Annotated in this window: 33 protein-coding genes and 2 pseudogenes; 7 read left to right on the top strand and 28 right to left on the bottom strand. The window is 70.8% G+C overall.

Going from position 1 to position 48,705, the window contains the following annotated elements; all coding sequences use genetic code 11:
* Positions 1 to 85: GDP-mannose 4,6-dehydratase (locus CcI156_RS27865; RefSeq protein ID WP_330219012.1), on the bottom strand; the 85-nt coding region annotated here is incomplete at its 3' end.
* A 64-nt stretch (positions 86 to 149) separates the two neighbouring features.
* On the bottom strand, positions 150 to 2,516 hold the full coding sequence (locus CcI156_RS18180) for an acyltransferase family protein (RefSeq protein ID WP_305775226.1): 2,367 nt from the start codon (positions 2,514 to 2,516) through the stop codon (positions 150 to 152).
* A 189-nt stretch (positions 2,517 to 2,705) separates the two neighbouring features.
* On the opposite strand from CcI156_RS18180, the gene CcI156_RS18175 reads away from it, so the two are divergent.
* The 3 genes from CcI156_RS18175 to rpsA all read left to right on the top strand — a co-directional run bounded on the left by CcI156_RS18175 (position 2,706) and on the right by rpsA (position 7,833).
* Positions 2,706 to 4,007: a glycosyltransferase family 39 protein gene (locus CcI156_RS18175; protein ID WP_023841593.1), complete on the top strand. Its 1,302-nt coding sequence runs from the start codon at positions 2,706 to 2,708 to the stop codon at positions 4,005 to 4,007.
* Positions 4,008 to 4,200: 193 nt separating this feature from the next.
* The gene (locus CcI156_RS18170) at positions 4,201 to 5,871 is read left to right on the top strand and encodes an acyltransferase (protein ID WP_076807059.1); all 1,671 of its coding nucleotides are present in this window, start codon (positions 4,201 to 4,203) and stop codon (positions 5,869 to 5,871) included.
* Between the two features lie 483 nt (positions 5,872 to 6,354).
* Entirely contained in the window at positions 6,355 to 7,833 is a 1,479-nt protein-coding gene (gene rpsA, locus CcI156_RS18165; RefSeq protein ID WP_076807056.1) for a 30S ribosomal protein S1, read from the top strand.
* Positions 7,834 to 7,982: 149 nt separating this feature from the next.
* On the opposite strand, the gene CcI156_RS18160 is transcribed toward rpsA, so the two are convergent.
* Positions 7,983 to 8,165: a Trm112 family protein gene (locus tag CcI156_RS18160; RefSeq protein ID WP_011435508.1), complete on the bottom strand. Its 183-nt coding sequence runs from the start codon at positions 8,163 to 8,165 to the stop codon at positions 7,983 to 7,985.
* A gap of 287 nt (positions 8,166 to 8,452) precedes the next feature.
* On the opposite strand from CcI156_RS18160, the gene CcI156_RS18155 reads away from it, so the two are divergent.
* Positions 8,453 to 8,989, top strand: a complete 537-nt coding sequence (locus CcI156_RS18155; RefSeq protein WP_076807053.1) for a glutathione peroxidase — start codon at positions 8,453 to 8,455, stop codon at positions 8,987 to 8,989.
* A gap of 94 nt (positions 8,990 to 9,083) precedes the next feature.
* Here the strand turns inward: CcI156_RS18155 and CcI156_RS18150 are convergent, their stop codons facing one another.
* The 18 genes from CcI156_RS18150 to CcI156_RS18065 all read right to left on the bottom strand — a co-directional run bounded on the left by CcI156_RS18150 (position 9,084) and on the right by CcI156_RS18065 (position 31,310).
* On the bottom strand, positions 9,084 to 10,139 hold the full coding sequence (locus tag CcI156_RS18150; protein ID WP_076807051.1) for a glycoside hydrolase family 26 protein: 1,056 nt from the start codon (positions 10,137 to 10,139) through the stop codon (positions 9,084 to 9,086).
* On the bottom strand, positions 10,136 to 11,140 hold the full coding sequence (locus tag CcI156_RS18145) for a hypothetical protein (RefSeq protein WP_011435511.1): 1,005 nt from the start codon (positions 11,138 to 11,140) through the stop codon (positions 10,136 to 10,138). Before CcI156_RS18145 ends, CcI156_RS18150 begins: the two co-directional genes overlap by 4 nt.
* A gap of 127 nt (positions 11,141 to 11,267) precedes the next feature.
* On the bottom strand, positions 11,268 to 12,908 hold the full coding sequence (locus CcI156_RS18140; protein WP_175637617.1) for a hypothetical protein: 1,641 nt from the start codon (positions 12,906 to 12,908) through the stop codon (positions 11,268 to 11,270).
* 746 nt (positions 12,909 to 13,654) lie between these two features.
* Positions 13,655 to 15,529 carry a choline/carnitine O-acyltransferase gene (locus tag CcI156_RS18135; RefSeq protein ID WP_076807049.1) on the bottom strand — a complete coding sequence of 625 codons (1,875 nt, stop codon included), beginning with the start codon at positions 15,527 to 15,529 and terminating at the stop codon, positions 13,655 to 13,657.
* Between the two features lie 211 nt (positions 15,530 to 15,740).
* Positions 15,741 to 16,712 carry a methyltransferase type 12 gene (locus CcI156_RS18130; RefSeq protein WP_076807048.1) on the bottom strand — a complete coding sequence of 324 codons (972 nt, stop codon included), beginning with the start codon at positions 16,710 to 16,712 and terminating at the stop codon, positions 15,741 to 15,743.
* Positions 16,713 to 16,792: 80 nt separating this feature from the next.
* Complete coding sequence (locus tag CcI156_RS18125; protein ID WP_011435515.1) at positions 16,793 to 17,662, bottom strand: hypothetical protein; 870 nt, start codon at positions 17,660 to 17,662, stop codon at positions 16,793 to 16,795.
* Positions 17,663 to 18,281: 619 nt separating this feature from the next.
* Positions 18,282 to 18,818, bottom strand: coding sequence for a hemerythrin domain-containing protein (locus CcI156_RS18120; RefSeq protein WP_254847501.1), 537 nt, complete (start codon positions 18,816 to 18,818; stop codon positions 18,282 to 18,284).
* A 277-nt stretch (positions 18,819 to 19,095) separates the two neighbouring features.
* Positions 19,096 to 19,719, bottom strand: a complete 624-nt coding sequence (locus CcI156_RS18115) for a hypothetical protein (RefSeq protein WP_011435517.1) — start codon at positions 19,717 to 19,719, stop codon at positions 19,096 to 19,098.
* 2 nt (positions 19,720 to 19,721) lie between these two features.
* A complete protein-coding gene (locus CcI156_RS18110) occupies positions 19,722 to 20,333 on the bottom strand; it encodes a hypothetical protein (RefSeq protein WP_076807044.1) in 612 nt (203 codons plus the stop codon).
* Positions 20,334 to 20,527: 194 nt separating this feature from the next.
* Positions 20,528 to 21,589: a hydrogenase expression/formation protein HypE gene (gene hypE, locus CcI156_RS18105; protein WP_076807042.1), complete on the bottom strand. Its 1,062-nt coding sequence runs from the start codon at positions 21,587 to 21,589 to the stop codon at positions 20,528 to 20,530.
* Positions 21,582 to 22,688, bottom strand: a complete 1,107-nt coding sequence (gene hypD / locus CcI156_RS18100) for a hydrogenase formation protein HypD (RefSeq protein WP_076807040.1) — start codon at positions 22,686 to 22,688, stop codon at positions 21,582 to 21,584. Before hypD ends, hypE begins: the two co-directional genes overlap by 8 nt.
* On the bottom strand, positions 22,685 to 22,966 hold the full coding sequence (locus tag CcI156_RS18095) for a HypC/HybG/HupF family hydrogenase formation chaperone (protein ID WP_011435521.1): 282 nt from the start codon (positions 22,964 to 22,966) through the stop codon (positions 22,685 to 22,687). Before CcI156_RS18095 ends, hypD begins: the two co-directional genes overlap by 4 nt.
* Positions 22,967 to 22,969: 3 nt before the next feature.
* Entirely contained in the window at positions 22,970 to 25,531 is a 2,562-nt protein-coding gene (hypF, locus tag CcI156_RS18090; RefSeq protein WP_023841589.1) for a carbamoyltransferase HypF, read from the bottom strand.
* A complete protein-coding gene (locus CcI156_RS18085) occupies positions 25,528 to 26,616 on the bottom strand; it encodes an NHL repeat-containing protein (RefSeq protein ID WP_076807066.1) in 1,089 nt (362 codons plus the stop codon). The genes hypF and CcI156_RS18085 overlap by 4 nt, the downstream gene beginning before the upstream one ends.
* Positions 26,617 to 26,762: 146 nt before the next feature.
* Positions 26,763 to 28,013: a hypothetical protein gene (locus tag CcI156_RS18080; RefSeq protein ID WP_076807038.1), complete on the bottom strand. Its 1,251-nt coding sequence runs from the start codon at positions 28,011 to 28,013 to the stop codon at positions 26,763 to 26,765.
* Between the two features lie 62 nt (positions 28,014 to 28,075).
* A complete protein-coding gene (locus CcI156_RS18075; RefSeq protein ID WP_076807036.1) occupies positions 28,076 to 28,642 on the bottom strand; it encodes a hydrogenase maturation protease in 567 nt (188 codons plus the stop codon).
* 13 nt (positions 28,643 to 28,655) lie between these two features.
* Positions 28,656 to 30,263 carry a nickel-dependent hydrogenase large subunit gene (locus tag CcI156_RS18070; RefSeq protein ID WP_076807033.1) on the bottom strand — a complete coding sequence of 536 codons (1,608 nt, stop codon included), beginning with the start codon at positions 30,261 to 30,263 and terminating at the stop codon, positions 28,656 to 28,658.
* Between the two features lie 75 nt (positions 30,264 to 30,338).
* The gene (locus CcI156_RS18065) at positions 30,339 to 31,310 is read right to left on the bottom strand and encodes a hydrogenase (protein ID WP_076807064.1); all 972 of its coding nucleotides are present in this window, start codon (positions 31,308 to 31,310) and stop codon (positions 30,339 to 30,341) included.
* Positions 31,311 to 31,737: 427 nt separating this feature from the next.
* Here CcI156_RS18065 and CcI156_RS18060 point away from each other — a divergent pair, with 427 nt between their 5' ends.
* Both CcI156_RS18060 and hypB read left to right on the top strand, forming a co-directional pair.
* Positions 31,738 to 32,232, top strand: coding sequence for a hydrogenase maturation nickel metallochaperone HypA (locus CcI156_RS18060; RefSeq protein WP_076807061.1), 495 nt, complete (start codon positions 31,738 to 31,740; stop codon positions 32,230 to 32,232).
* Positions 32,233 to 32,238: 6 nt separating this feature from the next.
* Positions 32,239 to 33,132, top strand: a complete 894-nt coding sequence (gene hypB / locus CcI156_RS18055; protein WP_076807031.1) for a hydrogenase nickel incorporation protein HypB — start codon at positions 32,239 to 32,241, stop codon at positions 33,130 to 33,132.
* Between the two features lie 277 nt (positions 33,133 to 33,409).
* Here hypB and CcI156_RS18050 read toward each other — a convergent pair whose 3' ends face one another.
* The 6 genes from CcI156_RS18050 to CcI156_RS18020 all read right to left on the bottom strand — a co-directional run bounded on the left by CcI156_RS18050 (position 33,410) and on the right by CcI156_RS18020 (position 44,970).
* Positions 33,410 to 33,631 carry a hypothetical protein gene (locus CcI156_RS18050; RefSeq protein ID WP_035733742.1) on the bottom strand — a complete coding sequence of 74 codons (222 nt, stop codon included), beginning with the start codon at positions 33,629 to 33,631 and terminating at the stop codon, positions 33,410 to 33,412.
* 193 nt (positions 33,632 to 33,824) lie between these two features.
* Positions 33,825 to 35,129, bottom strand: a complete 1,305-nt coding sequence (locus tag CcI156_RS18045) for a TIGR02679 family protein (RefSeq protein WP_011435531.1) — start codon at positions 35,127 to 35,129, stop codon at positions 33,825 to 33,827.
* Positions 35,126 to 39,457 carry a TIGR02680 family protein gene (locus CcI156_RS18040; protein ID WP_076807029.1) on the bottom strand — a complete coding sequence of 1,444 codons (4,332 nt, stop codon included), beginning with the start codon at positions 39,455 to 39,457 and terminating at the stop codon, positions 35,126 to 35,128. Before CcI156_RS18040 ends, CcI156_RS18045 begins: the two co-directional genes overlap by 4 nt.
* Complete coding sequence (locus CcI156_RS18035; RefSeq protein ID WP_076807026.1) at positions 39,454 to 40,722, bottom strand: TIGR02678 family protein; 1,269 nt, start codon at positions 40,720 to 40,722, stop codon at positions 39,454 to 39,456. Before CcI156_RS18035 ends, CcI156_RS18040 begins: the two co-directional genes overlap by 4 nt.
* Positions 40,719 to 42,566, bottom strand: a complete 1,848-nt coding sequence (locus tag CcI156_RS18030) for a TIGR02677 family protein (RefSeq protein ID WP_076807024.1) — start codon at positions 42,564 to 42,566, stop codon at positions 40,719 to 40,721. The genes CcI156_RS18035 and CcI156_RS18030 overlap by 4 nt, the downstream gene beginning before the upstream one ends.
* Positions 42,567 to 43,533: 967 nt before the next feature.
* On the bottom strand, positions 43,534 to 44,970 hold the full coding sequence (locus CcI156_RS18020) for an FAD-binding oxidoreductase (RefSeq protein ID WP_076807018.1): 1,437 nt from the start codon (positions 44,968 to 44,970) through the stop codon (positions 43,534 to 43,536).
* Between the two features lie 376 nt (positions 44,971 to 45,346).
* Between CcI156_RS18020 and CcI156_RS18015 the strand changes: the two are divergent.
* Positions 45,347 to 47,649 (top strand): annotated as a pseudogene (locus CcI156_RS18015) (DEAD/DEAH box helicase); the annotation flags it as partial.
* A 753-nt stretch (positions 47,650 to 48,402) separates the two neighbouring features.
* On the opposite strand, the pseudogene CcI156_RS25835 reads toward CcI156_RS18015, so the two are convergent.
* Positions 48,403 to 48,705 (bottom strand): annotated as a pseudogene (locus tag CcI156_RS25835) (hypothetical protein); the annotation flags it as partial.

Genomic DNA, 48,705 nt, shown 5'->3' with positions numbered 1-48,705 from the left:
ACACCTCATAACCCTTCGCGGTCAGCAACTCACCCAGATACAACCCGTCCTGACCGGTAATCCCGGTAATCAGCGCGCGAGGCACGTCGAATCCTCCTGTAGACCGCCCGGTACTGGGCGGAAGGTTAGCGTCGGGTAAAGCGGGCGGGTCAGCCGGGTCCCGCTCCCGTGGTCGGCGTGGTCGGCGCGGGTGCGGCGGCCGCTGCTCCCCGGGCGATCCGGAGAAGCTGGGGAATGATCGCGACACCGATCCGTCGGGCACCGCCATTGGAGATGTGCACACCGTCGTCGTCGCGTAGCCGGACACCGTCCAGTTCGTCGACGTACTTGTCACCCGGAGTGAGAATTGACGTGATGTCGATCACGGTGACGCCGGGATGGCGAGCCGCCGCGGCCCGCAGCAGCGCGTTGAACCGCACCACCCGTTCGGCCTTCGTCTCCGGGTAGATGCCGCCGTTCGGCGCCTCGGTCGGCTTGAACACCGGGGTCGTCAGGAGCACCACCTTGGCACCCTTGGCGCCGAGCGTGTCGATGGCGAGGTCGAGTTCCCGGCCGAGGTAGGCGTCGAACCCCGGATCGCCGATGTGCGTCCACCGGCCGTCCCGCATCTGGTCGGTGACCTCCCAGCGACCGACCAGCAGGATCGCGAGCGCGGGGTTGACCTCGTTCACCCGTTGGGCGAACCGTTGCGGCCACTGGTCGCATCCGTCGGTGGTGGGACCGGCGCTGCCGAGGATGCGCCGCTGCATCCCCCGTGCGACGCCACACCCCAGCTTGGAGAAGTCGTGGATCTCCATACCCTGCTGGGCGGCCATCGAGGAGAAGTCGCTGAACCCCAGGGTGAGAGCCACCGAGTCGCCGCCGAGCAGGACCTTGATCGGGGGGTTCCCGCCGGCCTTGACGGCGACGGCCGGTTGTGGGGAGGTCGCCGCCCGCCGCGCCAACGCCTCCAGGTCCGCGGGAGTGCGCACCGACGCCGACGTCCCGGCGGTCGCCAGCAGGATCACCGCGAGCACCCCGCCCAGGGCGGCGGGCACCGTCACCCGCGGGACGGGGAAGCGTACTTTGCCCCGCCGGATCGGGTTCTCCACGAGGTGGAACGAGGCCAGTGTGATCGCCAGCGTGGCGGCGAGGCGGAGCCCCAGCAGGACCACGCCGTTCGTCCCGGTGCGGGTCGCCGTCAGCGTGAGGAAGATCGGCCAGTGCCACAGGTACAGGCCGTACGAGATGCGGCCGACGAAGGTCAGCGGGGCGGTGGCCAGCACCCTCGCCACCGGGCCTCGGGGCGCTTCCACGAGCGAGGCGACCAGCAGCATCACGATGATCGCAACCCCGAGGAAGCCGCCGGCGTAGAGTCCGCGGCTCTCCCCACCCACCGTTGTCCAGAGGAGGATCATCGCAGCCGTGGCGACACAGCCGACGACCGACATGACCGACCGGGCCCGGGCGGAGATCGGGGTCGTCCGCTGGGCCCGCCAGACGGCGAGGGCGGCCCCGACCAGCAGGGCCTGGGCGCGGCTGTCGGTGCCGTAGTAGATCCGGGAGGGGTTCGTCCCGACCACGAGCAGGGCGAGGCCCACCAACGCGGACGCCTCGGCGCCGAGGACCGCGACCGTGAGCGCGAGCGACTGGGCCTTCTGGCGCTGCCGGCGCCAGCGGTCCACGGTCTTCGCGCTGTGCCGCATCAGCAGGTAGACGATCAGCGGCCACAGGACGTAGAACTGCTCCTCAACGGACAGTGACCAGGTGTGCAGCAGAGGTGACGGAGCCGAGAAGTGGTCGAAGTAGCTCTGGTCGGACAGCGCGAAACGCCAGTTTGCGACATAGAGCAGCGTGGAGAGCGCGTCCAGCCGCAGGGTTCCCACGTCGCCGGGGRAGGCGATCCAGCGGGCGTAGGCCGCCACCCCGAGCAGCAGCAGCAGCAGCGCCGGCATCAGGCGGCGGGACCGGCGGATCCAGAAGGCGCGAAGGTCGATGCGCCGGTTGTAGCGGTACTCGGCGATCAGCAGGCCGGTGATGAGGAACCCGGAGAGGACGAAGAAGGTGTCGACGCCGAGCAGGCCGCCGGGCATCCACGAGACGCCGGCGTGATATGCGATGACGGCCGTGACCGCGAGCGCGCGCAGGCCGTCGAGCGCGGGGGAGTGCCCGAGCGGCGCGAGCACGGGTCCGGTGGCGTCGAGATCCTCCTCGACCCGCAGCGGCCCCGTCGCCTCGCGCGTGCCGGTCCGCGGCCGGGTGCCGGCCCGGGCTCTCGCCCCGGGTGCCGTCACCGTCCCGGGAGACCGGTAGGGAGGTCCGGCCGGCGGCCGGGTGGCCCCGGGCGCCGGGCGAGTCCCGCCCAGGCGGGTATTGATCGGGACGGTGTCGGTGGGCTCCGGTCCGGGTGCCACCCGGCGGTGGCGCCCACCGGAGGCGAGCGGGAAGGTGTCGGCGTCGTTGCTGGTCAGCCTCGTTCCCTCCTCGTCGCCGGGGGTTGCGTCGGCTGCGACCTCGCCAGGACATACGACAGGCAAGGCTAATCGCAGCGGCGTGGAAGGACGTACGCGCGGTGTGCTCGCCGCTGTCGCGGCGGACGCGGTGTCGAGCCGTTATCGGGACATTGGTACCTTCCGCGCGTGTCTGAGACCACGGCGGGGCTCCCCCGGATGGTGGCCCCGGCGCCGGCGGTGTCCACGGGCCAACCCACGTCTCGATTCCCCGTGATGTCGGGGTTCTCCGCGATGCTGGGGCGGGCGCGGCCCGTGCGCTGGCACCTGTGGCTGGCCGCGATCGGGCTGCTCGGTCTCGCCGTCCGCCTGTTCTACCTGTTCCACTGGCTGCATCCGGCGGTCGTGGAGGGGGACCCGTACTACTACCACGAGGCGGCGAACCTCTTCGCAGCCGGCCGGGGCTGGCCCGATCCCTACGAACTCGCCCTGTCCGGCCGCTACGTCCCCGACGCCCAGCACCCCCCACTGACCAGCGGGCTGCTGGCCGTGCCATCGGTGCTCGGATTCACCAGCTTCCTGTCCCACCAGCTGTTCTCATGTCTGCTCGGCGTGCTGTCGATCGTGCTTGTCGCCCTCGCCGGGCGGCGGATCGCCGGCCCCGTGACCGGACTGGTGGCGGCCGGGATCGCCGCTGTCTATCCGGGCATGTGGCTCAACGACCCGCTGTTGATGTCGGAGACGACCGGGATCCTCACCTGCGCGTGGATCATCCTTGCCGCCTACCGGTTCCGAGACCGGCGGACAGTCGCCGACGCCGCCTGGCTCGGAGCGGCCCTCGCTGCGGTGATGCTCGCGCGAGCGGAACTGGCGCTGCTCGCCGTGGTGCTGGTGGTGCCACTTGTCGCCACGGCCCGTGAACTCGCCTGGCGGCGCCGGATCGCCCTGGTGGCCGTCGCGGCGGCGGTGAGTGCGCTCACGATCGCGCCCTGGACCATCTACAACCTGTCCCGGTTCAGTGAGCCGGAGTACCTGTCCACCGGGCTCGGCTCCACCCTGGCGGTCACCCACTGCCCGGCCAGCTACTCCGGCCGGTACGTCGGCTGGTGGTCGTTTGACTGCATCCTGGCGTTGCCACCCTCGCCMCAGGAACGCTCCGAACGGGATGTGTTCTACCGCCGGGCCGCGTACGACTACATCAAACACAACGAGCGCAGCCTGCCCCGGGTGGCCGCGGCGCGGCTCGGTCGGACGTGGGGGGTCTACCGGCCCTGGCAGCAGGCCCGGCTGGACACCATCGAGCGGCGCCCCCTGCTCCTCAGCCAGGTCGGGATGGTCACGCTGTGGCCGTTGGAGATCGCGGCGCTCGCCGGGGTCGTGGTGCTGCGCCGCCGCCGGGTCGTGCTGCTGCCACTGCTCGCCGTGCCGATCGCCCTGAGCCTCGCCTCGGTCGCGATCTACGGGACGACCCGGTTCCGGGCCGCCGCGGAGCCCGCGATCGTGCTGCTCGCCGCCGTCGCGATCACGGCCGCCGCGCGGTGGCTCGGGCGTCGTGTAGTGGCTCGGGTGCCGCGGTAGGTTCGCGGACCGGCCGGCCGGGGCCCCTGGGTGCGGATCCGCCGGCGGGCTTCTGTGCGCGGACTGGCTGGCCGGGTAGACCGTCCGGCCGGGTAGAAAGGGTGGGTTCGCTCGGGGTGTCGACGTGGTCGCGCACACCGGACTGGTACGTTGCCTGGGTGCCGGACCTCGCTGATCTCCGGGCGCTCGGTCGGTGAATGGACCCGCCCTTTCTCTCACGGCCGCAGCCGATTCCGGCGCAGCCGCCGGCCCGGCCGGCACCGCTTCCATCCCCGAACCGCGCACTCCCGCGCCGGTCCGTCCACCCAAGGTCGTCTTCGACGGCTTCGACGGCCTGCGCGCGATCGCAGCGGTCCTCGTGGTCGTCGTGCACACCGCGTTTCCCGCTGGTTTCACCACCAGCAGCCGGCTGGGCCCCTACACCGCCCGGGGTGAGATCGGTGTCGCGGTCTTCTTCCTGATCTCGGGGTTCCTGCTCTACCGTCCGTTCGTCGCCGCCCGGTTCGCCGGCATCCGCGGCTCGGACGCCGCCGGCTACCTGGTCCGGCGGTTCATGCGGATCGTMCCGCTGTACTGGGTGGCGCTCGCCGTCACGCTGACCGTGGTCAGCAGCAAGCGGGTCGGCGTGCACGGCTTGGCYGGTCTGCTCCAGACGGCGTTCTTCGTCCAGGGTTATCAGGAGCACTGGGCGATCCAGGGCCTCACCCAGGCCTGGACCCTGGACGTCGAGGCGGCGTTCTACCTGGCGATACCGGTGTACGCGTGGCTGCTGCGGCGGCGGGACCGTCCGCCCRCCGCCCAGTTGCGCGTGGAACTCGCCGCGCTCGCGGTTACGTTCGTCGCCGCCAAGATCGTTCACTACCTGGTGATTCCGTCCACGCAGACCTGGATGAACGGCTGGAACGTCTGGCTGCCGGTCTGGTGGGACCTGTTCGCCATGGGCATGYTGCTCGCCGTGCTCTCGGCCTGGTACTCCCGGCAGGGCAGGTCGCCGCGCTGGGCGGARCTGCCCGGCTCGGGCACGGTGTGCTGGGGCATCGCCGCGTTCTTCTACTGGGTGTCGAGCAGGCATCTCGGCCTGCCGCTCGTGCCGATCTTCGAAGCCACGCGGAGCCAGGACATGGGCAAGCACCTGGGCTACGGGTTGTTCGGCTTCTTCCTGCTGCTCCCGGCGGTGTTCGGCCACGGCGACCGCGGCTGGGTGCGGCCGCTGCTGGCCAGCCGTCCGCTGGCCTTCCTCGGAGCGATCTCGTACGGCATCTATCTGTGGCACTCGGCCGTCATCGACCTGGTGCTGGAGCACAGCGGCTGGCGGCTGTGGAAGATCCCCTACCCGCCGTTTCTCCTGGTGGTCCTCACCCTGACCGTCGGGGTCTCCACCGTGACGCACTTTTTGATCGAGCGTCCCTGCATCACCCTCTCCCGGGAGTGGGCCCGGCGGGCCGACAGATGGGTGGCGAGGCGCTTCGAAGGGGCGGCGAGGGGCGGGGAGGGTGGCCTCGTGAGCGGGGCCGGCGGATCGCCGGGCGAGGTCGAGGTGATCGGAAAGCCCGTCGATAGCCCGACGGTGCCACTCGCGTCAGGCCTCATGTCACCACGGAACATGACGGACCGGGACGCGCGAGACCCGTCCCCTCCGGTCCGGTCTCTCGATCCCGACCTGCCCGGCGTGCCGGATGGACGGGCGTCGCGCGCCGGGTGGAAGCAGCCCCGGGTCGAGTTCGACGGTCTGGAATGGCTCGGGCCGCAGCCCGCGCCGCAGCCCGGTGGGCCTGGGGCACAGCCGGCCGAGCGCGGGGGGCCCGAGCGCGGGGGGCCCGAGCGCGGGGGGCCCGAGCGCGGGGGATCGGCGAGCCGGCGCTGACCCGAAAATGACCGGGCGTCGGGCGCCGCGAGGCCAGGCCGTCGGCAGGTGTCGGGAATCGGACGCCACGAACTCACCCATTTATCCACTTTTCAACCGATCTGCGCCGTCAGTCCCTGTCGTGTCCCGTCCGCACACGTTCCCACCCGTGTGCCGCGACGATCCGTGGGACGGCGTTGTCCCGCCTACCGCGGTGCCACGCCGCCACCAAAAACTACATATGGACGTCATGTGTCTGCGCAGAGTGAGAGTGATGGCGGACGGCGCACGTCTTGGTACGGGCGCCCGTTGACCACCCTGGACACCCGTCCCTAGACTTGGGGGCGTGCACGAGGGTCTGTGGGTCTCAGACCGAGCGGATCCACTCGAGCGTCGTTATCGTTTCTGACAGTTTCTTCGTTTTTGGCGTTGTTTCTGTCCCTCGGTCCCGGCGGTTCGATCCGGCCCTCGCGCGGACGACCACCCCTAGCCGGAGCCGACCCCTTGACGAGCACCACCGACGTACGACCCGTGGAGACCGTGACCATCTCGCCCAGCCCGACCACACCACAGGTAGCGGTCAACGACATCGGCTCGGCCGAAGACTTCCTTGCGGCCGTCGACAAGACGATCAAGTTCTTCAACGATGGCGACATCGTTGACGGCATCATCGTCAAGGTCGACCGCGACGAGGTGCTGCTCGACATCGGCTACAAGACCGAGGGCGTGATCCCGTCCCGGGAACTGTCGATCAAGCACGACGTCGACCCGCACGAGGTCGTCAGTGTGGGCGACCACGTCGAGGCCCTTGTCCTCCAGAAGGAGGACAAGGAAGGCCGCCTGATCCTGTCCAAGAAGCGTGCGCAGTACGAGCGCGCCTGGGGCACGATCGAGAAGCTCAAGGACGAGGACGGTGTCGTCACCGGCACCGTGATCGAGGTCGTCAAGGGTGGTCTCATCCTCGACATCGGCCTGCGTGGCTTCCTGCCGGCTTCGCTTGTGGAGATGCGCCGGGTCCGCGATCTGCAGCCCTACGTGGGCCGCGAGCTCGAAGCCAAGATTATCGAGCTGGACAAGAACCGCAACAACGTTGTGCTCTCGCGGCGGGCCTGGCTCGAACAGACCCAGAGCGAAGTCCGTTCCGAGTTCCTCGCCCAGCTGGCCAAGGGCCAGATCCGCAAGGGCGTGGTCAGCTCCATCGTCAACTTCGGCGCCTTCGTGGACCTCGGTGGTGTGGACGGCCTCGTGCACGTCTCCGAGCTGTCCTGGAAGCACATCGACCACCCGTCCGAGGTGGTCGAGGTCGGCCAGGAGGTTACCGTCGAGGTCCTCGATGTCGACTTGGACCGCGAGCGGGTCTCGCTGTCGCTGAAGGCGACGCAGGAGGACCCGTGGCGTCAGTTCGCCCGGACCCACGCGATCGGTCAGGTCGTTCCAGRCCGGGTCACGAAGCTGGTGCCGTTCGGTGCGTTCGTCCGGGTGGACGAGGGCATCGAGGGTCTGGTCCACATCTCCGARCTGGCCGAGCGGCACGTGGAGATCCCCGAGCAGGTCGTGAACGTCGGTGACGAGATCCTGGTGAAGGTCATCGACATCGACCTCGACCGCCGCCGCATCAGCCTGTCGCTCAAGCAGGCGAACGAGGCGACAGGGCTGGCTGTCGACGGCGAGGCGTTCGACCCGAGCCAGTACRGCATGGAAGYCAAGTACGACGAGCAKGGTAACTACGTCTACCCCGAAGGCTTCGACCCCGAGACCGGGGAATGGCTCGAAGGTTACGAGGAGCAGCAGGCGGAATGGGAGCGGCAGTACGCCGAGGCCCAGGCCCGCTTCGAGGCGCACCAGGTCCAGATCCGGGCCGCGCAGGAGGCCGATGCCGCCGCGGCGGCCCCCTCCTCCTACACCTCCCAGTCCGAGCAGCCTTCCTCGGCGATCGATGAAGAGGCGCTGCGTCGGCTGCGTGAGCAGTTCGGTCGGGAGTAGCCGACTCCCGTCACCGACGGTCGGGGCCCGGGGATCTTCTCCCCGGGCCCCGACCGATTTCCGATCCTTTCCCCTGCCCGTCCCAGACCCGGCGGAAGCCCAGTCCCGGGTAGAAGCTCAGCCCGGGCAGAGGGAGGTCCTGGGCCGGATCAGGACGAGGAGCGTGCCACGGCCGGGTCGACGTGATCCGGCCTGAGCAGGATCGGAACGTCGTCGCGGATCTCGTAGCGATGGCCGAGACGCGGGTTGACCAGCCAGCCGTCGACGAGCTCCAGCGGTCCCTTGTCGACCGGGCAGGCGAGGATCTTCAACAGTTCGGGTTCGATGGTCATCTCTGACGTTCCTGTTCGTCGTCTTGGGGGCCGTCGCGGGACCCGTGAGTATCCGTTCCGGATCCCATGAGCATCGCAGACACCCAGGTCGGCCCTGACCGGTCCCGACCGGGGGGCGCCAGCCATCCCGGTGTCGATCCCGGTCGTGAGGCACCGGTTCGCCTCRCTGACGGGTTATGCAACCAACTCGATGACATAAAAACTTCTGGGGGATAGCGTCGAAGTCGCTCGGCGGCCGGAGACCGGCCGCGAAGTCCCAGCTCGCCCTCATCGAGAGTCAGGTGTCCATGACTGTCCATGACTTCACCGTCGATGCCGCGGACGGAACCTCCCGCTCGCTCGGCGACTACGCCGGCCAGACGTTGCTGATTGTCAACGTTGCCAGCAAATGCGRTCTGACGCCGCAGTACGAGGGGCTGGAGTCCCTGTACCGGGATCTGCACGGCCGCGGCCTGGAGATCCTCGGCTTCCCGTGTAACCAGTTCGGCGGGCAGGAGCCGGGCACCGATGCCGAGATCCAGGAGTTCTGCGCCACGAAGTTCGACGTCACCTTCCCGGTCCTGGGGAAGATCGAGGTGAACGGACCCGACGCGGCCCCGCTGTACACCCACCTGCGTTCCGAGGCGCCCGGTGACTTCGGGCCCGATGCCGGTTTCCTCTACGAGCACATCAAGAAGACCCGGCCGGAAGCGATCGGCACCGACGAGATCAAGTGGAACTTCACCAAGTTCCTTGTCGACCCGGACGGAAAAGTGGTCCGCCGGTACGAGCCGACTGTCACCCCCGAGGAGATCCGCAAGGACCTCGAGGCCACCCTGGCCTGATGGTTCTCCCGTGCCCGGCCTGCCGCTATCGCCGGCCGGGCACGCCGAAGCCGACGGTGCCCGCCGGCTTCGCGGCAGGAGTAGGCGAGCGCGGTCAGCGGTCGCCGAACAGCGCCAGATAGCGTTCCGCCGCGTTCGGGTTCAGTACCGGCCTGTACAGCGAGGACTCCACGTTCCCCTCCTCGGCGTTGTTGAAGTACGCCTCGTAGGCCAGGGCGTCGGCGTTCGCGGTGAAGGTCTCGTACATCTTCTGGATGTAGTAGGGGTTGTCGCCACCGCCGCCGGTCGTGCGCACCAGACCCCACTCCGGAACGGCGAACTTCTTGCCGTGGGCGCGGGCGAAGGCGATCACCGTGCACAGACCGGACCGCAGATGACATTGCCGGTCCCAGATCGTCTTACTGACGGACGCGGGGTAGGAGTCGTAGGAGTCGATGCTGACCACGTCGACGTAGTCGTCACCGGGATAGRCATCCCAGATGTCCTGACCGCTTACCGGCAGGTGATCCCGGTGCGCGGTCATGTTCCAGTCGATCCGCACATGCGGCGCGGTCGACCGGATCGCCAGGACCGTGCGGCGGTAGCAGGTCTTCCAGGTCTCGACGTCGCGTGGATACCACCAGAACCAGTCACCGTTGAACTCCCAGCCGAGCCGGACGAAGGCGTCGCCGCGGCCGAACGTCGTCAGCGTGGTGCCGAACTGCCGCCAGTAGTTGTCGTAGGCGCCAGTCGCGCAGGTGGCCTCGTCGCCGTCTTTGGGAAACATCGGCTGGGCGACCGACAGGCCGCCGGGGAACTTGTCCCGGGTGAAGGCCTGCGTCGGCCAGCCGGCCGAGACCAGGTTGGTCCAGTCCTGCCGATCCGTGAAGACGACGGCCAGGTCCACCTTGCGGCCGGTGAAGACCGACCAGAGGTTGACGTCCGCAGGGTAGTTGCCGTTGGCGCCGGAGACCCAGCGCACGCCGCCGGGCTGGGGCGGCTTGGGTTTGTTCGAGCAGGAGCTGAGCCCGCCGGCGACCAGGCCGATGACCAGCAGGAGGAGCAGCGGCAGCGGGAGCGGATGGGCGGCACGTCTGTTCCTCGTCCGGGCGGCGCGGACGGTGCGGCGGCCGGCAGACCCCCACCCTCGCGGTGCCGGTCGCGGTCTCACGCGACGGAGGGTCTGTGCATGGTGGAGGGTCCGTGCATGGTGGAGGATCGCTGCGTACCCGAAGCCGTGGCAATGGCGCCGAGCAGCGGCGTCTCCACCGGGCCGGGCCGCCGAGCCTGTAGCCAGGCCTGCACGGCCTCGGCCTCGACCGCCCAGTCGTGACCGGGAACGAGCGCCTCACCCAGCTCCATGTGCGTGGCCATGGAGGGCTCCGGCACCAGCATCGTGCGGCGCAGCCGTTCGGGCCGCGCCAAGGCGACGGCGTTGAGTGTCGTGCGCAGCCCGCTCAGCACCACCCGACGAGCGATCCGCGCGGCGGGGGGTGGCGGGGCGAACGCAGGCGGTTCCCCGCTCAGCTCGGCCAGCCGGAAGGGCTGGAAACCCTGCAGAGTGAGACAGGTCGCGCGGTCGAAGGCGCCGCCGACGAACGGGATCGAGCGCAGCAGCAGTTCGTCCTCGAGCAGGGTGCCGACCCGCAGACCGAACGTGCTGGTCGTGGTGGCGGCCCTGGCCCAGGTCACGCCGTCGACCACCGGCGCGTGGGAGTGGCTGCCGCCGTCCCGGTGGATCATTGGCCGGCGGCGGGTGGTGGTTGAGGAGAATCGCAGCGTGCTGTAAAGGGTGAAGTAATCGACCGCGGGGAGCGCGGTCGCTGCCGCGACGAGACTGGAAAGCGATTTTTCCGTGTACAAATAGTCATCTTCGGCGAGCCAGACCAGATCGTCCGGCGACCAGCGCCGGACCCGCGGCATCCGCAGCACGTACCGGTAGGACGCGCGATTGCTGCCGCACTGCACCGACTGCACCTCGCCGGCGGACGTCATCACGGCAAGACGCTCCGCCGGCATAGGGCCGTCATTGACGAAGACGATCCGTACCGGGATGTCGACGTTCTCGACGGCCCGGAGGAGAGAGGCCAACGCAAGCATCTTGCTGTAGAAGGTCGGTCGGTTCTTCGTGTTCTCCGAACCGACCGACCGATAAAGAATACGCAGAATCATCGCAACCCCCCTACCGGCCCTGGCCCGGCAGCGCTCATCGTGGTGGCCTCGACGCCTCGGACACCGCCTCGACGCGGTCGGCCGAACATATTGCACACAGCTCGTACGTTACTGTGAAACATCATTATCATTGATCATTGCCGGTCCCGGTCGGGTGCTCCGKAACTCGGCCCTGTACGGCCGGTCCGGCCGGCTCGCCGGAAAGGGCGATCGCCGTGTCCCGTTCCACCTCCCGTGCGGCCCGGCGGACGAGGATGAACCAGATGGGGACGGTCACCCAGAAGGCAAGTATGTAACCGCAGACCGCGCCGGTGCCGCCGCCGATCTCCAGACCGACGATCGGATAGACGACAAGCTGGGGGGCGAGCACCGCATTCGCGCGGAAGGTGAGCTTGGCCTTGCCGAGCGCGTAGAGCATGCAGGCCGGCCCGACCGTCGCCGCGGGGCCCGCCTGCTGCACGATGGACAGCGCCAGCAGGTCGTGGGTCTGCTCCCAGGTCTGGCCGAGCAGCGAGTGCCCGATGCTCGTCGGCAGGACGAGAAAGATCGTCCCCCAGGCGGCGCCGGCCGCGACGATCACCGCGGACAGGGCGTAGGCGGCGCGGACCCGGGCTGCGGCCGAGAGGTCCTTGCGGCGGGAGAACTCGGGGATGGCCCAGCTCACGATCCCGACCGCGAGAATGGTCGTCGGTCCGAGCAGAGTCTGCACCCCGCGCAGCGCGCCGACCAGGTCGATCGCGCCCAGCGTACCGAGCAGCAGAGTGGATGCCTGCTGGGCGCCTTGGACGGTGAGGTACTCGGCGCTCATGTACCCGTTGACATCGCGGTGTTCGACGACCCACTGGCGCACGAGGCTCGGCGCCGGCTTGAAGCCGGCCTGCGTGACGCCCAGCATGGCGGCGACCGCGGCGGCGCCACCCCAGGCCAGCAGCATCGCCCACGAGGTGGAGACGTCGCGGACGATCAGCGCGTAGATGGCGGCGAACTGGACGATCGCCCAGATCCCGTCGTTGGCGGCGGCGGCGGCCGGGCGACCCTCGGCGAAGAAGACCTGCCGCCAGGCGTCCTGGAGCAGCAGCGTGGGAAAGACCAGTCCCATCGCGACCAGCGAGGCGCCGACCGAGCCGCCCATCGCCGCACCGACGGCAAGCGTCACGACCCCGCAGACCAGCCCGATCACGAGGGCGGTGCCGGTCCCCGCCGCGCCGGCCACCCGAAACACCCGCGGCGGCACGTCGGAGAACTTCATCCCCAGCGGAGCGGTGCCGACAGCCTTCGAGAACCCGATCATCAATGAGAAGATCGCGAAGGCGACGGCGAAGGCCCCGAACTCGGACTTGCTGACGCTGTGGGCGATGACGAAGGACATCACGGCGTTCGTCCCGCTGGAGAGCACCTGGTCGACGAGTGTCCAGATGGCCCGCGAGCGGCTGGAACCCCGGGTCGGTCGCTCGTCATGGTGGCGACCACCGGCCGGACCGCCGTCGTCCAGGATGGTCAGCCCGTAGTCGACCGGTTCCCCACAATCCGGGACTGCCGGTGCCTCGCGCCCCCGGTGGATCTCGCCGCGGCCGATCGGCGGGATGAGCCATTCGCCGGTCGCGGGACCCCACAGGGGGAGTAGCCCCTCSGGGGTCGGCCCGTCCAGTGCCGTCCCGAAGGCTTCCACGGCCGGGATCCGGCGGCCGCGCAGGCCGCGGATGACCTGGGTCCGCTCCCGGTCGAACTGTTCCGGTCGCGGCGACAGGGCGGCGGTGACCTCCGGCACGGGTTCCGTCCGGGGGCGTGGTGACTCGTGCTGCTGGGCCGTGGCCGGCGCGGATGTGTCCGGGCCGGTCACCGGAGCCCACCCGGCCCTCCGCCGGGTGGTACTCGGACGGTGGAGGGATCGCGGAGAGTCCTGATGATCGTCTTTTGCCGGGGGTCGGTGGCCGAACTCATTGATCCACCGCCGTCCGTCCTCTCCGTGCCGCATCGGTCCGACCCCGGCTCCCCGTGCCGGCCGGGCGAGCGACGCCGCCGCTTCCGCGGCGGACGACGATCGAGCCCACCGCGTCGCTTCTGACCAGGGCGCCAGTCGGCCAGGGTGCTAGCAGGATGGTAGCCCGATGGGATCGGAACGCTCGGCTAGGGCCGCTCGGGTGGATCTGGTCCGAGCGGACCCGACAACGGTGGTTGGCCAGAGCGGATCGCGGGGGCATGAAACGGGCGATGAGATCGCGATTCTCCGGCATGTGCCTGCCCCGTAGACGGTTCGCTCGCCTACGTCCGCAATCTTCCGCATCCAGGCTGATGGTCCGTAAGTTTAGCAGTCGGGCCTCGGCCCGATCCCCTTGTTACGTCGGTCACCCCCGGCAGGGCGGTACTCGGTGGCGGATCCAGTGAGGTGGGGTGCGCCATCCGATCCGCTTCCGGGACACCGGCTGCCGGCCGGATCAGGGCATCCCTGATGCCGGTGGCCGCGCTCGCGGAGGCCTGGACAAGGCAGGAGCGGGGCGTGGGCCGCATCATCAATTACCTGGAATAGCCCGCCTTGAATGGCCCGTCGCCCGTCTCATCGGTGGCGAGCAGGTCCTGCAGCTCGGTGACGACCTGCTGGAGCTGGTCGGCGAACGCGTACATCCCGTCCGCGACCGCACGCGGCGTGCTCAGGTAGAGGTTGAACCGGTCCGGCAGCAGCACGTAGGCGATGCCGATGCACTGGCTGCTGGTAGACCCGAAGCCGAAGAACTCGACGTTGGTGGACGGCGCGGAGCTGGTGCTCAGGTAGTCGTCGCGCGCCTTGAGCCAGCCCGGGGCCTCGTAGAGCGCGATCGGCTCGGTCACCCCCAGCCGCTCGCCTTGGCTGCGGGCGATGAACTGCAGCTCCCACAGGTGCTGCTCGGGGGCCCGCCCGGCCTGGCAGTCCTTCGCGCGCCGCACGTGCGCGTCGGCGGCGGCGCGGAACGCGGTCCGGCGGGTGGCGGTGTCGGTGTCCGGGTCGTTGAGTACGGTCACGAACCGCTGGATCTCCGGGGTGACGACCCGCATCGCTTCCGTGCGGCCRCGCCGCCAGTGCCGGGTGGCGATCGATTCGTAGGTGGCGCCGATGTGCCCCTTGGCCCGGCTGTGCGCCAGCTGGTAGGCGAGCTGCACGAATGYGTCCGGTGACGTCTTCAGTGCCTTGGCCCGGTTTTGCCCGAAGTCGGTGAAGGACAACACCGTTGAGGCGGTCGCCGCGGCGAACTCCGCGAACGACGCGCCGGCGGCGGCCACATCCGCCCGCAGGCTGGCGTCGAGGACGAACTCGACGGGCTCGATGACGGGTAGCCCCTGGGGCCGGGCGCCAGAGCTCGCCGAGTGCTCCGCGGGCGAGGTACCCAGCAGGTCGTCGACGAAGCTGAGGATCGTCGTCCCGTCCAGCCCGCAGTGCTCGACGTTGATGCCCGCCTGGCCGTCGGCGAAAACGATCAGTGACACCGCCTTGTCGAACCACCGGTTGGCGCTGTCGCCGTGGAGCAGGTGGTCACACGCGGCCAGGTTGTCCTTGGGGGTGAAGTCTTCCAGGCACAGGGCGAACAGCGCGGTCTCGATCGTGTCGAGCGCGGMCGCGTTGGCGGGGTCCAGAGCGAGCAGCGTCTGGCGGCTCGCGGCCCAGTCAGCCCGGGCCTTGGTGGTGAGCTGGCCGACGGCGGCGTCCGCCGGAATCCGCGACGCGGCGGCCTTCACCACGGCGCGCAGGCCCGCCGCGAGGTCGTCCAGGGTGTACGGGTGACCGTCCGGCCCGACGACGTCCAGCCGGACGATGTTTCCCCGGTGGAAGACGACGATGTGGCGGGCCTGGGACGGCCCGGGCCACTGCTCGCTGTACGGGGTGCGCACGGTGTCCTGGACCGTTCCCGGGATCCGGGTCGTGGAGAACAGGAACGTGTTCTGCGCCATCGACAGCGTCTGGCCGCGCTGGACGATCGGCTCGACCCGCTCGTCGTCGAGGCGCAGCTTGTAGTCGACGGCTGCCGCCACGAGCCCGGCGGCCCGCTCCACCTGCGGCTGCTCGGCGGACAGACCCTCGGCGTCCTTGAACAGGAAGATGTAGTTCGCGTTGAGCGCGATGCGGTCGCGCCGGCCGAGGTAGCGGGAGTCCCAGAAGCCGTCCAGCCAGCTGTGTACGCCCTCGGTGGCGTCGTAGCGCTCCAGCGCCGCGTGCAGGGTGGGGCCGGGGCCGCCCGGTGCCTGGAAGGCCGCGACGGCTGCCTCGGTCGTCGCCTGCTCGGCCGGGGTCAGCAGCGGCGCGGACCAGGCAAGGAAACGTTCGCAGCTCTCCGCCAGCGTGGGCAATGGCACCCGGGGCAGCAGATCGTCGTTCGCGAAGGTTCCGGTGGATCGCTGGGAGCTACTGATCGCATTCATGCTGGGCCTCGGGTTGTCTCGGGGAACTCGTCTCGGGGACACGGTCATGGTGAACGCCACAGGCTGCGTTGGGTCCATGGTCGCCGAGATTCCACGGGTGGCGGGCGTTCCATCGGACATTCGGCTCGTACGGTTCATCCGACTCGCATGATGGCCGGGGCGCCCTCGACCTACCGGCCGCGCGGGGGACGCCGCCGGCACCGGTCGCCCGTCAGCCTGGCGGAACCGGCCGGGTGGATGTCGCCGCCGGTCGCCGGCCGGAGGCGGGATGAGCGGTCGAGGGACTGGTCACCCCGCGCGGCCGAGAGATGTGCAGCTGGGCGTACAGCCAGCCCTCGGCCTCCAGCCCCCGTGGATCGACGCCGACGGTGGACAGCGTGTCGAGCACGAGCGACTGCTCCTCGGCGGAGGCGAAGCGCCGCTGCCGGAAAACGCCGTTGACGTGCACGGTCTCATACCCGAGCCCCGCGAGCGTCGCCTCGACCGGTTCGAACGGGAACATCCGCAGCACGAAGTGGGCCATCCACGGCCTGCGCTCACCGGCCGCGCGGGCCACCCGGGCGATGGTCCGCTCGGTGACGTACCCGAGGCAGCCCGTCGAGACGACGATGTCCGTTCCGACGAGCCGCTCCCGTTCGGCGTCGGTCGGGTCCCGGTCCTCCAGGTTGGCGTGCACGGCGTCATCGAGGAACCCAGCCGCGGACGCATAGGAGATGGCCGGCCCCGAGCTGTCCAGACCGAGGAACCGGCTCGTCTCCAGCCCGTCGCGGGACCGGACGAGTTCGCGGTCACGGGCGAGCAGCACGTCCCGGGTCGGCCGGGTTCCGGGCGGTGCGTAGCGCTCGTGCAGGTCGTCAAACGTCACGTCACAGCGGAGCAGCGCGGCGTTGATCCCGTAGGAGCAGCCCACGTCCAAGACCGTCGGCGGTCGTCCCCGGACCATCCGGAATTCCCGGATGAGCTGGCTGAAGTACGGTTTGGCGAGCTGCGGGATACGATAGTCGAGTTTCCGCAGGGTACTGAAGTAGGCGTGCGGGTCGGGCTGCRTGTAGATGTGGTCGAGCGAGATCTTCCCGCTGTCGTCGAACCGCCTCGTCCCGGTGGGGTACGCGGCCTCGGAGGAATTCGTGGTTCCGTCGGAGTCGGTGGTCTCGGCAGAATATCTGCTGTCGTCGGAATACACGCGTCTGGCGCTCCTTGTGACGGGCGGTCGGGGCAGACAGGCCGGTGCTGAAGCAGCTCGCCGACCGAGTTCTGGTCCAGCTAGTCCAGCAGCTGGTCGACGCGGACCGCGCTCTTCTCCGCCGCCAGGTGCCGCGGAAGGACCCGGCCGAAGAGCTGCTTCGTGCGCGCGACACTGCCGACGACCCCGGGGTGCCCGGTGTAGGCGAAGATTGCGGAATGCCGGGCCGTGTCGCCCTCGACCGGGCTCACCCGGTGCATCGAATAGCGGCCCAGGAAAAGCTGGAGATCACCCGGTCGGAGGGCGAGACGCCGGACCAGATGGCCGCCCTCGCCCGCCAGCACGGCCCGCACGTCGGCGAAGTTCTCCGCCTGCGCGGACCTGATGTTCGGGCAGTACTCGAAGTCGCCCCCGGCCCGCGGCGCCTGCGTGAGCAGGCTCACCGCGAATTCGTTCGTGTCGAAGTGCCAGGGGTGCTCCAGCCCGGGGGCGATGATGTTGAGGCACAGCCCGGCCAGCGGGTCGGCGAGTTCGTGGACTCTCGGCAGGTCGAAGCAGCCGGCGATGAAATGCTGGAAGAGCTCGCTGGTGTAGAGGCGGTGGACGGCGAATTCGGTGGGAATCTGGTCGCGGGCGACGAAGGCATTCCCCCGCCGCATCGTGAACCGGCCCGGATGATCGGCCGGCAACGACGGGTCGACCGCGATGTTGTAGGCGTTGACCGTCTCGACCTCGTCATACGCGAGCGGAGCGACGGTGGCGCACTCCTGTGCGACCGCGGTGAATGCGGAGGGCCGGACGAATTCCGGGAGGACACAGCATCCGCGAGTGCGCAGTTCCTCCCGGGCCCACGAGACGACGTCCCGCCAGGCGTGGCTCGAAGGTTCGGTGAGAGGGTAACGAACGGTATTGATCAGCTCGCTGATGGACCAGGTTTCCGTCGCAACCATGTGACTCCTCTCCGCCGCTACGCGGCGGCCCCGGGTCGCCGATGGGAACCGTCCACGACCTCGATGCGATTTGTCACATGGTCGCCCGATGGTCATGATGGCGAAAGTCAGTGTGAGATGTCACACGCCTGTGCTCGCGCGGGACGCGAATCCCGCCCGCCTGCCGCCATTCCAGCAACCCGGCCACGACCTGTCGCGGAGCCACCATCTTCGGGGCGTCCCGCGTCCTCGTCCTGAGCGGCTGTACGTGGGTGCCCGCGGGCCCGGCGGGCGACCGGCCCCGGCCACCGTCGATGCGAACTGGCCGTACCGGCCCCTGTCTGGCCCGGCCGGAAGGTGCCCGGCGCAGGACGCCAACCGTCGGGATCTCAGCCTTCTCGTGTTCACCGGAGATGCGTCCGGCGGGTCCGGTGCAGCGACGTCCGGTAGAGCCATATCTGGTATCGCCATGTCCGGTGCAGCGACGTCCGGTACCGCCACATTCGGTACCGCCACGTCCCGTACCGGCGTGCCCGGGAGCGATCCCGGCCCGACCCCGCCGCAACGGCCGATGCCCGAAGGCTGATCCGATGCCTGGAGCCGGCCGTTCCGGGGAGGGAGTCGGTCATCGTACGAGGTTTCAGGAGCTTACGAGCTTCAGCGCCTGGCGGATCTCGCCGAGACGGTTCCATTGTTCGTTGCTGAGAATCGAGAMGGCGGCGTGGAACACGCCGTCCTGTTCCTTCGCGATGTGCCTGCGCAGCAGGCTCATCGCCTCGATGACCCGTGTCGGCCAAGCGGGATCGACCCGGGCGGTGCCGTCGGTCGCCCCGGCGAGCACAGCCTCGATCCGGCGGTGCTCGCTCTGCAGGATCGCGATCTGTTCGGGGAACTCGAGTGCCATCGCGGGGAACAGACCCTTCTCCTCCACCACCGTATGCGGCTGGAGAACCGCCGACATCTGCTCACAGAGTGTCACCATTGCCCCGACATCACCCTGTCGATATGCCTCGTGCGTGTCGGCGATGAGATCGGTGACCTGGTCATGTTCCCCGATCAGGGTCGCGATCGCCGGCAGTGACTGACAGTTGCAGTATTCACGCATAGTACCCACCTTGGGTAGAAGAAGATCAGCGACGACCCCGCGTCCCGCGTGCCCCACCGGCAGCGTCGCCATCCCATCCCCACTCGCACGGCGGCGCTCGTGTCGCGCCGCTCATGGTCATCATCGAATGGCCAGGGCGGCTCCCACACGGCCGATAGTCCTGTCCGGTGCCCTACCAATGGCGGCAGGGCAGCGGTCCGCGAGTCGCCCTTCCCCACGGCCGATCGGAACGAACGGGCAGCATCCGCGCGGTGCCGGCGACAGCGAGCAGCAGCCCCACGACGGCGACGGAGATGGTGTCGGCGGCTGCGACGACCGGTCAGTCCTGACTGTTAGTCCTGACTCTGGTTCAGTCCTGACTGGCGAGATAGCCGATGACCATCGCACCCCACCATCCGGCCTGGGAGAGCAGGTTACTGATTATCGATCGGGCCAGGAGCGCCCGGGACGGAACGGTGGCGGACTGCTCCAGCCGGTGCTGGATCGCCCAGATGTGCAGGCCGTTGAGGGCGATGAGGAGCACCAGTCCGATCTTCACCTGGGTCAGTCGCCTGGACAGGTCCGGATGCAGCAGGATGCCGCTGAGCACGAGCCCCGCCAGACCAGCCCAGATCATCACGTGCAGGCCGCTGGCCACCCGGATGACGTCCGGGAAGCTGCGCCGACCGAACAGCCATGACAGGGCGAAGAAGTCGATGGCGAGGACCGCGCCGAACCCGCCCACGAGCGCGGCGAGATGCACGAACAGGGCGGCGGTGTGCAGGGTCGGGTCGGCGGTGAGGTGGGCGGCGGTCCAGACGGCGGCCGCCCACCCGACGACGAGCGCTGTTCCGGTGGCGAGGAAAACGGCCCATCGTGGCAGAACCCCGCTGGCAGGCGGGGAGGGCTGGGCGATGACCAGGACCGGGACAGGCCGCGGGTCCGCGGGCAGGGAAACGAGCCGCTCGGGGACCTTATCTCCGTGATCATGCATGACTAGTGCCTGAGCGTGACGTTGGTGAAGGTGGCAGTCGTGCCGCTGGCCAACGCCGGCGTGTGGCCTTCCTCGCCGTGCCGGAAGAAGGTCGGTACCCCGATTGTTGCGCGCAACGTGTAGCTGCCGTCCCGCGGGATCGAGAAGTTGTTCGCGTAGTGGAAGAATTCGGCGTAGTAGAAGTTGAGTGTCTTCTCCTCCGCAACCGTGCCCTTGCCGTCGATGACCGCGAGCGTGATTGGTACGTTCGGCACGATCCGGCCCGTGGCCGCCTCCACGGGGATGATCTCAATGTGGTGCGTCTCGTCGGCGGCGGGCTTGCGGAGTATCTGCTGCCCGCCTTTGCCCTCGTACCAGGGTTCCGCGGCCTCGACGATGTAGCCGATTTTCCACGGTCCGCTCTGGACCTCGCCTCCTTCGGACCGGATCTCCTTGGCGAGCGTCGTGTACTGCTTGAACACGCCCTCCGGTACCGCGACGGAGAAGGTGGTCGAGCTGCTTACCGGGTGTCCCGGGGAAGCCGTCGTGGYGTCGGTCGTCGAATCGTCGGAGCAGGCGGTGAGACCGAGCAGCAGGGAGACGGCCAGTACGGGCAAGGCTGTTCGCTGGGGCATACGTCCTCCTCGGGGAAGCCTGATATTAGGTTAGGCTAACCTAAATTGATCAGGTTCCGTCAAGGGAATCACCCTTCCGGTCTATGTAAGCTACTCTCGGTAAGCATTAGCGCCGGGAGGCCTCGGCCTCCCGGCGCACCACGTGCCCTGGCCCGCCGATCGTTGGAAAGGTGGGCGCGGCCACGCCGCCGAACTCAGCAGATGCGGGGGAGCTGCTCGCCGAGCGGCCGGTCGACGATGCGGGTTCCCCCGAACGCGGTGCGCCCGACAACCACGCCCGGATGCTCCGCGGTGACCGTGCCGATGACGGCCGCGTCACGCCCCGCCGGATGCGCCCGCATCGCCGCGAGCGCCGCGTCGGCGTCGGCGTCGGCGACGAACGCGACCAGCTTGCCCTCGTTCGCCACGTGCAGCGGGTCGAGGCCGAGGAACCCGCAGGCCGCCTCGACCGCGGGCRGCACCGGCACGGCGCGCTCGGCGAACTCGATGCCCGTMCCGGACGCGGCGGCGATCTCGCACAGCGCGGTCGCGAGGCCGCCTCGGGTCGGGTCGCGCAGCGCGTGGACCCCCGGGGCGGCCGCCAGCACCGCCGCGACCAGCCCGTGCAGCGCCGTCGTGTCGGAGCGGACCTCGCCGCCGAACTCCAGCCCGTCGCGCACGCTCAGCACGGCGACACCGTGCTCGCCGACGGGACCGGAGACGATGRCCCGGTCGCCGGGTCTCGCCCGTTCGGGGCGGATGTCCACCTCGGCCGGGACGAGCCCGATGCCGCTGGTGTTCACGTACAGACCGTCGGCCAGCCCGCGCTCGACGACCTTGGTGTCCCCGGTCGCCAGCCGCACCCCCGCCGCGGCGGCGGCCCGGCCCATCGCCTGCGCCACCCGGCCCAGGACCGCGAGCTCCAGGCCCTCCTCGAGGATGAACCCGGCCGAGAGCGCCACCGGCACCGCGCCGGCACAGGCCAGGTCGTTGATGGTGCCGTGGACCGCGAGCTCGCCGATGGAGCCACCGGGGAAGAACAGCGGGCGCACCACGTACGAGTCGGTGGAGAACGCGAGCCGGGCGCCCGCGACATCCAGGACCGCCGAGTCCGCCGGTGCCCGCGCCGTGTCGGTGGTCCCGAACGCGGGCAGGAACAGATGCTCGATCAGCTCGCTCGACAGTACGCCGCCGCCGCCGTGCCCCAGTACCACCTGGTGATGGTCACGCAGCGGAAGTGGGCAGGTCCAACCGGTCGGGTCGACGGGGTCAGCCACGGCTGCCCGCCGGAGTCAGTCGCCGGAACTGGAAGTAGGCGGCGCATGCCCCCTCCGCCGAGACCATCGTCGCGCCGAGCGGGGTGCGTGGCGTGCAGGAGGTTCCGAACGCCGGGCACTGCGGCGGTTTGACCAGGCCCTGCAACACCTCGCCGCTGCGGCATTCGGCCGGTTCGGCCACCGTGAGGCCCTCGACGTCGAAGCGGACCTCGGCGTCGAAGTCCCGGTACGCCGCGGACAGCCGCCAACCCGAGTCCGGGATTGTCCCGATTCCCCGCCAGGCCCGGTCACACACCGTGAAAACCTCGGCGAGGATTTCCCGGGCCGCCGGGTTGCCCGCCGGCCGCACCGCCCGCGGGTAGGCGTTCGCGAGTTCTGCCCGCCCCGCCYCGAGCTGCTCGACGGCGTGGCGCACCCCGTCGAGCAGGTCGAGCGGCTCGAAACCGGTGACGACGATCGGTACCCGGTAGGTCGCCACCAATGGCTCGTACTGGAAGGTGCCCATCACCGTGCACACGTGGCCGGCTGCCAGGAACGCCGCCACCCGGTTCGCCGGCGAGGAGAGGACCGCGGTCATCGCCGGCGGCACCAGCACGTGGCTGACAAGTACGGAGAAGTTGTCGATTCCACGGCGCCGGGCCGTCACCACGGCCATCGCGTTGGCTGGGGCGGTGGTCTCGAAGCCCACTCCGAAGAACACGACCTGGCGGTCCGGGTTCTCCTCGGCGAGGCGGACCGCGTCGAGCGGCGAGTAGACCACCCGGACGTCCCCGCCACGCGCCCGGACCATGAACAGGTCCATGCCGCTGCCGGGGACCCGCAGCATGTCCCCGAACGAGCAGAAGATCACCTCGGGGCGGGCGGCGATCGCCAGCGCCCGGTCGATCGTCTCCAGCGGCGTGACGCACACTGGGCAGCCGGGGCCGTGGATGAACTCGACCTGGTCCGTGAGGAGCTGATCGATTCCGTTGCGGATGATCGAGTGGGTCTGGCCGCCGCAGACCTCCATGATCGCCCAGCGCCGGGTCGCGGTGGCGATGATCGCATCCAGCAGCCGGCGGGCCAACGCCGGGTCGCGGAACTCCGCCAGGTACCTCACCGGCCCGGCCCGGTCATGCCCGGTTCCGCCGCGCGCGATCCCAGCTCCTCCTCGAGCAGCCCCAGGTCCCGGAACATCGCGAGGGTCTCCCGCGCCGCGGCCTCGTCCAGCCTGATCAGCCCGAAGCCGGCATGGATGATCGTGTACTGCCCGACGGTCGCGTCGGGCAGGTAGGCGAGGCACACCGTCTTGGTGACGCCGCCGAAATCGACGATCGCCATCCGCGTACCACGGTCGTCCCAGATCTCGATGATCCGGCCCGGTATCCCCAGACACATGCCTCAGGCTTCCTTCCCGCCGAAGGTCGGCTCCGTCGGGCGGCTCAGCGCCGCGACCGCCGCCTGGCCCAGCGCCAGCCCACCGTCGCCCGGCGGCACCACCCGATGGACGAGTACGTCGAACCCGGCAGTGGCGAGCCGGGCGCGGCAGGCCCGCGTCAGCACTACGTTGGCGAACACCCCGCCGGTCAGACCGACCAGGCGGACTCCGTACCGCCGCCGCGCGAGCCCCGCGACCTCGGCCACCGCGTCCGCGACCGCCAGATGGAACGCGCCGGCCAGCACCGGCACCGCCACTCCCGCCCGCAGACCGGCGACGATCCCCGCGAGCACCCCCACCGGGTCGAGGACGCCGTTCGCCAGGCCGAAGGAGAGCCGGCAGGCACCGGCGCCGCCGAGTCCGGCGCCGCCGAGTCCGGCGCCGCCGAGTCCGGCGCCGCCGAACTCCGCCGCGGCGAGCGCCTCCAGCTCGACGGCGGCCTGCGCCTCGTAGGTGATCCGGTGACGCACCCCGAGCAGTGACGCCACCGCGTCGAACAGGCGGCCCATGCTCGTGCAGGGCACGCAGGCCACGCCCCGGTCCAGCGCGGTGCGCAGGGTGCGCAACTCCGCCACGGAGCAGGCCCGCACCGGCGCCAGGTCCGCGGTCCAGTCCAGGTCGGCGGCGGCCAGATGGGCGAGCGCGACCCGGTACGGATTGCGGACGGCGGCGTCGCCCCCGGGCAGGCCGATCGGACGCAGGTGCGCGACCCGCTCGGCGCGGGCGACGTCCGGGCCTACCAGCAGCACCTCGCCGCCCCAGATCGTGCCGTCGAGCCCGTAGCCGGTGCCGTCGAACGCGACCCCGAGGATGGTGTCGCCGAGCCTGCCGTGCTCGGCGAGTAGGGCGGCCACATGGGCATGGTGGTGCTGGACCAGGTGCGGCAATCGGCCGGCGGACCGTGACCCGTGGGTGGAGGTCTGGTTCGCCCCCGCCGCCGGGTCCCCGGCTGCCGCCTGTTCGGTCCCCGTAGCCGCCGCGCGTTCGGCCCAGGCCCGGGTGACGTATCCCGGATGGAGGTCGGCGGCGAGCGTCTCCGGCGCGACGCCGTACAGATCGGTCAGGTGCGCGGCGGAGCGCTCGAAGGCCCTGAGCGCCGCCAGGCTGCCCATGTCACCCAGATGCTGGGACACGAACGCGCGACGGTCCGTGGTGAGGCAGAACGTGCTCTTGCCCTCGCCGCCCACGGCGAGCACCGACCGGACGGGGCGGCCGAGGTCCACCGGCAGCGGAACGTATCCGCGGGAGCGCCGCACCGGCAGCACCTGCCCGTCGTCTCCGTCGTCCCCGTAGCCGCAGCGCACCACCGAGTCGTCACACGGCAGGAGGATCGGTCGGTCGTGCCGGAGGAACGCATCAGCGAGGCCGGCGAGCCGGTCCCGCGCGTCGTCGTCGGCGAAGCAGATGGGCTCGCCCGAACGGTTGCCACTGGTCATCACCAGCATCCGCGGCGGTCGCGGGCCGCCACCCGGGACCGGCGCGAACAGCAGGTGGTGCACGGGTGTGTACGGCAGCAGCAGCCCCACCAGCGGAGTGCCGGGGGCGACCAGCCGCGACATCCCCGATATCCCTGACATCCCCGCCGCGGGCGAGCGGCGGACGAGCACGATCGGAGCGGCCGGCGATGCCAGCAGCGCCGCCTCCGCCGACGACAGGTCGGCCACCAGGGCGGCCGTCGCCAGGTCGCGCACCATCACCGCGAACGGCTTGTCGGGCCGGTCCTTGCGGGCGCGCAGGCGCGCCAGGGCCGTGTCGCCGGCCGTGTCGCCCGGGTCGTTCTCGGCCGAGCAGGCCAGGTGGTAGCCGCCGACGCCCTTGACCGCGACCACCGCGCCGTCCGCCAGTGCCCGCTGGGCCGCCGCCAGCGCGGCGTCCGTGCCGTGGACCTCCGGTCCGGTGCCGTCCGCGGGGCTGAACCACAGCTTCGGTCCGCAGGACGGGCAGGCGACGGGTTCGGCGTGGAAACGGCGGTCCGCCGGGTCGGCGTACTCCGCCGCGCACCGCGCGCACATCGGGAAGCGGGCCATCGTCGTGGCCGCGCGGTCATACGGCAGCGCGCTGATGATCGTGTACCGCGGGCCGCAGTTGGTGCAGGTGATGAACGGGTGGCGGTGGCGCCGGTCGGTCGGGTCGAACATCTCGCGCAGGCAGTCGGCGCACACCGCGGTGTCCGCGGGTACCAGGGTGCGATCGCCGGGAACGGTCGCGCCGGCCACGATCCGGAACCCGGCGTCGCCGGCGGTCGACCGGGTCACGCTCGTCACCGTGACGCGCTCGATGCGCGCGAGCGGTGGCGCCTGCGGTTCGAGTCGGCGCAGGAACTCGGCCACGGCCACCTCGTCGCCTTCGACCTCGGCGAACACCGAGGTCGAGTCGTTGCCGACGAATCCCGCGAGCCCGAGGGTGCCCGCGAGCCGGTGGACGTAGGGCCGGAAACCGACGCCCTGGACGACGCCCTCCACCACGACCCGGCGCCGGACCCGGCGCCCGGTCCGCCCGGTCCGCCCGGTCCGCCCTCCGGTCATACCCGCCGCCAGATCATGACCCGGTTGTTGCCCGAGTCCGCCACCGCGAGCCGGTCGCCGCGCACCGAGAGGCCGTACGGCCAGCAGAAGGTGTCGGCCTCGACGCGGGTCCACCGGTTCTCCCCGGTCTCGGCGAACGACGGCTGGCCGAGCACACCGGTCGCGGGCGTGGAACTGCGCCGCGGCAGCTCCTCCCACAGCAGGACGCGGTTGTTGGCGGTGTCCGCGACGGCCAGCAGGTGCCCGTCGCTGTCGACGGCGTAGGGGAAGCGCAGGACGTCGGCCCGGCCGGGCGCGTAGGGGAACTCCCCGGAGCATGCGAGATCGGGCTGGCCGAGCACCAGATCGGCGTCGCCGTCGGCGTCGGGATGGGGGGCCCAGCCGAGCAGCCGGTGGTTGCCGGCGTCCGCGACCAGCAGCCGGTCGGCGGTGCCGGCGAGGTCGTGYGGCCACCGGAAGCTCGCCGGACCGGCCGCGCCGCCACGGTTCTCGTCCCGGCGGGTGGGATCGGGCTGCCCCAGCACCAGGTCGGGTAGCCGGCCGGGCGAGGACGGCAGGCCATTCGACCAGCCCAGGATCCGCCGGTTACCGGTGTCGGCGACGTAGAAGCGCCCACCCACCACGGCCACCCCGAAGGGCCAGTAGAAGGTGTCTGGTCCGCACGGGCCGCCCCGGTTCTCGCGGACGGCGTCGGCGTCCGGCTGCCCGAGCACGAGGTCGGGGGCGGTGTCGGTGACCGTCGGGACCTCGTTCCAGACCAGCACCCGGTGGTGCCAGGCATCGGCGACCACGAGCCGGCCATCCGTGACGAGCACGCCGGTCGGCAGGTRCAGGCCGCGTTCGGGCCCGCGCCCCGCGGCCGCCGGCCCTTCGCTCGTCGCGTCGGCCTGGCCGAGCACGACGTCGGCGGGGGCGCCGTCGACGGCCGGCAGACCATGCCAGATCAGCACCCGGTGGTTACCCGAGTCCGCCACCACGAGCAGGTCGTCGCCGAGCCACACCCCGCGCGGCGCGTACAGCCGGGACGCCGACGGCCGCGCCGACGGCAGGGCCAGCCCGCCGGGCGCCGGGGCGCCGATCCACACCGCCGGTTCCCAGCTCCCCGCCCATCCGCCCCGTCCCGCCTGGCCGCCCCGTCCCGCCTGGCCGCCCCGTCCCGCCTGGCCGTCCTGCCCCACCCATCTGGTCGGAGTGCTCGGAGTGGCGTCACCGAGTGTTCCGCTGCCGGGCGTCACGTCGGCTTCGCGGTGAGTCGGCGGGCGATCTCGTCGAGCACCCCGCGCACGGCCAGGACGGCGTCGGGGTCCCCGACCTCCTCGAAGATCGCCCGTGCCTCGTGCAGCACCGCCTGCGCCGGGTCGAAGAGGCCGAGGTGGGCCAGGGCGTTGCCCYGGTTCGCCCGAGCCCGGGCGTAGCCGAGGGGGTCGGCGTCGCGGTCGCGGGCGGCGATGACCTCCTGGTAGCGCGCGACCGCCTCCCGCAGGTTGTCCTCCCGGTGTGCGGACGGCGCGTAGACCAAGGCGTTGGCCAGGTTGAGCTGGGTGCTGGCCCACCGCTCGGGATGAGTCTCGCGGGTGTAGACGGACAGAGCGGTCCGCAGGCYCTGCACAGCCACGCCGACCCGCAGCTGGTCGGACGCCTGCGCCATCGGCATGGTCAGATACGCCGTGGCGAGGTTGACCTGTGCCGCCGCGAACAGCTCCGGGGCGGTGTCGATGCGGACCAGGCGCAGCGCCGAGAGGTAGTGCTCCACCGCGACCTTCAGGCCCGCCGGATCGTCCCCGGCCAGCTCCTGGTAGGCCGAACCGAGGCTCAGGTGCAACTCGGCCCGGCCGACCGTGAGGTCGGTGGCGGCCAGCGCGGCGAGCGCCGCCGTCAGCTCTGCGATGACGGCCGGGCTCGGTCCCTCGACTCCGCGACGCAGGTCCGCCGCGGTGGACCTGAGCTGGGCGGCGAGACCGGGGGAGGGTTCCCGCGCCGCGGCGATGGCCCGCTCCAGCAGCCCCGCTGCCTCGCCCGTCCGGCCGGCGGCCATGGCGTGGGCGGCGTGTGCGGACCACACCATCGCCGCGATCTCGTCGGTCTCCCCGCCGGGCGGCGGAGGTTCGTCCAGCTCGCCCAGGGCGAACCGGACTACGTCCACCAGGATCCCCAGCTCGTCGCCGAGCGCCCGGCGCAGTGCCACCGGGTCTTCGGGGTCCGCGCCCGCTGGTCGCAGCACGAAGCGGTTGTAGCGGTCGACCGGGTCGTCGCCGCGCAGCTGCCCGAGGGCCGCGACGACCTCCCCGCGGTAGGCGAGCTCCAGCGCGGCCAGCTCCGCCGGCCAGGCCACCGGCACCTTCCCGGCCGCCAGTGTCCGGCGCAGGTCGGCCGTGGCCTCGCCGCCCGGCACGAGCAGGAAGCCGGCCGGCAGCGGAAAGACCCCGACGGGCTGCGGGCGCGCGCAGGTCACGCCCGTGCTGATGACGTCGTCCTCACCCATGCGCGTCCTCACCCATGCGTCTGGTCATCTGGACCTGTGCGTCCGGTCATCCATGCGTCCGGTCATCCGTCCGTTCCGCCGGTCCCGGGGGCGAGACCAGAGATGATCATGTCCCGGACCTGTTCCATCGCCCGGCGCACCGCGGGACTGAGATCGGCGCCGGGCTCCACGCCGCCCGCCTCGATGAGGTAGACGACGACGTCGTCCGGGTAGCCGTCGCCGAGCAGYCAGCGCCCGAACGCCAGCGCCTGGTCCCAGCGGAAGGCGTGCGGGTGCGGCGCGTCCAGGGGCAGGTTCTCCAGCTGTGCGCCCGGGACCTCGAACACGGTCCCGGGCTCGGCCCCGGTGCGGCTGGCGTCGACGACCACGACCCGGCGTGCGCCGCGCATCGCGAACGCCGTGTCCATCCCGGCGGTCCCCCCGTCGACCAGGCGCACCCCGGCCGGGACGCCCGTCTCGGCGAGCCGGCGGACCRGGATCGGCCCGACCCCGTCGTCACCGCGCAGCAGGTTGCCGCAGCCGATCACGGCCACCTCGCACCCTGGTGGTTCGAAACCGGGCGGATCGACCTGCACCCGCGGCCCGACCGGGGGCCGCGAGGCGGCACCCGCCTCGCGATCCCCGGTCATAGGTCGGTCCCGGTCATAGGTTGTCGTTGATGACGAACCTGCTGAGCTCCCGGCCGGTCCTGCCGTCGTAGGCGTGGACCGTGCAGACCAGGCACGAGTCGAAGCTGCGGGCCACGTGGCCGAGCTCGATCGGGTTCTCCGGATCCACGATGGGCGTGCCGACGAGGGCCTGCTCGATGGGACCGGGCKCCTCGGAGCCGTCGCGGGGGCCGATGTTCCAGGCGGTCGGGGTGACCACCTGGTAGTTCGCGATCTTGCCGTCCTCGATGACGATCCAGTCCGAGAGCGAGCCGCGGGCCGCCTCCGTGGAACCGAAGCCGCGCCCTTCGGTGTACTCCACCGGCTTGAGGTGAAACGGCTCGCGTAGGTCCAGCTGGTCGAGCCAGGCCCGCGTCCACTGGTAGTACCTGGCGGCCTCGTGCATCCGGGCCAGCAGGCGGACCATCACCGACGGGCCGATGGCCGCCAGGATGTCCCCGAACAACGGGTCGTCGTCCTGGTGGGCACCCGCGCCGGGAGCCGCGGCTGCGACGCGGCGGGCGAGTGGCCCGGCCTCCAACGGCAGGTATCCGTGGTTCGRCACCTCGTACCGGGGTGACTTCGCCCAGCTGTACTTGCCCTGCTCCCGGCCGCGCGCCGGATCGATGGGCCGGGTCTCGCCGTCGAACGGGTGGCGCGCCTCGGTTCCCTCGTAGAACGAGTGGGTGACGTCCTCCCGCACCCGGGCCTGGTCGAACTCGAAGTACCCGCCGCCCGCGTACACCCCGGACCGGCCGATGAGTGCCGCGTTGCGGCCGGAGATGGTCGGCCGGGTGTAGAGGTCGGGGGCGAAGTACGTCCCGGTCGCCAGGTAGTTGCCGACTCCCTGGCCGTAGCGATCCAGGCCGATGTCTAGGCAGTACCGGAGGAAGAAGCCGCAGTCGCTGTCGTGCTGGGCGGGGTTCTCGTCCACCCAGGCGAGCACGTCCTGCCAGGTACGGTTGGCCAGCCAGCGCTCCACCGAGCAGCCGAGCCACTGCTTCTCCAGCCAGTTGACCTTCCAGTGCTCCAGGATGGCGATGGAGCGGGTCACGTCCGACAGCGTCGGCGCGCACATCACCCCGCCGGGCACCATGAAGCTGGAGTGCGGCCACTGCCCGCCGAAGATGGCGTAGACCTCCACCGGCTTGGCCGACAGCACCACCGCCGGGCCGTAGCTGCTGCCGGTGTAGGGCGCGAACCGCCGTACCGCCTCCTCATACAGCGGCGAGGAGGCGTATTTCCGGTTCGTGAGGTCGATGGCGAACAGCGCGTAGAAGCAGCGCGGGATGCTCTGCAACGTCTCGCACGCCTGCGCGATGTTGCGGACCAGCGTCGCGTTGGGCGGCATCTCGRTGCGCCACGCGACGTCCAGCGCGTACGMCGACTTGTACAGGTGGCTGCCCCCGCAGATCCCGCAGATCCGCGGGGTCACGATCAGGCCCGCCTGCGGGTCCTTGCCGCGCAGGATGATCTCAAAACCCCGGAACATCGCCGCCTCGGTCCACGCCGAGGTGACCACCCCGTCGTCGATCGTGACCCGGACGTCGAGGTCGCCCTCGACGCGCCCCAACGGGCTGACGTTGAGATCGACGGTGGCCATTGGAATCCTCTCTTCTCCCCGTCCGTTCCTCGCGGTCTCCGGTCGGAGCACGCGCGGCTACCGGCTACCGGCCGGCTAGACGACGAACATGTCCTCCTTCGACCACTGCGGGGCGACTATCCGGGCAGCTGCCGCGTGTGCCAGGTAGCCGAGGTGGCCGCTGCCCGCCGGCACCTCCCGCGGAATGAGCCCGCCGACCTTCCGGGTCCTGAAGATCGTGCCGGGGGCGAGGTCGAAGAATGGGAACTCCGGCTCCGTGCACCCGATGCACGGCATGCCGGCGCGGGTCTTCGACGACTGGCGGTTCCACAGGATCCGGTTGCACGGGGAGTGGGTCATCGGGCCGCGGCAGCCGAACTCGTAGAACAGGCAGCCCTTGCGGGTCCCGTCCCCGAAAGCCRGGGTCGACTGCTTGTATTCGAAGTACTCCGCCCTGGTGCAGCCGGTCTGGGTGAATGTCGTGAAGAACGTCCGTGGCCGGTGCAGCTCGTCGAGCGCGATGTCGGCGGCCCGGCYGGTGGCCAGCGCCACGATGATCTGCGTGATCCAGTCCGGGTGGGCCGGGCAGCCCGGAATGTTGACGACGGGCAGCCCGGAGCGCGATCGGAAGTCCGGGCCGAGGAAACCGCCGCGTTCACGCTTGTGGAACTGCAGCCCGGTGGAGTCCGTCGGGTTCGGCGCCGTCGCGGGGATCCCGCCCCAGCACGCGCAGTCCCCGATCGCCACCACCACCTGGGCCCGGGCGRCCAGCTCGCGCACCCAGTCCTGCATGGGCCGCTCGGCGAAGACGTCGAAGCCGCCGGTTCCGTTCGGGCCGCGGATCACCGAACCCTCGAAGACGAAGATGTCGACCGGCCGCTCACCCCGCGCGCAGTCGGTGAACAGCTCCCGGGCCTGGGCGCCGTTCTCCAGCCCCAACGACGGGTGCCAGAGCAGTTCCAGCCCGAAGTCGGTGATTAGGTCGACGACGTTGGGCTCGTCGGCGTTCAGGAAGGACATCGTGTTGCCGCTGCACGCCCCGCCCTGGAACCACAGCACGGATGACATCAGTACTCCCTTCGTCGGACGGGCCGTGGTCGGCACCGCGGTCCGCCGCACCGCCCACCTCCACGAGCGGACCGAGCCCTCCGTCGAGGTGATCAGAAGCCGCTGGGCCGGGTGATCGTCGGGTGGCCCGTCGCCTCACGGAGACTTCCGGCAGAGCAGACGCTATGTCCCCCAGCGCCGGACGCCTATCGACAGTGCGCGGAGGCTGCCACCAACGCGCAGTCACCAACGCGCAGTGCGGTTTGGTGAAGCGCACACGACCGGGCGAGAGTGGGGCATGCACCGGCCATCCCAGCCCGCCCTCATCGACGCCCGTGGGGCGAGCGCCGAGGTACGGCCCGGCGAAGTGGTGAGCCGGTGCGATGCCGGCTCGGGCGGGTCACCGGATCAGGCGGGTCGCCRGAGGGTGCCGGGGGAGGACCGGGCGATGCACGAGCTGTCCGTCTGCCGATCGATCGCGGACGTCGTCACCCGGCACGCGGCCGGTCGGCCGGTCACCCGGGTGCACGTCCGGGTGGGTCAGCTGCGCCAGATCGTGCCGGAAACCCTCGCCTACTGCTGGGAGCTGATGAACGCTGGGCCCCCGGAGAACGCTGGGCCCCCGGAGAACGCTGGGCCCCCGGAGAACGGCGCCGATCCCCCCGGCGGGCAGGTGCTGGCCGGGTCCGTGCTGGCCGGGTCCGTGCTGGCCGGGTCCGTGCTGGAGGTCGAGAGCGTGCCGGTCAGTGTGTGCTGCCGGGTGTGCGGGACCCGCGGCGAGTTGGCGGACCGGGCGCTGCGCTGCGGCACCTGCGGCGCGGCCGGCGTCACCATCGTCACCGGCGAGGAGTTCCTCGTCACCTCGTTCGAGGTGGCTTCCGACCCAGTAGTTCCCGACCCGGCGGCTCMCGGCTCGGCAGCTCCCGACACCGTGGAGGCGTGACACGCCGTGGGTCGCTTCCATCCCCACCCGGAAGGGGCGCATCCCCACCCGGAAGGGGCGCCGCACGAGTACTCGGGTCCGCACCCACCGGCCGGGGTGTCCGTCGGGGACCATGCCGGCTATGGCACCGGGCCCGAACGGGTCGAGGTCCTCGAGCGGATCCTCGGGGAGAACGAGCGGGTCGCRCTGGCGAACCGGGCCGCCTTCGACGCCGCCGGCGTCACGGTGGTGAACCTGATGTCCGCTCCCGGCGCCGGTAAGACCACCCTGCTGGTCGGGACGCTGCGCCGTCTCGGCCCGCAGCTGCGGGTCGGGATCATCGAGGGCGACATCGAGACCAGCATCGACGCCGACCGCCTCGACGGGCTCGGCGCGGCGATCGCCCTGATCAACACCGGTAACGGGTTCGGCGGGGAGTGCCACCTGGACGCGCCCATGGTCGCCTCGGCGCTGGGCCAGCTGCCCCTGCGCGACCTCGATCTCGTCGTTATCGAGAACGTCGGCAACCTGGTGTGCCCCGCCGAGTTCGAGGTCGGGGAGGACCTGCGCGCGATGGTGTTTGCCGTCACCGAGGGCGAGGAGAAGCCCCTCAAGTACCCGGTCATGTTCCGCTCGGCCGACCTGGTGCTCGTCAACAAGACGGACCTGCTTCCCCACCTCGACTTCGACCTTGACGCGTTCCGGAAGAACCTCGCCGACGTCAACCCGGACGTGGYTGTGCTGGAGGTCAGCGCCCGTACCGGCCAGGGGGTCGACGCCTGGTGCGCGTGGCTGCGCGCCCTACCCGGACAGCGCCCGGAGCCTACGATCGGCGGGGCCGCGCTCGATGACGACGGGGATCCAGCGCGGGCGGGCGCTCGACGGCGGGCGCCTGGAAGGCGACGGTCTCGACGTCCGTGACCGCGACATCGATGATCTCGACATCAGACAGCCCGAAGTCGGGTGCCTGGAAGAGGCGGATCGTCAGAGGCGGGGGCTCCTGCCGCGGCAGAGAGCGCGGCGGCTCCGACGCGGAGAAGAGGGGGATCGAGGCGGTGGCGATGAGATGTCTCGCTTTCGGGGTGGGGCTGCCGAGTGGAACGAGGGGTAGGACGTCAGGGCGGTGACAGGCTTCTCCGCGGGACCTTCCGCCGCCTACGTGGCGTCTTCGGGTTCCGCGAATCGAAGCCTCACGGCGTCAGAGACGGGACATCTTGCTGAACGGGCTCAGAATGCGTTCCTGCTGGGAACCGAAATCGACGAGGACGGCGACTTCTGCTTCGACCCCGGTTACCTGGCCGAGACCGTACATGTCGTGGGTGACCCGGTCTCCTACGGCGAACCGCTTGCACGGCGGGGTGACCGGGGCCTTGAAGGGGCTGGTGGACAGACGGGGCCTGGGTAGCGCTGACTTGGTCATCGCCTCCAGTATGCGCCTGCCGCACCGGGCGCCGCTGGTCGTCGTTGACGAAGACCAGACGATCACCGCTGCTCTCACCGGCCATGGCGCCCGGACGAGCGAGGTTGCCGACCTGCTGCCCGCGCGTGTCRCCGGGACTCTACCGGCCGCACCCTTGAGCGCCTGGCCTTTATCTACCGAGTGTTATCGAGTGTTACCAGGCGTGTGGGGCGCCGAGGTCGTTGATCAGCTCGGCGAGGACGAGTTCCTCGTCCACTCTGATCGCATGGTGCTCCAGCGCGGGGCGCAGGTCGGGGTCCCAGGCCGCGTCGACCGGCCGGCCAACCAGCTCGCCGCCGGTCACCGTGGTCAGCGCCGCCTGATAGGACCGGGCGTCGAAACGCCATGGCCGCCAGCCGATCCGTTCCCGCAGGCCGTTGGCGATGCGGATGCCGCCCCAGTCGAAGTCGCCATGGTAGGCAAACCGCGCGCCCTGGCCGGCGAGCGCCGCGAGCAGGCTGATGACGGCGGCCGACGGCTGGCCGTTCACGCACACCAGCGGCGGGGTGCGGCCCGCCAGCTCGTCGGCGGCGCTGGCCAGCACGATCGGATTCTCGCACAGGTACACCACTCCGAGGCCCACCCCGAGGTCGCCGCGGTCCTGGCCCGGGCCGACCTGGCGCAGAGTGAGCACGCAGGGCTCCCCCGCCTCGCGACAGATGGCCAGGATCCGGCCGGTCGGGCTGTCCGCCCCGCCCGGCAGACCCAGGCAGAGCACCGTGGACGACAGTTCGTCACGGTGCACCCCGACAGCGGCCCACGCGGCGCGACGGCCCGCGGCCGAGCCGTCACCCGCCGGGTGGGATCCGCCCAGTACCCGGGCCGCCGCCAGGGCCAGCGTCGCCAGCGGCCGGCCGTCGTCGAGCGCGTGCGCGTCACCGGTGCTGGTGGCGGCCAGCCGGCCCAGCGCCACGCCGGGTGAGGGCAACGCGTCGAGCACCCGGAGCAGGTCGGCGGCCAGCGGCCCCGCCGCGTCCGGGGTGCCAGCCAGCCGGCGCAGCAGGCCGGTGCTGTCCAGCCAGGACCGCCAGGGGGTGAGTTCGGGGCGCCGGGCGAGGAGGTCGTCCAGGGGCTGGTGCGCCTGCGCCCAGGCTCGTGACTGCGCCGCGGCCAGCTCCGCCCGCTCCGTGACATCCCCGGTGAGCTGGCGGACGGCGGCGGCGAGTCCGTCCGGCGCGGCGCCGCTGGACCGCAGCACCGCGTCGACCTCGTCCAACGACACGGACAGCGAGGCGCCGGTGCCGGCCCGGCGGCCCAGCAGCCGCTCGACCCCCCGCCGCTGGTCCGCGCTGGCCCGGCCGAGGGTGACCGTCCCGGTGAGCGGCCGGCCCAGCTCGATCCTGCGCCGCACCCGGTCGAGCAGCCACGCCGTGTGCTCACCGCCCAGCAGACGACGCAGCCGTTCCACATCGCGGGCGGCTTCCGTACCGCGGGAGGCCCCGGTCGACGACGCGCTCACTCGAACGGCAGGGGCTCGGTGTTGCCGCTCTGCGCCGGACGGAGCGGCTGGGGCTGGTCGGGTTGGTCGGGCTGGTCGAGTAGCTGGGGCTGGTCGGGTTGGTCGGGCCGCTCGGGCTGGTAGGGCACCGGCCGGTCGACGCGGGTGCGCTCGTGCCCGTCCCACCGCCACGGCGTGACGAGCACGGCATCGATGCCGTCCCGGCGGGACAGCTGCGCGATCGCCAGGCCGGGAACCTGCGGGTAGCAGCCCCACTCGCGCTCGCTGGTCATCACCACATCGAGGTCGAACGCGGCGAGCAGACCCAGGCACTTGGCCCGCGAGTCGTCGTCCACTCCGGCGAACGCCTCGTCCAGGGCGACCAGGCGGGGTGCGTGCCGGTTGCCGGAGGAGTCGTAGAACGACGAGGCAGCTGCGAACAGCGGCACCGACGCCGCGAGCACCCGCTCACCACCGGACGCCGGACCGCTCGCCGGCCGCCACTGACCGTCCTGGAACCGCTGCACAGCGAACTCGTGCCAGTCGCGGTAGTCCAGGGCACGGGTCAACTGCTCGGCCCATCCGCCGGTGGTGTCCGCGCTGTGCTCCCGGTTGATCTCCTCCTGGAGGAACGCGCCGACGGCGGTCCGCTCGGCGGGGCTCCAGGCGTCGGCCGTCTGCCGCAGCAACCGGTCGCGCACCGCGCCGAGCCCCTCGGGGGCGCTGCGCGCGACCCGCCACTGCAACCGCAGCCGCATGCCGGTCGACGTGGGCCGCTGCGCGAGGTCCGTGTTGATCCGGCGAACCTGGCCCTCGGCGTCGCTGATCAGTTCCTGCAGGGCGCCGGCCACCTCGTTCACAAGGTGGTTCTCCAGGATCTCGCGTTCCTTCGCGGACAGCAGCATCGCCCGCTGCCCGGTCTCCGTCTCCAACGCGGCGACCAGGGCCGGGATGTCCTGCTTGCGGCCCTGGAACAGGACGTCGACCACGATCACGCCGTCGGAGACGACCATCCCGACCGAGTGGCCGTGCCGGGACAGCGCGTCGGTGAGAACCTTGTGCTCGGCCGACACCCGCTGCTGCGCCAGCTCCCACCGGCGGTCGGTGTCGTCGACGTCGTCGAGGGCGGCGTTGACCGCCCGGGCGAGCGTGATCGCGGGGTACGGTGCCCAGCCGGCAGCCGGGTCCGGGATCTCCAGGTCCGGGACGGCGACCGCGAGCAGGCCGGTGGCCGCGAACGCCCGGAGCCTCGCGACAGCCGCCTCGCGTTCGGCCGCGGCGGTGGTGATCGCCTCCCGCAACGTCTCACGCCGGCCGTGAGCCCGGCCCCGGGCGTCGAGCGCATCCCGTTCGGCGGCCCGGGCCTGCTTCTCCCGCTGCCCGCACCGGTCGAGTTCGGTGTCGACGGCGGCCAGTTTGCGGAACAGTTCGTCGACGGCGGCGCCGGCCGTCTCGACCAGGACCCGGTGACGTTCGGCGGCCGCGTCGGCCTGCGTCTGCGCCTCGGCGACCGCCTCGGCGGTCTGTTCCTGGCGTTCCAGCGCGAGGGTGAGTTCGTGTTCCGCCTCGGTCGCCGCGCGGCGGGACCGGTCCAGCGATTCCGCCGCCGGCCACAGCGCGGCCAGCTCCGCCCGGTAGTCACCCAGGGCGTCCCGGACGTCGGCCAGCGCGGCCGGCTCCGCGGGCAGGCGCACGTCGCCGGCGAACTCCTCGGCCGCCGCCCGCGCCTCACCCGCGGCCTGCTGCCGGCGGGCCGCGACAGCGGCCGCCTCCTGGTGCTGGGCGTCGATCCGCCGCTTGGCCTTGTGCTCCGTGGCCAGCTGCGCGTGCGCCTCGCGCAGGTCGCCGTCGGAGGGCCGGGCCCCGTGCTCGGCGGCCAGCGAGAGCTGCCGGTCGGCCAGCTCCGCGGCGGCCGCGGCCAGCTCTTCGAGCCGTAGCTCGATCCGGGTCGCATCGGCGCGCAGGTGGTCGAGCCGGACCCGCCTGGCCGCCTCGCGGGCACCCTCACCGATGTAGCCGGCGGTTTCCTTGCGCCAACCGCCGGTCAGGACCCCGTTACCGAACCGGCCGTCCACGGTGACCCAGGTCTCGGTGCCCGAGGTCCTGTTGGCCGTCGTCCCGTTGGCCGTCGTCCCGTTGGCCGCCGGCCCGTGGACCAAGGAGCCGCCGGCCGGGCCGGGCCCGCCGCGCAGGCCGATCGTCGCGAGGACGGCGGCGACCGCGGTGTCGCTCAGCCGGGCCGCGCGTGCGTCGTCGCGGTCGATCGCCGGCGTGAGCACCGCGGCCAGCCCACCCCCCGGCGCCGGCCGCCCGGGCGTGACCAGAACGTCGTCGCTGACGGGGTCGTGCAGCCGCCCGTCCGGGCCGACCCAGGCGTCGAGGATCCCGGCGGCCTCCAGCGCCGCCTCGATTCCGGCCCGGTGCTCGTCGGGCACGCCGTCGACGAAGTCGACGACCTTCCACAGCGGGGCGCCGTCCCGGCCGTCCCGCCCGTGCTCGTCGCGGGTGTGCGGGGCCGGCGGCGAGTCGTGGCCACCGGCCGCCAGCCGCTCGATCTCCTCGGCGAGCCGTTCGAGTTCCCGCCGGGCGGCCGTCTGCTCGCCGTCGAGGACGGCCTGCCGGCGCCCGAGGTCGGCGGTGGCCAGCCGCGCCGCCCCGTCCACCGCGGTGGCGACCGGGTTGGACCCGTCGAGTGTGTCCACCCAGCCGGCCAGGGCCGCCAGCGCGGCGTCCGGGTCGGCCGGCCGCAGGTACGCGCAGCCGGCCAGGTAGGCCGTGCAGGCCACGACGAGGCCCGCCCCGCGCTGGGCGGTCAGGTCCTCGGCCGCCGCGATCCGCTCGGCGGCGGCCTGCTGCTCGGCAGTGATCCGGTCCAGGTCGTCCCGGGCCGCGCGCAGCGCCACGCCGGCGTCGGCCGCCGCGCGCAGCAACCCGTCGAGACGGTTCACGGCGGTGCCCTGCTGCCCGACCAGGGCCTCGGCGGATCGCCGGGCGTCGCGGTACGGCGGTTCCCCGCCGTCCAGCTCGGTGAGTACCGCGGCGTGCCGGCCGGTGACCAGGGCGGCCTCGGCCGCCAGCCCGGCGGCCCGGACCGCGGCGTCGAAGCCCGCCGCGTCGGCCTGGACCGTGCGTTCCGCACCCGTGAGCCGGCGCTTCCGGTCGCCGGCAGCCTCGGCCGCGGCCCGGCTGTCCCGCTCCCGCTGGGCGGCGAACCGGGCGAGCCGCCCGGCATCCTCCTCGGCGCCCCGCAGCGCCGCCGCGTCGCGCATCTCCGGGCTGTCCCGCAGCGCGTCCCGCCGGGCGGTCAGTGTGGCCTTCGCCTCCTCCACCTCGGTGAGCGCCTGCTGCGCGGCCGTCAGGGCCTCGACCGCCGCCTGATGCGCGGCGTCGGCCTCGGCGAGATCCCGCCCGTGCTGCTCGTAGCGGCTGTGCGCCTGCCGCGGCGGCGCGGCGTACCGCTTCGCGGCCACTCGGGCGTACCGGCGGTAATGGGTCAGGAATGCCTGCGCAGCCGTTTCCGCCTCGGCGAGGGCGCGCAGCGTCTCCCGTTCCTCGTCCAGACCCCGGAACGCCTCGGCCACGATGACCACGAGCGCGGGGTCCAGCGGCGGCAACGCCTCGGTGAGCGCCCGGGAGAGCAGCTTCTCGTCGGGCTTCTTGGACAGTTGCGGCTGGCGTAGCTGGATCAGGAGGTTGACCAGGGCCTCGTACCGGTGCCCGCCGAGACCGAACAGCGCTTCGTCCACGGCACGGCGGTAGTCCGACGCGGTGTCGTACACCGCGCCGTGGCCGTCGACGGCTTCTTTCAGTTTGTCCCTGGTCAGTGGCACCCGGGTCGGGCTGACCAGGGACAGCTGCGGACCGATCCGCTGGCGGGTCACGAAGAACCAGTGCCGGACGATGCCGCGCCCGCTGACCGCCTTCAGGCCGGCCCCGATCGTGCGGTACTCGGGGATGCCGTCACCGCCCAGCCGGCCGAACTCCAGCCAGGTGTAGCCGAGCCGCTCGGGATGCGGATGCCGGCCGCCCAGCAGCAGGTTCCATTCCATCCGCTTGTTGCGGTCACCGTCCGGTTCGACCCGGTGCGCGRCCAGCTCGCCGTCCAGCAGGAACGGCAGCGTCAGCGCCAGGACCTTCGACTTGCCGGTACCGTTGTTGCCCCGCAGCAGCAGCCGCCCGTCGTGGAAGTGGAACTCTTCCACGTCGTAGTAGAAGAGGTCGACCAGGCCGGCGCGCAGCGGCTGCCAGCGGTCCTCCCGGGCCGGTACGGGAATCGAGGCCGACGCCGGTGCCGGTGCGGGAATCGAGGCCGGTGCCGGTGTCGCGGGCATGCGGGTCGAGGTGCTCATCGGCGGCTCGTCTTCTTCCTTCTGGCCGGACCGCTTCTGACCGGGCCGGCGCCGCCCGCCCGGCCGTCGTGGATCGTCGGCGCCTCGACGGCGTAGCGCGCGATCGCGGGCCGGGCGAGCACTGCCGGCGGCTCGCCGGCCCGGCCCGGCACGTCCGTGACCAGCCGCAGCGCGCGCAGCTTGTCCAGCGCCATGGCGAGCAGCTCGGCGTCGGCACCCGGTTCGGTGACGCCCCGCCGCCAGTAGGTGGAATGCTCGGCCGCCATCTTCCGAACGTATCCACGCAGCCGGCCGACCGGCACCGRCTCCGCGGGATCCGGCCGGGTGGCGAGATACTCGGCGACTAGCAGGGTCACGTGGCCGTCGGTGCGCTGTTCCGGCATCCGTACGTCGGTGAGCTCGTCGTCGGGGTCGACCATCGCGATTCCCTCCGCGCGCATCTCGGCGATCAGACCGGTGGCGTCCTCGATCCGTCTGGTGATCGCCCGGCGCTGGCTGATCAGGTAGGCGCGCTCGTCCTCGGCGAGCTCGTCGTAATAGACGACGGGATCATCGAGCAGCCGGCGGGTCAACCGGCGGCGAAGCGACCGGTTGCGCAGGTCGTCGGTGTCGGGGACGGGCTCGTGGGTCAGCTCGGCGAGCCGCGCCCCGATGTCGTCGGCGTCGATGGTCGACGGGCCGCGGGTACCGGTCAGCAGCGACGCGAGCACCCTGCGGCGTACGTCGTACAACGCGTCGCCGCTGTCGCGCAGATAGGCGTCCTCCTCGCCGGCGACCCGATCCAGCACGCCGAGCGTGAGCAGCAGCCGGACCACCGCCACGAGGTCGGAACGTTCGTCCCGGCGGCTGAGGGTGAAGGTGACCCCGGTGCGGGCCAGTTCCGGGTCGCTCGCCGCGACCAGCACCCCTTCGGCCAACCGGCCGAGGGTGATCTGGGTGTCCGCCCCCTCCAGCACTGACAGCGCGAGGCACAGCAGGACGTAGCGGCGCCGCCCGAACGGCGCTCGGCCCTTCCCCTCCCGCGCCGGGTGCGTGTCGTCCTGGATGGTCGCCGCCGTCTTGAACAGCCGCGCCGATTCGGCGTCGACGACCAGCCGCCAGCCGGTTTCGGCGGCGAGCCACTCGCGCAGCTCGGACGCGTGCCGGCGGACCAGCCGCAGGACCTCGTCGTCCGCGCCGGCGGTGCGTAGCGGCCCGGCCAGCAGCGCGCGCAGGGCCCTGCGCCGCGCGGCCCGGTTCTCCTCGGCGACCGAGTCCGCCGTCATCCGGACACCCGTCCGGTCTCCAGCAGCTCGAGCCGGTCCGGCCCACCGGCGAGTACGACCGGAGCGAGGCCGTCCATCCGGCCATTCAGAYCGTTTTGCCGGTTTCGGTCATTCCTGTCGTTCGAGTCGCTCCAGTCGTTCAGGTCGTTCAGGTCGTTCCAGGCCGCCGGACGCGATGCCGCACCGGCCAGGTCGACGATCTCGACGGTGTGTTCCGGGCCGTCCAGGACGCCATCCTCGGTCTCGATCCGCGCCACCCCCCCGCCGGGGACGAGGGTGAGGCGGATCAGGACCGTGCCGTCGCTGGACGTGGTCTCCACCTCGGTATCGCCCGCCAGCCTGGCGGCGAGCGCGTCCCCGAGCAGGCCGAGGAACAGCCGGAACGCCTGCCGGTCCAGGACGCCGAGCTGGGACAGCAGCACTGGCCCGTCGGTGGCGAGCCGGGCCCGAGCGGACGCGGCCTGCTCCGCCTCCCGCGCGGCCTGCTCGGCGAGCAGCCGCCGCTGCCGCGCGCGGTCCGTGACCCGGTTCGGCGTTCCGCGCCGCTCGTAGGAACCGGTCCGGCGTAGCTGCGGGCTGATCCGCATCGGCGGCGCATCCTGCCACGGCGTGTTCGGTGTCGGCTCGTCCTCCTGCCAGGCGGCGACGGTCTCCTGGCTGACGGTGAGATGCCGGGCCGAGGCCAGGCCGAATGCGGCCCGCCACAGCCGGTGGGCCGCCGCGTCGTCAGGAGCCTCGGCAAACCAGCGAGCGAGCGTGCGGAAGTCCGCCGACCGGTCCGAACGGCCGGTACGGCGCTCGTTGAGTGCGGCGACGGTATCGATGAGCTGGGTGATCGCGGTGATAGCCGCGCCCCGCAACAACCGTGCCTGGGAGGGACGGCGTGAATCCGCCGACACGAACCAGTCGTGCAGGCCGCGCCAGCGGTTGCGCCAGCCGTCCAGGGCCGCGGCGACCGCGGCGTCGTAGGCGGTCCGAATCCGCTCAGCGTCGGTTCGCCCGGCTCCGGTCCGGCCGGAATCGGATGCCCCGGAGCCGGATGCCCCGGAGCCGGATGCCCCGGAGCCGGATACCTCGGGCACGTCGGGCACGGCGTCGGTCGCCTCCCGACGGGCCGCGAGTAGCAGCAGGCGTTCGACGCCGGCCCCCTCGACCTGACCCAGCAGGGTGGCGATCTCCGCGCCCCGGTTCGCCAGCTCGGCGATGAACCGGTTGATGTAGTCGATGAGCCGTTGCTTGTAGGCGAGGAACGCGTCCACGTCACCGTCCGAGAAGTCGATCACTCGGCGGAGGGACGTCATGAACGCCTGAGCGTTGTCGGCCAGTCCGGTGAACCGCTCCGCCAGCCCCAGCAGCAGCAGGTGTACCTTCGCCGGGTCGAGATCGGCGGCGTCGCCGGCCGTCATCTCCACCAGGGCGCGCAGCTGGGCGGCGATGTCCTCCAGCGCCACCGACTGCAGGGCGCCCCGGCGGCCGATCGCCACCTMGTAGACGGCGATCGCCTCCTCGGCCGCCTGCCCGGCCGGGGTCAGCTGGTACAGGTAGCGCGCCCGGTGGAAGTCCGCCACCGTGGTCACCCGGCCGGTGTCCGGGTCGGCCCGCAGGTTGCCCCACTCAACGAGCTTGTCCAGCGCGGCGACGATCGACTCGGTCTGCCCCGGCCGCCCCAGATCCGCGATCACGTCCTCGGGGCGCATGTGGACGATGAACCGGTCCCGCGCCCGCGCGAACGTCGTCAGCACCTCCCGGTAGACGTCCGCGTTGGGGGCGCTCAGGTGCGCGAACGGCTGCCGGGGCGGCGCATCACCGCCGGCTGCCGGCCCGGTCTGTCCGTCGCTCGTCACACCGCCCAGTATCGCCCACCATGCTACCGCGTGAACGGCGGGTGACCGGCTACCAGTGACACTGCTGGGGAAGACGGGAGTCTGCGGGGTCGTCGGTGGCTGAAGCGACGGCCGAGTCTGGCAGGCCTGGACCAGCACCTCGATGCCTCACCTACTCCGCGAACTGATCGACATGCTCRCCGCCGGACACCGGCTCTGCTTCTACCTACCCAGTAGGTCACAAACCATGAACTATCGATCACAGCAAATCGCCGTCGATTACGTTGGAGATTGCTGCGATTCACGTCATTGGTGAAAGGATTAGAGCCCGATGGCGGGGGTATCTCTGGCTCGCAATCCAGTGGGGAACTTCCCCGAGGAGATGGYGGTGCGACACTGGAGGGGGCGGAAATGGCGCTCAGGAAAAGCCCGAAGTATTTTCTGATGGTTGTGATCGTTGCGCTCGGGACAATTTTGTCTGCGGCTCCTTCGATGGCTTCTCCGCCGAGAAGCGCGCCTGGCGCGGTCCATCGCAGTGATGTACATTGTTATTGGCGCCATATGAGCGGTCACTGGGTCTGGAGGCATGGACACCGGACCTGGATTCCCCCGCGCACGGTCAGGGTCTGTCGCTGAGATTCCAATAAAACAGGCATCGATCGCAGGAATCCCTGCGGTCGGTGAGGAGATCTTTTAGAGACAAGTGTTCCGTCCTTGTGCGCTCGCGCGGGGACGGAACGCCAAGCCTCGGATGCCCGTTACAACGTCCGCCTCGCCCACGACCGAGGATGAAGAACTGTGCGCCGTGTGGGCCACGGCGCGCCAGCGAGCCTGGCCGGTCGTCTCGGTGGACGAGCGGGAGAGCCTACAGGAGACCCTGGAGATTCTCGCGGACAGTGATGCGGTGGCGTCGATCCGTCAGATGCGTGAGGAGATCGCCCGAAAGGTGGGGACGATCATCAGCCCCAGCCCCAGCCCCAGCGCCGGCTCAGCTTTCGGCGGGGGGGATGTTGGGGTTGAGCCGGAAGCGGTTCTCCGGGTCATAGGTGCGCTTCACTCGCCGCAGCCGCTCGACGTTGCGCCCCCAGGCCCGTGCCCGGTCGGCGTCGTCGAGATCCGCGTCGCCGCCGAAGTTGAGGTAAGTGCCCGATGCGGCCCGAAGCCTGACGGCCTCGCCGTAGGCATTGCGCACCCAGCGGATGTTTGCGTCGTCTTCGGCGGGGTCCAGCCAGTTTCCGTCGATGCTCAGCAGGTACCGAGCGCTGCGGTCACCGAACGCGGTTTCGGTTGTCCCTACACGTGACATGGCCCCTCCCAGGAGAGGCAGGTGCACCATCGTCGTCGGGTGCGGGCGGTCGTGGCTGATGCGCGCCACGAACGTGGTCGCGTCCTCATCGAGTCTGTCCAGGTAGACGGACTTCCAGTAACTCTGGAGCCCACCCTTGGGGAAGAAGGGATCGAGGGAGGATTGCGCTGTCCGGTACGACCGGGCCTGGCTCATATCGGCAAGCGGCGCGCCAAACCCGGAAAGCGCCCGGCACGCTCGCTGACCCTCGTCCGGGGTGCCGGCATACAGGGCGGCCGTGATGAGCACGTCGCGGTTGTGCACGGCGGGCGGGAGCGTCGGTGCATCCGGCAGCGACCACAGGAGGGCACGGCTGGTGACCTCGTCAGGGACGGTGGACGTCCAGTCCTGCCAGCGGGAAAGCACCTCGGTAACGGCATCGACCGGGTGAACGATCATGCTATTCCAGACCATCGGGCCCAACGGACAGGCCTCGAACTCGAAGGACACCACCACACCGAAGTTGCCGCTCCCGCCACGCAACGCCCAGAACAGGTCCTCATGTTCGGTCCCGTCGCACCGTATGATCTTGCCGCTGGCTGTCACGACCTCGGCGGCGCGCAGCGCATCACAGGCCAGACCGTRCTTGCGGTGGAGCCAGCCGATTCCGCCACCGAGTGTCAGACCCGCGACGCCYGTGGTCGACACGACCCCGCCAGGTACCGCGAGCCCGTACAGCTGCGTCTCACGGTCGACGTCGCCCCAGGTCGCACCACCCGCCACCCGCACACGTCGCTGATCCGGGTCGACCCAGACACCCCGCATCATCGACAGATCGATCATCAAACTGTCGTCGGCCGTGCAGGTCCCGGCGATGCTGTGGCCGCCGCCGCGGACAGCGACGAGCAGGTCCCGCTTGTAGGCGAGGCTGACGGCGTCGACGACGTCGGCGGTGCCGGTGCATCGGATGATCAGACCGGGTCTGCGGTCGAGCATGGCGTTCTGGACGACCCGGATGTCGTCATACCCCAGGTCGTCCGACGTCAGAACCTGCCCGCGGAAGATCGCGCGAATCTCCTCGACCGTCTCGTCCGAGAGCGTCTGCCGTTCGCCATCCAGCGTGAGTATCTGTGCCGACATCGAGCGATCTCCCCTCCGCGCCTGCCGATGTCTCCGGTGGGCATCGGTCTGCGTTACTCGCTTCTTACAGGGTGACGCCACGGCTGGATCGTCGCTAGCGTGTTCGTCCCGCAGGACGGCAGCCAGTTCGGCGAGTGYGGCCAAGATTGCCACTCCGAACCCGGCCCACCGCCATCCCGTCTCTGCGCCGGACAGCGGCGTGCCTGCGGAATTAGGAAGCTGGCAGGTCCGTCGCTGGCGCCTGGCGTGGCTGCCGGGGGTGCGGGCGCAGCCCGCCCCGGTCCGCCAGCGTGTCGGTGGCCGGGATCCGGGTCCGCGAATCGGACTGTCGGACCGCTCCAGTAGCGTTGGTCGGCTGTCTATCGGGAGGTCAGTCGTGCTGCTGGAAGGACTCAAGCCAGGGCTGCGCGTCGACGGGCTCATCCCCGCCGAGGTCGTCACGGTCATTGCCGCGCAATGGCACGGTTCCGACGCGCTCGAACTGACCTACAAGACCGCCGCCGGCGGCCTCGGCCAGCAGGTCGTGTTCCGCAAGGACCAGGACAAGCTCAGCGTCGCCCAGACCGGCAGCCGCGCCTTCGATGCCAACGCCAGCGACTTCAAACTCGTGGCCGAGGCGCAGCGCATCTCGCTGGCCGGGCTCTTCGACCCGATGCTCGCCGTCGCCACCAGCGACGTGCAGCCCCTCCCGCACCAGATCCGCGCGGTGTACGGCGAGCTGCTCCCGCGTACCCCGCTGCGCTTCCTGCTCGCCGACGACCCCGGCGCCGGCAAGACGATTATGGCTGGCCTCTACCTCAAGGAGCTGCTGCTGCGCGACGACGTGAAGCAGTGCCTCATCGTCGCGCCCGGCGGGCTCGTGGAGCAGTGGCAGGACGAGCTCTTCTTCAAGTTCGGCCTCCGTTTCGATCTGCYGACCAACCAGCTCATGGACTCCCAGGTCAACCTCAACGTCTTCGAGACCAACCCGCTCCTCATCGCACGAATGGATCAGCTCTCCCGCAACGAGCAGCTCCGGGCCCAGCTCAGGGAGACCGAGTGGGACCTGATCGTCGTCGACGAGGCCCACCGCATGGGCGCCCACTACTTCGGCGGCAAGCTGGAGAAGACCAAGCGCTTCCAGCTCGGGGAGCTCCTCGGCGAGATCACCCGCCACCTGCTGCTGATGACCGCGACCCCGCACTCGGGCAAGGAGGAGGACTTCCAGCTCTTCCTCACCCTGCTCGACAGGGACCGGTTCGAGGGCCGGCAGAAGAAGACCACRGACACCAGCGGGATCATGCGCCGCCTGGTCAAGGAGGAGCTGCTTACCTTCGAGGGCAAGAACCTCTTCCCCGAACGTGTCGCCGAGACCGTTCCCTACGAGCTGACCGCGTTGGAGTACGCCCTCTACGCGGACGTCACCCACTACGTCCGCGAGGGGATGAACCGGGCCGACCGGCTCGGCGGCAAGCGCAAGAACACCGTCGGCTTCGCGCTCACCGTTCTCCAGCGGCGACTCGCCTCCAGCCCGGAGGCGATCTACAAGAGCCTCGTCCGCCGTTCCGAGCGCCTGGAGGGCAAACGGCAGGAGATCCTCAACGGCACCTACCGCGAGTCCGAGCCGACCGTCGACCTGGGCGAGATCGACGAGGACGGGTACAACGCCGAGGAGATCGAGGAGCTGGAGGAGGACCTGCTCGACGCCGCCACCGCAGCRCAGACCGTCGAGGAACTCAACGCCGAGCTGATCGAGCTGGCCGAGCTGGTGAAGACCGCCAAGATCGTCCGCGACGCCGGCGCCGACCGCAAGTGGACCGAGCTGTCGAACATCCTCCAGGACGAGGTGCTGACCGCCGACGCCAACGGCTGGCCGCGCAAGCTCATCATCTTCACCGAGCACCGCGACACCCTCGACTACCTCCGGGCCAGGATCGGCTCGCTGCTCGGCAAGCCCGACGCGGTCAGGGCGATCCAGGCGGCGTCCGCCGCGGCGAGCGTCGCCAGATCACCGAGGAATTCACCAAGAACCGCGACGTCCAGATCCTCCTGGCGACCGACGCGGCCGGGGAGGGCCTCAACCTCCAGGCTGCCCATCTGATGGTCAACTACGACCTGCCGTGGAATCCMAACCGCATCGAGCAGCGCTTCGGCCGCATCCACCGCATCGGCCAGGACAAGGTCTGCCGACTGTGGAACCTCGTGGCCTCCAACACGCGGGAGGGTGAAGTCTTCACCCGTTTACTGGCCAAGCTCGACCAGATGCGCCAGGATTACGGCGGCAAGGTCTTCGACGTCCTCGGTGAAGCCTTCACCGAGACCCCGCTGCGCGCCCTCCTGCTCGACGCCATCCAGTACGGCGAGCGCCCCGACGTGAAGGCGAAGATGCACGAGGTCATCGGCGCCAGCGTCGGCGATGGCCTCAAGGACCTGCTCGACGAGCGGGCGCTCGCCTCAGAGCACCTCGCCGAGGCCGACCTCCAGCGGCTCCGCGCAGCGATGGATGAGGCCCGGGCCAAGAGGCTCCAGCCGCACTACGTCGAGCTGGYGTTCAAGGCGGCCTTCACCCGTCTCGGTGGCCGGATCGCCAGGCGTGAGCGGGGGCGCTACGAGATCGCGAACGTGCCCCAGCACCTCCGCTCGGYCGGCAGGGGACCGATCGCGACGAAGTACGACCGCGCCACCTTCGACCTTGCCCACTGCGATCATGGCTGCAAGGTGGTTCGTTGGTTGATCGAGTTCCGGCCTGTGCTTCGGATGTCTTGCTTCCCGTCGGTAATGCTACGAAACGCGCGCGAATACCCACGCACTGTCGGTACCRTACCGGCGCGACACCTAGATCCGAGGAGCGGCAGAGCCAGACGAGGAGGGCCGTCGTGGCGATGAAGGTCAAGGTGGGCAACTATGCCCATCTGTGGGACGGTGCTGAGCCCCTCGTGCCGGGGGACCTTGTACTCCTGCCCGAGAACTGGCTCAGTCCCAAGATCCATGGTCCTGGACCCTTCGAAGGCACCGTGACCGCTGTCGGAAGTGACTATGACGGTCCGATCTCGCGGATCATCGCCAAGATCGGGCACGATCCGGAGTGGAAGCCACCTGCGTCGTACATCCCACCCGCACCGCGTGTGTCCCTCATCCACGAGGGTCGGTATCGAGTGGCCCTGGCCGAGTACGAACGGCAGCGTGACGAGTGGCGCCAGCGCGCAGGCGGGTCCTCCTCTGATCCGGTGACCGTCGAGCGGGCCAGGCTCGTCGCGTGCCCAAAGTGTGGTGCTCCTGAGTCAAGCCCGTGCACAGATGCCACGAAGCCCCGAAAAGCGAACCATCAGGAGCGGGTCCGTCGCTTCCGCGAGTGGATGGAGGAGACCCATCCTCGATTTCCATGGCACGGAGCGCCGTAGCTGCCAGTCTCGGCCTGATGAATTTTGCATGATGTGCGAATTCCGAGAATAGTCATGCGGACTCGATGCGGCGGATCCAATTTTTGCCGTCAGCGGCTACTCCTTCGAGAATATGGATCGTGTGTTGGAGGCCGCCGGCGTCCTGGGGGCGGCTGGCCACCGATGCCGCAGTTTCGTCCTCCGTTAATTCATCGGGTGCGGATTCCGTCGTTTTCATCTGGATTTTTTGGCCGTTCATCAGGGCGAGCTGGAACTTCTGTGTCGCGGACCGCTGGTATCCAAGCTCGAAGACCTGTTCCGACTGCGGCTGGCGAAACCCAGGCCTCACCCTGTCGGACCGTATCTTCGCCTGCCA

The organism is Frankia sp. CcI156 (assembly GCF_001983015.1).
GTDB lineage: Bacteria > Actinomycetota > Actinomycetes > Frankiales > Frankiaceae > Frankia > Frankia casuarinae.
The sequence above is the reverse complement of the archived record's forward strand: the minus strand, read 5'-3'. Positions and strand labels throughout refer to the sequence as shown.

Bases quoted from the DNA above. Each gene is read 5' to 3' on its own strand.
- CcI156_RS18160 (WP_011435508.1), bottom strand. From the start codon at position 8,165: ATGACCATCGAACCCGAACTGTTGAAGATCCTCGCCTGCCCGGTCGAC.
- CcI156_RS18145 (WP_011435511.1), bottom strand. From the start codon at position 11,140: ATGATTCTGCGTATTCTTTATCGGTCGGTCGGTTCGGAGAACACGAAG.
- CcI156_RS18125 (WP_011435515.1), bottom strand. From the start codon at position 17,662: ATGGTTGCGACGGAAACCTGGTCCATCAGCGAGCTGATCAATACCGTT.
- CcI156_RS18115 (WP_011435517.1), bottom strand. From the start codon at position 19,719: ATGCATGATCACGGAGATAAGGTCCCCGAGCGGCTCGTTTCCCTGCCC.
- CcI156_RS18095 (WP_011435521.1), bottom strand. From the start codon at position 22,966: ATGTGTCTGGGGATACCGGGCCGGATCATCGAGATCTGGGACGACCGT.
- hypF (WP_023841589.1), bottom strand. From the start codon at position 25,531: ATGACCGGAGGGCGGACCGGGCGGACCGGGCGGACCGGGCGCCGGGTC.
- CcI156_RS18050 (WP_035733742.1), bottom strand. From the start codon at position 33,631: ATGACCAAGTCAGCGCTACCCAGGCCCCGTCTGTCCACCAGCCCCTTC.